General features: G+C 54.0%; 47 protein-coding genes and 1 riboswitch (2 of these 48 cut by a window edge). Of the genes, 22 read left to right on the top strand and 25 right to left on the bottom strand.

The features are described from left to right. The 3 genes from BMZ14_RS10155 to BMZ14_RS10145 form a co-directional block, all read right to left on the bottom strand. A protein-coding gene (locus tag BMZ14_RS10155; RefSeq protein ID WP_074797185.1) for a carbohydrate kinase family protein crosses the window boundary here: on the bottom strand, positions 1-355 show its start. 557 nt of this gene lie to the left of the window's left edge; the window shows 355 of its 912 coding nt (coding positions 1-355); the start codon lies at positions 353-355; its stop codon lies off the left edge, out of view. Between the two features lie 302 nt (positions 356-657). Then, positions 658-1,392 (bottom strand): bifunctional demethylmenaquinone methyltransferase/2-methoxy-6-polyprenyl-1,4-benzoquinol methylase UbiE, encoded by a 735-nt coding sequence (ubiE, locus tag BMZ14_RS10150; protein WP_074797182.1) that lies wholly within the window; start codon positions 1,390-1,392, stop codon positions 658-660. Positions 1,393-1,704: 312 nt separating this feature from the next. Further along, positions 1,705-2,127 carry a gamma-butyrobetaine hydroxylase family protein gene (locus BMZ14_RS10145; RefSeq protein WP_074797180.1) on the bottom strand — a complete coding sequence of 141 codons (423 nt, stop codon included), beginning with the start codon at positions 2,125-2,127 and terminating at the stop codon, positions 1,705-1,707. Positions 2,128-2,167: 40 nt separating this feature from the next. On the opposite strand from BMZ14_RS10145, the gene BMZ14_RS10140 reads away from it, so the two are divergent. Next, entirely contained in the window at positions 2,168-3,379 is a 1,212-nt protein-coding gene (locus BMZ14_RS10140; protein ID WP_083396749.1) for an FAD-dependent oxidoreductase, read from the top strand. Here BMZ14_RS10140 and BMZ14_RS10135 read toward each other — a convergent pair whose 3' ends face one another. Then, positions 3,380-3,889, bottom strand: a complete 510-nt coding sequence (locus tag BMZ14_RS10135) for a DUF1269 domain-containing protein (protein ID WP_074797177.1) — start codon at positions 3,887-3,889, stop codon at positions 3,380-3,382. Between the two features lie 217 nt (positions 3,890-4,106). On the opposite strand from BMZ14_RS10135, the gene BMZ14_RS10130 reads away from it, so the two are divergent. The 5 genes from BMZ14_RS10130 to BMZ14_RS10110 all read left to right on the top strand — a co-directional run bounded on the left by BMZ14_RS10130 (position 4,107) and on the right by BMZ14_RS10110 (position 9,357). Then, a complete protein-coding gene (locus tag BMZ14_RS10130; RefSeq protein ID WP_074797308.1) occupies positions 4,107-5,231 on the top strand; it encodes an S-(hydroxymethyl)glutathione dehydrogenase/class III alcohol dehydrogenase in 1,125 nt (374 codons plus the stop codon). 125 nt (positions 5,232-5,356) lie between these two features. After that, a complete protein-coding gene (gene fghA / locus BMZ14_RS10125; RefSeq protein ID WP_305728840.1) occupies positions 5,357-6,187 on the top strand; it encodes an S-formylglutathione hydrolase in 831 nt (276 codons plus the stop codon). A gap of 200 nt (positions 6,188-6,387) precedes the next feature. Further along, positions 6,388-7,492 (top strand): peptide chain release factor 2 gene (prfB, locus tag BMZ14_RS10120; protein ID WP_143071953.1). Its coding sequence is split into 2 segments (ribosomal slippage): positions 6,388-6,468 and positions 6,470-7,492, totalling 1,104 coding nucleotides; the frame shifts between segments, so codons are not numbered across the junction. A 9-nt stretch (positions 7,493-7,501) separates the two neighbouring features. After that, positions 7,502-9,031 (top strand): lysine--tRNA ligase, encoded by a 1,530-nt coding sequence (lysS, locus tag BMZ14_RS10115; RefSeq protein WP_256208554.1) that lies wholly within the window; start codon positions 7,502-7,504, stop codon positions 9,029-9,031. Positions 9,032-9,141: 110 nt separating this feature from the next. Continuing rightward, complete coding sequence (locus tag BMZ14_RS10110) at positions 9,142-9,357, top strand: heavy-metal-associated domain-containing protein (RefSeq protein WP_074797167.1); 216 nt, start codon at positions 9,142-9,144, stop codon at positions 9,355-9,357. Between the two features lie 58 nt (positions 9,358-9,415). On the opposite strand, the gene hpnA is transcribed toward BMZ14_RS10110, so the two are convergent. The 4 genes from hpnA to BMZ14_RS10090 form a co-directional block, all read right to left on the bottom strand. After that, positions 9,416-10,408: a hopanoid-associated sugar epimerase gene (gene hpnA, locus BMZ14_RS10105; RefSeq protein WP_256208553.1), complete on the bottom strand. Its 993-nt coding sequence runs from the start codon at positions 10,406-10,408 to the stop codon at positions 9,416-9,418. Between the two features lie 231 nt (positions 10,409-10,639). Next, positions 10,640-12,286, bottom strand: coding sequence for a MutS-related protein (locus BMZ14_RS10100; protein ID WP_074797165.1), 1,647 nt, complete (start codon positions 12,284-12,286; stop codon positions 10,640-10,642). Positions 12,287-12,806: 520 nt separating this feature from the next. After that, positions 12,807-14,159: a TolC family outer membrane protein gene (locus BMZ14_RS10095; RefSeq protein WP_074797304.1), complete on the bottom strand. Its 1,353-nt coding sequence runs from the start codon at positions 14,157-14,159 to the stop codon at positions 12,807-12,809. Positions 14,160-14,268: 109 nt separating this feature from the next. Then, a complete protein-coding gene (locus BMZ14_RS10090; RefSeq protein ID WP_074797163.1) occupies positions 14,269-14,934 on the bottom strand; it encodes a protein-L-isoaspartate O-methyltransferase family protein in 666 nt (221 codons plus the stop codon). 70 nt (positions 14,935-15,004) lie between these two features. Next, a riboswitch (TPP riboswitch) is annotated at positions 15,005-15,109 on the top strand. A gap of 32 nt (positions 15,110-15,141) precedes the next feature. Between BMZ14_RS10090 and thiC the strand changes: the two genes are divergently transcribed. Continuing rightward, positions 15,142-17,049, top strand: a complete 1,908-nt coding sequence (thiC, locus tag BMZ14_RS10085) for a phosphomethylpyrimidine synthase ThiC (protein WP_074797302.1) — start codon at positions 15,142-15,144, stop codon at positions 17,047-17,049. 288 nt (positions 17,050-17,337) lie between these two features. After that, a complete protein-coding gene (locus BMZ14_RS10080; RefSeq protein ID WP_074797161.1) occupies positions 17,338-18,165 on the top strand; it encodes an undecaprenyl-diphosphate phosphatase in 828 nt (275 codons plus the stop codon). Between the two features lie 32 nt (positions 18,166-18,197). Here the strand turns inward: BMZ14_RS10080 and BMZ14_RS10075 are convergent, their stop codons facing one another. Continuing rightward, positions 18,198-18,650 carry a rhodanese-like domain-containing protein gene (locus BMZ14_RS10075; RefSeq protein ID WP_074797159.1) on the bottom strand — a complete coding sequence of 151 codons (453 nt, stop codon included), beginning with the start codon at positions 18,648-18,650 and terminating at the stop codon, positions 18,198-18,200. A 239-nt stretch (positions 18,651-18,889) separates the two neighbouring features. Here BMZ14_RS10075 and glnA point away from each other — a divergent pair, with 239 nt between their 5' ends. The 3 genes from glnA to BMZ14_RS10060 all read left to right on the top strand — a co-directional run bounded on the left by glnA (position 18,890) and on the right by BMZ14_RS10060 (position 22,514). Continuing rightward, positions 18,890-20,299 (top strand): type I glutamate--ammonia ligase, encoded by a 1,410-nt coding sequence (gene glnA, locus BMZ14_RS10070; protein WP_074797300.1) that lies wholly within the window; start codon positions 18,890-18,892, stop codon positions 20,297-20,299. A gap of 113 nt (positions 20,300-20,412) precedes the next feature. After that, positions 20,413-21,039: a tetratricopeptide repeat protein gene (locus tag BMZ14_RS10065; RefSeq protein ID WP_371265723.1), complete on the top strand. Its 627-nt coding sequence runs from the start codon at positions 20,413-20,415 to the stop codon at positions 21,037-21,039. 218 nt (positions 21,040-21,257) lie between these two features. Next, complete coding sequence (locus BMZ14_RS10060; RefSeq protein ID WP_074797156.1) at positions 21,258-22,514, top strand: putative Na+/H+ antiporter; 1,257 nt, start codon at positions 21,258-21,260, stop codon at positions 22,512-22,514. Positions 22,515-22,551: 37 nt separating this feature from the next. Here BMZ14_RS10060 and BMZ14_RS10055 read toward each other — a convergent pair whose 3' ends face one another. From BMZ14_RS10055 to BMZ14_RS10035, 5 genes are all read right to left on the bottom strand, one after another. After that, positions 22,552-22,866 (bottom strand): LapA family protein, encoded by a 315-nt coding sequence (locus BMZ14_RS10055; protein WP_074797154.1) that lies wholly within the window; start codon positions 22,864-22,866, stop codon positions 22,552-22,554. 159 nt (positions 22,867-23,025) lie between these two features. After that, on the bottom strand, positions 23,026-23,856 hold the full coding sequence (gene pbpG, locus BMZ14_RS10050) for a D-alanyl-D-alanine endopeptidase (protein ID WP_074797152.1): 831 nt from the start codon (positions 23,854-23,856) through the stop codon (positions 23,026-23,028). Between the two features lie 347 nt (positions 23,857-24,203). Then, positions 24,204-27,284 carry an EAL domain-containing protein gene (locus tag BMZ14_RS10045; RefSeq protein ID WP_074797150.1) on the bottom strand — a complete coding sequence of 1,027 codons (3,081 nt, stop codon included), beginning with the start codon at positions 27,282-27,284 and terminating at the stop codon, positions 24,204-24,206. Further along, positions 27,284-27,718: a response regulator gene (locus tag BMZ14_RS10040; protein WP_074797147.1), complete on the bottom strand. Its 435-nt coding sequence runs from the start codon at positions 27,716-27,718 to the stop codon at positions 27,284-27,286. Before BMZ14_RS10040 ends, BMZ14_RS10045 begins: the two co-directional genes overlap by 1 nt. Positions 27,719-27,733: 15 nt before the next feature. Next, a complete protein-coding gene (locus BMZ14_RS10035) occupies positions 27,734-29,746 on the bottom strand; it encodes a PAS domain-containing sensor histidine kinase (RefSeq protein WP_074797145.1) in 2,013 nt (670 codons plus the stop codon). Positions 29,747-30,129: 383 nt separating this feature from the next. Here BMZ14_RS10035 and BMZ14_RS10030 point away from each other — a divergent pair, with 383 nt between their 5' ends. Genes BMZ14_RS10030 through BMZ14_RS10020 form a run of 3 tightly spaced genes read left to right on the top strand, consistent with a single transcriptional unit; the run spans position 30,130 to position 32,036 of the window. Further along, positions 30,130-30,777: a MotA/TolQ/ExbB proton channel family protein gene (locus BMZ14_RS10030; RefSeq protein WP_074797144.1), complete on the top strand. Its 648-nt coding sequence runs from the start codon at positions 30,130-30,132 to the stop codon at positions 30,775-30,777. Then, the gene (locus tag BMZ14_RS10025) at positions 30,764-31,165 is read left to right on the top strand and encodes an ExbD/TolR family protein (RefSeq protein ID WP_074797143.1); all 402 of its coding nucleotides are present in this window, start codon (positions 30,764-30,766) and stop codon (positions 31,163-31,165) included. The genes BMZ14_RS10030 and BMZ14_RS10025 overlap by 14 nt, the downstream gene beginning before the upstream one ends. A 10-nt stretch (positions 31,166-31,175) precedes the next feature. Continuing rightward, positions 31,176-32,036, top strand: coding sequence for a hypothetical protein (locus tag BMZ14_RS10020; protein ID WP_074797142.1), 861 nt, complete (start codon positions 31,176-31,178; stop codon positions 32,034-32,036). Positions 32,037-32,180: 144 nt separating this feature from the next. Here BMZ14_RS10020 and BMZ14_RS10015 read toward each other — a convergent pair whose 3' ends face one another. Continuing rightward, the gene (locus BMZ14_RS10015; protein WP_074797141.1) at positions 32,181-34,031 is read right to left on the bottom strand and encodes a S9 family peptidase; all 1,851 of its coding nucleotides are present in this window, start codon (positions 34,029-34,031) and stop codon (positions 32,181-32,183) included. Between the two features lie 269 nt (positions 34,032-34,300). On the opposite strand from BMZ14_RS10015, the gene BMZ14_RS10010 reads away from it, so the two are divergent. Together BMZ14_RS10010 and BMZ14_RS10000 are read left to right on the top strand one after the other, a co-directional pair. After that, positions 34,301-36,016, top strand: coding sequence for a RecQ family ATP-dependent DNA helicase (locus BMZ14_RS10010; protein WP_074797140.1), 1,716 nt, complete (start codon positions 34,301-34,303; stop codon positions 36,014-36,016). Positions 36,017-36,241: 225 nt separating this feature from the next. After that, entirely contained in the window at positions 36,242-36,829 is a 588-nt protein-coding gene (locus tag BMZ14_RS10000) for a diguanylate cyclase (protein ID WP_074797138.1), read from the top strand. Between the two features lie 74 nt (positions 36,830-36,903). Here the strand turns inward: BMZ14_RS10000 and BMZ14_RS09995 are convergent, their stop codons facing one another. The 4 genes from BMZ14_RS09995 to BMZ14_RS09980 all read right to left on the bottom strand — a co-directional run bounded on the left by BMZ14_RS09995 (position 36,904) and on the right by BMZ14_RS09980 (position 40,138). Next, positions 36,904-37,920 carry a methyltransferase gene (locus tag BMZ14_RS09995; protein WP_074797137.1) on the bottom strand — a complete coding sequence of 339 codons (1,017 nt, stop codon included), beginning with the start codon at positions 37,918-37,920 and terminating at the stop codon, positions 36,904-36,906. A gap of 45 nt (positions 37,921-37,965) precedes the next feature. After that, the gene (locus BMZ14_RS09990) at positions 37,966-39,204 is read right to left on the bottom strand and encodes an exonuclease/endonuclease/phosphatase family protein (protein ID WP_074797136.1); all 1,239 of its coding nucleotides are present in this window, start codon (positions 39,202-39,204) and stop codon (positions 37,966-37,968) included. Positions 39,205-39,347: 143 nt separating this feature from the next. Then, positions 39,348-39,674, bottom strand: a complete 327-nt coding sequence (locus BMZ14_RS09985; protein WP_074797135.1) for a hypothetical protein — start codon at positions 39,672-39,674, stop codon at positions 39,348-39,350. A 260-nt stretch (positions 39,675-39,934) separates the two neighbouring features. Further along, entirely contained in the window at positions 39,935-40,138 is a 204-nt protein-coding gene (locus BMZ14_RS09980) for a hypothetical protein (RefSeq protein ID WP_143071952.1), read from the bottom strand. Positions 40,139-40,841: 703 nt separating this feature from the next. Here BMZ14_RS09980 and tssJ point away from each other — a divergent pair. The 6 genes from tssJ (at position 40,842) to BMZ14_RS09950 (ending at position 50,353) form a co-directional block, all read left to right on the top strand. After that, complete coding sequence (gene tssJ, locus BMZ14_RS09975) at positions 40,842-41,393, top strand: type VI secretion system lipoprotein TssJ (RefSeq protein ID WP_074797133.1); 552 nt, start codon at positions 40,842-40,844, stop codon at positions 41,391-41,393. A 56-nt stretch (positions 41,394-41,449) separates the two neighbouring features. Further along, complete coding sequence (gene tssK, locus BMZ14_RS09970; protein WP_074797132.1) at positions 41,450-42,787, top strand: type VI secretion system baseplate subunit TssK; 1,338 nt, start codon at positions 41,450-41,452, stop codon at positions 42,785-42,787. Between the two features lie 94 nt (positions 42,788-42,881). Next, on the top strand, positions 42,882-44,144 hold the full coding sequence (locus BMZ14_RS09965) for a DotU family type VI secretion system protein (RefSeq protein ID WP_256208549.1): 1,263 nt from the start codon (positions 42,882-42,884) through the stop codon (positions 44,142-44,144). 89 nt (positions 44,145-44,233) lie between these two features. After that, the gene (gene tssM / locus BMZ14_RS09960; protein ID WP_074797130.1) at positions 44,234-47,839 is read left to right on the top strand and encodes a type VI secretion system membrane subunit TssM; all 3,606 of its coding nucleotides are present in this window, start codon (positions 44,234-44,236) and stop codon (positions 47,837-47,839) included. Then, complete coding sequence (tagF, locus tag BMZ14_RS09955; protein WP_083396748.1) at positions 47,802-48,578, top strand: type VI secretion system-associated protein TagF; 777 nt, start codon at positions 47,802-47,804, stop codon at positions 48,576-48,578. The genes tssM and tagF overlap by 38 nt, the downstream gene beginning before the upstream one ends. Positions 48,579-48,607: 29 nt before the next feature. Then, complete coding sequence (locus tag BMZ14_RS09950; protein ID WP_074797129.1) at positions 48,608-50,353, top strand: serine/threonine-protein kinase; 1,746 nt, start codon at positions 48,608-48,610, stop codon at positions 50,351-50,353. A gap of 91 nt (positions 50,354-50,444) precedes the next feature. On the opposite strand, the gene BMZ14_RS09945 is transcribed toward BMZ14_RS09950, so the two are convergent. The 6 genes from BMZ14_RS09945 to BMZ14_RS09920 form a co-directional block, all read right to left on the bottom strand. Next, positions 50,445-50,981 carry an OmpA family protein gene (locus tag BMZ14_RS09945; RefSeq protein WP_074797128.1) on the bottom strand — a complete coding sequence of 179 codons (537 nt, stop codon included), beginning with the start codon at positions 50,979-50,981 and terminating at the stop codon, positions 50,445-50,447. A 61-nt stretch (positions 50,982-51,042) separates the two neighbouring features. Next, positions 51,043-51,810, bottom strand: a complete 768-nt coding sequence (locus tag BMZ14_RS09940; RefSeq protein WP_074797127.1) for a PP2C family protein-serine/threonine phosphatase — start codon at positions 51,808-51,810, stop codon at positions 51,043-51,045. Positions 51,811-51,888: 78 nt separating this feature from the next. After that, a complete protein-coding gene (gene tagH, locus BMZ14_RS09935) occupies positions 51,889-53,664 on the bottom strand; it encodes a type VI secretion system-associated FHA domain protein TagH (RefSeq protein ID WP_074797126.1) in 1,776 nt (591 codons plus the stop codon). 207 nt (positions 53,665-53,871) lie between these two features. Continuing rightward, the gene (locus BMZ14_RS09930) at positions 53,872-54,585 is read right to left on the bottom strand and encodes a glycine zipper domain-containing protein (protein ID WP_074797125.1); all 714 of its coding nucleotides are present in this window, start codon (positions 54,583-54,585) and stop codon (positions 53,872-53,874) included. 20 nt (positions 54,586-54,605) lie between these two features. Continuing rightward, positions 54,606-56,339, bottom strand: a complete 1,734-nt coding sequence (locus BMZ14_RS09925; RefSeq protein ID WP_074797124.1) for a serine/threonine protein kinase — start codon at positions 56,337-56,339, stop codon at positions 54,606-54,608. Positions 56,340-56,663: 324 nt separating this feature from the next. After that, positions 56,664-57,671 carry the end of a two-partner secretion domain-containing protein gene (locus tag BMZ14_RS09920; RefSeq protein WP_371265718.1) on the bottom strand. The gene runs 3,897 nt beyond the window's last position, so only the last 1,008 of its 4,905 coding nucleotides appear in the window; its start codon lies off the right edge, out of view — the gene reads right to left on this strand; its stop codon occupies positions 56,664-56,666.

Below are 57,671 nucleotides of genomic sequence, written 5' to 3'. Positions count from 1 at the left end.
GATTCGCGGCAAGGGCGGTCATTCGTGACAACCGGGGATGGATATGGTCATAGGCTTGATCGGCGACAATGTCGAATTGGTGGCCGTCCGGAGCAAGGTTCACCTCTACCAGGCCGGTGGGATAAACGGAATCGAGCTGAACGCCATGCGTGCTCAGCCCCGAGGCCTCCAGTGTTTGCAACAGGCGCGCGCCTGCCGCATCCTGCCCTATCCGGGAAACGAGGACAGGTACGCAGCCGAAGGCGCCGAGGTGCTTGGTTACGTTGAATGGCGCGCCACCGAGCACCTCCCTGTCGGGAAACCGGTCTATCAGAATTTCGCCAAATACGAGTACCACGTGGCGAATATCGCTCATTGTTTATTCCCGGGAGGATTGGTCCCTGCTCAATCCGGTTCAAACCGGCTTTGGCGGAGATAGCGGCGGATGTGGAACATCTTTTAAAACATGATACTGCCCATTAAACTACCGATGAGGTGCGTTTCCTGGCAGATAGGGCGGCGCTACCGGTCGTTATTGGTTTTTTGAGAAACCTCTTGTCCTCCGCTTGGGAACAAGGACGGGGCACCTGAAGATAATAGCAACAACGAAATTTGTTTCTGTACGCTAGCAGACATACCGAGCCAAAAATACGAACACATCGTCAGACCCGAGTGCTTCTAAAATTTGTAGCCCCTATGCAGCGCCACAACGCTCGCGGCCAAATTGAAGTACTCGACACGCTCGAAGCCTGCTCTCTGCATCAACTCCTTCAATTCTTCCTGCGAGGGATGCACGCGAATGGATTCGACCAGGTAGCGGTAGCTCTCACTATCCTTCGCGATGAACCCACCCATTGTGGGGAGTATCTTGAATGAGTAAAAATCGTAGAAGCGCTGCAGCGGCTTCCATACCTTGGAGAATTCAAGCACGATAACGCGGCCGCCGGGGCGAAGTACACGAAGCATTTCCTTCAAGGCATTGTCCTTACGGGTCATGTTTCTGAGACCGAAGGCCACGCTTACACAATCGAAATGGTCGTTTGGAAATGGCAGTTTTTCCGCATCACACTGCGCCACGGACACAGCCGTTCCTTCATCCAGCAGCCGGTCGCGGCCTATTGTGAGCATGGAATTGTTGATATCGGTGAGCCAGACTTCGCCGCTGGCGCCCACCTGCTCAAGGAACAGAGCGCTCAAGTCGGCGGTACCGCCAGCAATATCAAGTACTCGCTCACCTTTCTTGACTCCGCTTGTTTCCACGGCGAACCGCTTCCACAACCGGTGCATGCCTGCTGACATGAGGTCATTCATCAAATTGTAGCGTTCCGCCACGGAATCAAACACGCCTGCTACCTTGCGGGCTTTTTCTGCTTCAGCAACGGTATTGAAGCCGAAATGGGTAGTTTTCGTCATGAATGTTCAGTTCTTGTATAGAAAGGTTATATATTACAGGAAGACTCCGGCACCTGCGGAGACTGTGGAGAGTTCGTCGGAAACGCCCCTCCAACGTCCTGACCGGAAGCGGGATTATTTATAACTGCGCGACAAGCTGTAGCAACCCTGCGAAGGTAAAGCGGGAGCGAAGTTCATCTGTTCTAGTGCAAGCTGAGTGTAAGGCCGCGTGGACTGGGGACAACCGCATTACTTGCACCGCTGGAGTCACATCCGTTTTCAGATCCAATGCTGAGAGGTGTCATCTTGTGAGGAGAGGCCGCCAGCTCTTGTTCAAACTCCCCCTTTTCCCGCCTGCCCGTTCGTTGCCGGTGCGCGGGTAGCGGGTTCCCGGCTTGCCCCCGCCGCTTCCATCCGGTTCAAATATCGTTGCCACATCTCATCCTGGCGGAGGCCATAGTCGTAGAGCAGGTCCCAGGAATAAAGCCCGGTATTATGGCCATCCGAAAAATCGAGTTGGATGGCGTAATTGCCAACCGGTGCGATACGGTTGATGTTCACCTCTTTCTTGCCGGTTTGCAGTACTTCCTGCCCCGGGCTGTGACCGCGCACTTCCGCCGAAGGCGAATAGACGCGCAGAAATTCACAGGGAAGCCGGAAGGTTTTGCCATCGCTAAAAGAAATCTCCAGCAAGCGGGATTTGCGATGCAGTTTTATTTCACTGGGATTGGGAGTACCTTTGCTTAACCCTGCCACGTGCGATTCCTCCGATTACGAGGGTGCATGATAAACCAGCATGGACGAAACTGAAACCTCGACCCGGAAATCCGGACATTCCATTCTCAACTGTATGGCGAACTCATCTGGTGTATCGGCACCTCGCGAACTGATACTTATCGGTGGAGGGCATACCCATGTCCTGTTGCTGCGGGAGTTGGGCAAAAACCCCTTGCGCACCGTGCGCCTGACACTTGTGAGCGATGTAAAGGACGCACCTTACTCCGGCATGTTGCCAGGCCACATAAGTGGTATATACAGCCGGGCTGAAATGCAGATCGATTTACCGCGGCTATGCAATTTCGCGGGCGCCAGGTTCATCCATGCGAAAGTCCTCGGACTTGACCTGGCACGAAAGCAGGTGCTGCTTCCAGACAATGTTGCGCCTGTGGCGGCCGATCTTGTTTCCATTAATGTAGGCGGCACGCCAAGTATGGAAGACGTAGCGGGAGCAGAGCCCTGGGCAATCCCGGCAAAGCCTGTACCGGAACTCCTCCGGGGTTGGCAGCGCGCCGTGGCAACCGCTCCGGGCGGGATGGGCCCGTTTCACATCGTTATCGTCGGCGGGGGCGCAGGCGGAGTAGAGCTCGCGCTAGCCATGCATTCCCAGGTCGGGCATAAAGCCGCGTTCACGATTATCCATGGCGCGCCCCAGTTGTTGCCGGGGCACAATTCAGGCGTACATCGCGTTATGAGCCGACTGCTCGAGAAGCGTGGCATAGCCACGATAATGAATGCCAGGGTAGTGGAGGTCGTGGCCGATAGCGTTCGCCTCGACGACGGACGATGCTTGCCTGCCGACTTCACCTTTTGGGTCACGCGAATTGCACCTCCAGCGTGGCTTGCCGAAAGCGGTCTGGATACTACGCCTGACGGGTTCGTTAGAACCGGGCCAACCTTGCAGGCAATAAATTATTCCTGGATTTTTGCAGCGGGAGACGTGGTAGCAATCGAGGGCCAAAAACTCCCCAAGTCCGGCGTATTTGCAGTTCGTATGGCAAAACCGCTGGAAAACAACCTGCGCGCATATCTGTCAGGCAACTCGCTCAGGAACTATAAGCCTCAGCGCCGGAGCCTAAGCCTGATCGGCACAGCGGATGGGCGAGCCGTTGCTTCTTATGGTTGCCTGGCTGGGCGTTCCGTTCTCTTCTGGCACTGGAAAACCTGGATCGACCGCCGCTTCATGCGGCAATTTCAGAACCTGCCTGTTCCGTTTTCCTCAATACCATAATTACGGAAACGCGGGTATGATCGGTTCAGTCCCTTCAATATCCACTTGAGGCAAGTGCTGCTTTATGCGCTTCTCGATATCATCGACCCTGTTCTTCGGCACATCTGCCAATACGAGCACCTGGCCGGTCTCGATAGCCGCTTCAAACTGCTTGATTCTCGAATTGGCGGTACTCACGCCTATCATACTGCCAGCCCAGGCACCTACTCCCGCACCTGCAAGGGTGCTTGCCAACAGGATGCCCCCTGCAATTACCGTTGAAGCCGGGGGAAGCGCAATGGCAACGAGTCCGGCCAAAGCGCCCGCTGTCCCGCCCATTGCAAGTCCGCGTTCCACCGCGGGAACAAAGTCACTCTTCTGGAGCAGGCTGGCTTCGGGCAAATCCTCAAGCTCGGTGCCGCGCTTGGCGATCACGTGAATATGCCGTTCCTCGATTCGCGCAAGAAGTAGCTCGTCCACGATACGTTTGGTAGTGGCAATATCGGGAACCAGAAAATAGATCCGTCGCATGATGATCTCCTAAAAATGTTGACTGGTAAATCACTCGGAGCATTGATGACAGAGAATGGGACCAGCTTGGTTTTATCATAGGACGGCTCAAACGAAAATGCAAACCATTGCCGGGCATGGTTTACCGGTATGGACGGGTAACCCGAAATTTGTAAATTGGCGGATTCCTGCGCATACTAACCATACTGGTCGAGCAAAGAAGAACGGAGCGCGTAATATGGAAATGATCAAGACACGAGCGGCGGTGGCCTGGGGTCCGGGCGAGCCTTTGACTATCGAAGAAGTTGATTTGCTGCCTCCGCGAACAGGCGAAGTGCTGGTTCGCATCGTCGCGACCGGCGTATGTCACACGGATGCATTTACGCTCTCGGGAAAAGATCCCGAGGGAAGGTTTCCGGCTATCCTTGGCCATGAGGGAGGGGGAATCGTCGAGGCACTGGGCGAGGGTGTCACCAGTGTCGAGGTGGGCGATCATGTCATACCGCTTTATACCCCCGAATGTGGTGAGTGCAAGTTCTGCAAATCCGGCAAAACCAATCTTTGCCAGGCGATTCGGAGTACTCAGGGGCAGGGATTGATGCCTGATGGCACCACTCGTTTCCTGAAAGACGGGAAACCCATATATCATTATATGGGCACCTCGACCTTTTCTGAATATACCGTAATACCCGAAATTTCACTGGCCAGAATCAGCAAGGAAGCGCCGCTGGAAAAAGCCTGCCTGCTGGGCTGCGGTGTGACGACAGGACTGGGTGCCGTTGCGAAGACGGCGAAAGTGAAAGCGGGCGATACGGTGGCGGTCTTTGGTCTGGGCGGCATTGGGCTGGCTGTGATTATTGGCGCGGCATTGGCGAAGGCCGGCCGCATTATCGCAATTGACATCAACCCCGACAAATTTGGGATCGCACGTCAACTGGGCGCGACGGACGTAGTCAATCCCGGCGATTACCACAAGCCCATCCAGGATGTGGTCGTTGAACTGACGGGCGGAGGCGTGGATTTTTCTTTCGAGTGTATCGGCAACGTCAAGGTCATGCGCTCTGCCCTCGAGTGCTGCCATAAGGGTTGGGGCGAATCGGTGATAATCGGGGTTGCCGGCGCGGGCGAAGAGATATGCACCCGCCCTTTCCAGCTGGTAACGGGTCGCGTCTGGCGCGGCTCGGCATTCGGCGGTGTGAAGGGTCGCACTGAACTGCCAGGCTATGTGCAGCGCTATCTCGATGGAGAGTTCGAACTCGATACTTTTATCACCCACACCATGGGACTGGAGGATATCAATGAAGCGTTTGATCTGATGCACGAAGGCAAATCCATTCGTACCGTCATCCATTTCAATAAATGACCGAATGACCGAGTTTGACTGTTGAGGACATGGATATACCTGAATTGCAACTTCTCTCCTCGCATCGATTATTCGATGGGTCTCAGAAACGTTACAGGCACCGTTCCACCTCCCTGAACTGTGAGATGAACTTTTCCATTTTCCTGCCGCCAGGAGTGCGACAAGAGGCCGAAATTTTCCATGGATCTGGGGGACCTGAGGGCTCCAGGACTCCCCGGCCCGGCAATAGCAGAAAGGCACCCGTCATTTACTGGTTATCGGGACTGACTTGCACTGACGAGAATTTCACCATCAAGGCGGGCGCGCAGCGAGTTGCGGCGGAACTGGGCATTGTGCTTGTCATGCCTGACACCAGTCCAAGGGGAGAAGGTGTGGCCAGAGCATCGGACGGCGCGTATGACCTCGGGCTGGGGGCCGGTTTTTACGTGAACGCTACCCAGGAACCCTGGAGCCAGCATTACCGCATGTACGACTACATCGTTGATGAACTGCCGGCCCTGGTCGAACAATGTTTTCCGGTTAATGACAAGCGCGCGATCTGCGGCCATTCGATGGGGGGTCACGGCGCGTTGGTGATTGCGTTGCGTAATCCGGCACGTTATCGATCCGTATCCGCTTTTTCGCCCATCGTTAACCCGATTACCACTCCATGGGGTAAAAAAGCATTCAGCCATTACCTGGGCGACGACATAAAGAACTGGTGGGGCTATGACGCGACATTATTGGTTGAAGCTGCTCGCCCATCGGAGCATTTGCCGCTGTTGATCGACCAGGGCGACGCGGATGAATTTCTGGCTGAGCAATTGAAACTTGAGCGCTTCGTTTCCGCCTGTGAAGCGGCAAAATATCCTGTGCAGGTCAATCTGCGCGAAGGTTACGATCACAGCTATTTTTTTATCAGCACCTTTATCGGAAATCATCTGCGCTTTCACGCTGAAGCCCTTGATAGTCAGTGAAGTGAGGGGTTCCATCGATAATTTTGATTTCGCTCGTCCAGATCTATCCCCCACCGAGCAGCTTGGCAGGCTGCCCTCTTGCCACTATTGTTTATTCCTCTGTTTTTTGAGCGTTGCAGCTTCCCTCTTCTCTCAAGCGGTGCGGTAAATCCGCGTCCCGCTTCCTGTATAATTCACTTTTGTATTTTGAAAGAGTTTCCATGGAATCTGAAGAACTTAACGTCATCGTCCATCAGCTTGAAGATCTTGACAGCCGGGCGACATCATTGCGGAGGTATCTTTGACTTCGATAACAAGCAAACCCGCCTGAATGAACTCAACCGGATGACGGAAGATCCCGCCATCTGGGATGATAACAAGCGTGCCCAGGAATTGGGCCGCGAGAAAAAAATGCTGGAAAGCGTTGTCATTAATCTGGAAACAGTCGGGCGGCAGCTTCACGATGCCAGGGACCTGTTTCAAATGGCAAACGAAGAGAACGATGACGCTACCCTGCAGAGTGTCGCCCGCGATATTGCGCAACTGGAAAAGACAGTGGCGGACATGGAGTTCCGACGCATGTTTTCCAATCCCATGGATGCGAATAACTGCTTCATCGACATCCAGGCCGGGTCCGGCGGAACGGAAGCACAGGACTGGGCGGCGATGCTTGAGCGCATGTATCTGCGTTATTGCGAGCGGCGCGATTACACGGTGGAGGTTATGGAAGAGTCTACCGGCGAGGTTGCGGGCATCAAGAGCGCAAGTCTCAAAATTTCGGGCGAGTACGCCTACGGTTACCTCCGCACTGAAACCGGGGTACACCGGCTCGTGCGTAAATCCCCTTTCGATTCGGGTAATCGCCGCCATACCTCCTTTGCGAGCGTGTTTGTTTATCCGGAGGTGGATGAGACCATCGAAATCGATATCAATCCCGCTGATTTACGGGTCGATACATTCCGCGCGTCTGGCGCGGGGGGCCAGCATATCAACAAAACCGACTCGGCGATTCGGATTACCCATAATCCCACGGGTATTGTCGTGCAGTGCCAGAGCGGGCGTTCACAGCATCGTAACCGGGCGGACGCGATGGCCATGCTGAAATCACGCCTGTATGAGGCGGAGTTGCGCAAGCGCCATGACGAGAAGCAGGCGATAGAAGACAACAAGACCGACATCGGCTGGGGACATCAAATACGCTCCTATGTACTGGATCAGTCACGGATCAAGGACTTGCGCACCGGTCTCGAAAGCGGCAATACGCAGGCCATACTTGACGGCGGGCTGGATGATTTCATCGAGGCCAGTTTGAAACAGGGCATATAGGGAGCCATAGTGACGGATAACGCTTTAGAGAAAAGCCTGGACGACAGGCTTGATGGGGTTCACGCAGAGATCAGGCTTGTTGAAGAGCGCCGCGCCAAGCTGGACGTATTGCGTAAAACGGGTAATGCCTTTCCCAACGACTTCAGCCGCGAAGATTTTTCATCGGACCTCCATCGCCAATATGGCGAGCATGCCAATGAAATGCTGGAAGGTGAGCCACGTGTCGTAAGCGTGGCGGGCCGCATGGTACTGAAGCGCGTGATGGGCAAAGCAAGCTTTGCCACCCTCCAGGACATGAGCGGAAGGATCCAGCTCTACATCGCCAATGACACTGCCGGCGTAGAGGTTCACGATGCCTTCAAGCATTATGACCTTGGCGATATATTGGGCGCGCGGGGCCCACTATTCAGAACCAGGACAGGGGAGCTGTCCGTGCGCGTCATGAATCTGCGCTTGCTAACAAAATCATTACGGCCTCTGCCGGAAAAATTTCACGGTCTGACCGACCAGGAGCAAAAATACCGCCAGCGCTATCTCGACCTTATCACCAACGACAATAGCCGAAGAGTATTTATCACACGGTCCAGGATCATCCAGTCGATTCGCGAATTTCTGGTCGCGCGCAGTTACCTGGAAGTGGAGACGCCGATGATGCATCCAATTCCCGGCGGGGCGGCGGCACGGCCTTTTATCACCCACCACAACGCGCTGGATACCCGTTTGTATCTTCGTATTGCACCTGAGCTTTATTTGAAACGTCTCGTGATCGGCGGCATGGAAAGAGTGTTCGAAATCAATCGAAGTTTCAGAAATGAGGGAATCTCCACCCGGCATAATCCGGAGTTCACCATGCTGGAATTTTATGAAGCTTACCGGGATTACACTTACCTGATGGACCTCACCGAAACAATGCTGCGGGAATTGGCGGCAAAGGTTCTAGGCACAACCAGGATAAGCTATCAGGGACGAGAGATTGACCTTGCACAAACGTTCGAACGGCTCACCATCGTTCAGGCGATCCTGAAATATCATCCGGAATATACCAGTGCGCAACTTGGCGAACGCACATTCCTGATCCGGACACTGCAGGGTCTCGGAATTGCCTGTAAACCCGAAGACGGCATCGGCGGATTACAGCTCGCGTTATTTGACGAAACCACCGAACACTTATTGTTTGCACCCACTTTTATCGTCGCGTACCCAGCCGAAGTTTCTCCGCTTGCAAGACGCAACGATATCGATCCTGCGATCACCGACCGGTTCGAGCTTTACATTGCGGGGCGCGAAATCGCCAATGGGTTTTCGGAATTGAACGACCCTGAAGATCAAGCGTCGCGTTTCCAGGAACAGGCTAATGCCAAGGAAGCCGGCGACATCGAGGCAATGCACTACGACGCTGATTACATCCGGGCGCTTGAATATGGCCTGCCTCCCACCGCTGGCGAAGGTATCGGCATAGACCGCCTGGTTATGCTTTTTACCGATAGCCCCAGCATTCGTGACGTTATTCTGTTTCCGCAACTGCGCCGTGAAGATTGAGAAGCGTGTGGGCTGACCTGCTCGGCTTGGTGAGTTGTATCCTGCAACGGAACGGCGGGCGAGGCCGGTTTGATTTGTAGATAACTGTCAATGACAGAGGAGCCTAAGCAATGCAAACTGAAATCATGAAAGTTAAAGGCATGACCTGCATGGGTTGCGTCAACAGCGTAAAAAACGTTCTGGAGAGAATACCGGGCGTAAGCAGCTCCGAGGTTTCGCTGGAGCAAGGCCAGGTCACGATTCAGTACGATGGAGGCATGACGGGGATGGATCAGTTCAGGGAGGCCATCGAGGATGCGGGTTTTGAAGTCGTGAATCAGGCATAGGGCAGCTAATACCTCTACGACGGATGACAGGAAAAAAAGATGAACGGCCGTCTCGGGTTTAACCGCAATATCCGTTAGCCTGGAACCAGTTCATCGCGTCCTCAAGCGCTTCTGCCGCGGGCCGATATCGATACCCGAGATCACGCATCGCCTTGTCACAGGAATAAAACATCTTCTTTTTCGCCATGCATACGCTATCCACCGTGGCACGCGGTTCAACGTTCGTTACCATCGCCATTTTTTCCATTAGCCAGGCGGCTGGCAATACCAGCTTGACCGGCAGATTCAGCCGTTTTGTCCGCTTGCCGCTTATCTCGTCGATTGTCTGCAAAATTTGCAGTAACGTCAGGTTTTCTCCGCCAAGGATATAACGTTCTCCTGGTTTCCCATGCGTGTAAGCCAGAAGGTGGCCATAAGCGATGTCGTCAGCGTGCGCAATGTTCAATCCGGTATTTACGTAGGCCGGCATTCGGCCGCATAAGGTGTCAACCACTATACGCCCCGTCGGCGTGGGTTTGATATCCCGTGGTCCTATCGGCGTAGAAGGGTTCACTATTACCAGGGGCAGCTTATGCTCATCGGTCATTTGCTTGACGACTTGTTCCGCCATGAATTTTGACCGCTTGTAATGCCCGGTCATGGACAAGAGACTCGAAGGTGTGTCTTCGTTGGCAAGATTGCCGTCCTGGCCAGTGCCCAGCGTTGCCACGCTGCTTGTATATACCATGCGGTTCATTCCAGCCTCGGCTGCAGCGAGTATCAGCGCCTGGGTTCCCCTTACATTAATGTCATACATCGTTTCCGGGTTCGGTACCCAAAGGCGATAGTCCGCGGCAACATGAAACAGGCTATCGCAACCTGCTATCGCGCTTTTCAACGATGGGGCGGAGCGCAAGTCGCCCTCGCAGATTTCCACAGGCAGCTTGTCAAGATTTCGCCGGTCACTTCCCGGCCTGACCAGGCATCGCACTTCGTGGCCTGCGTTAAGCAGGCAGCGCGCGACCGCCGACCCGACAAATCCATTTGCACCCGTAACCAATGATTTCATCATGCCTCCTTATCCAGCCCAAACTCCGGTGTGGAATTTAAAAGCCGCGATTGAAATTCGCATTGCTGTGGTGCTCCATAGCTTTTACATCTTATTCGACTAGTGCGTGATCGGGGGATTGATAAAACCGTGGAAACAATGGAGATCAAGGCGAAGTGCAGCAATCCGAAACGTTCGCGTATCTTTATGCCGACTGTTTGAACAATGGAACAAACACGTTCCTTACCTCTCGAGTCATAAGTGGCGTTTGGCCAGATGCTTCTCCACATCTTCCTTGCTGAAACCCAGCGCGGCCGCGACCCGGTCGGCATGGCTTACCCGTGATACGCCGGGGATGAGGCGAAAAGTCGGTCCCCCGGGCAGAAACTCTCCCTGGAGATAGCGGCCGATTCCCTTGTCCTGCAAGCGCTCACATAATTCGTGGTTATGGGTGACAAGCAATGTGCTTGCGCCCAACTCGTAAAACCCCGCTAGAACGTACTCGGAAAGTTCCATTTTCTCCTCGAATGTGGTGCCCTCCGAAAGCTCGTCCAGTACTACCAGGCTTCGAGCTGTGGAACCGAAGAAAATCTCGCGCGTGCGTTTCAGTTCGTGACCAAATCGTCCTATTCCCTCATCCAGGTGGCCGGGATCCGGCACCTGGTAAAAAATATGTTCCGCCAGAACCAGGCTTCCCCCTGCCGCCGGAATGTAACAGCCGATCTGCCCCAGTAGCTGAACCTGTACTACAGTTTTACAGTAAGCCGTCTTGCCTCCGCTATTCGGTCCGGTAATTACCAGCAGCCGTCCCGCGTCATCAAGCGAAATATCGTTCGGCACATAGCCGGGGTTTATTCTGGCAAGCAGAGGATTTCTCGCTTCGGTAACACTGAGGGAATGCCTGTCGCTCTCGAGTATCTGAGGCAGCGTCATCTTGCCGCCGAAGGTTTGCGAGTAGCGATGAAAGGATAATATCTCGTCGATCATGCCCAGCGTTTCCAATGCGCGCGCCAGGTCCGGACTGTGCTTGAACAGCTTGCGAAGGGGGTAGATGACGGAATCGCGATCGGAGGCGGCGATGGCAATCAGGACGACCGGTAGAACCGGTACCGCCAGCAGGAGTATTCCATATCCCAGATAACCGATTCCAAAACTGGCCAGCACACCCTGGAAGAAATAAAGGGCAGCGCTTACCGCTATCAGCACGAACAACATTGGAAAAAGCTTGAACATCGATGGCCTGAAGCGCGTAAGGAACGCAAGGCGAGGCTTTTCTTCCCGCGTCCTGAATTTTCCTTCCGCCGGATAGACCGGGCCGCGCATCAGTGAATAAGTACGTGAGTTCCCAAAGTCGTGAATGGCGTCGAACAAGGTACGTAAATAAGCGCTTTGTGGCTGCGGCAGGGTTGCCACTGTCTCTACCAGATCGATAACAAAGCCTGTACCGTCAAGAAATTGATTGTACCCATAACCGCTGAACTCCATTTCACCTTTTCCGGCTCTGGAATTGTCTATGGCGACGCCGCCGGTAAAGGTACCATAGAGCAACTCGTAAAGTGATTTTTCTCCGCGCGCCATTTCTTCGATGAAATTCCTTAGCGCCTCATGAAGAGTGGGGTTTGATTCCAACTCCCGCAAGGCATCCTGTTTTTCTCGAGTCACTGCGGCATCTGTCCCTGGCCGCGCCAGCGAGCGGTAAAGCACACATTGCCCGGCATGAGTGACGGCATGATTGATCGAATTGAATAATTGCTCTGTTTCGATTGCGTCGAAAGTCTTGGCGTCCAGCACACCTTTGTCTGTTTCCGCCGGACGGGTGTCTCGAACGCGAACGGGCCGGTCGCCGCCTGAAAGGATGGATGGCTGACTCCAGTATGAATCGGATGCCTCTGACACGCTCATGGTATTGGCCTTCTGACTGTCGAGCTATCTATTGGATTGGAAGTAAAGCGGCATGGCGACATACGAGTGTCGAAGACCGAACTCGCTCCCGCTGGACTTGACGGTAATGCCCAGGTGCGAGCAAAGCTAAGGATTAATTACCGGATAACCTCGAGTGGAAATTATCCCGATTCCTATTTAGAGCTTATCCTGCAGACTCGGCAAGACAAATGTTCTCAAACTGCGAAGTACTCCGGCAGGCAAATGCCGCGCGTGAAGTCCGGGCGGTTTGTGAAGCACGGCGCTGCCGCTCGCTTCAATTCTGGCCCTAACTCCTCTTCGGAACCATGCATGAAGCCCTGCTGGAAAATCTAACACTCAACCGCATGCGCGTCAACGCGCACAAAAAGCCAATGCTTGAAACTTCATCCGAGATCCACCAGAATCCACTTATCGCAAAAGTACCGGAGAAGTGCCGTATCAAAAACATGCTCCTTCGCAAGAGCAACGTTCGAACCCGAACGGAACGAACCAGAGCAGGCTATCTCATCAATATATCGTTTATCTGGCGCAAGTCATCCTCGTCCAGCTCGCCCGCCTCCGCCTCCAACCTCAACCTTGACATGAGAAAGTTGTAACGCGCCTGGGCAAGGTCCCGCCTCGCTGAAGAATACAGTTGCTGCGCATTCAATACATCCACTTCGGTTCTGACGCCCACTTCCTGTCCGAGCTTGGTGGAATCCACCTGGCTTTGGCTCGACGCGAGCGCCTGCTTCAACGCCTTCACCTGAGCGATGCCGTTCGTAACATTAAGATACTGCTGGCTTACCTGGAGCACGCTGTTGCGCCGCGTATTGCTCATGTCCTGAAACACCCTTTCCTGCGTCGCCAACGCTTCGCGTACGCGTGATTGTACTGCAAACCCCTGGAACAGCGGAAAACTGACCTGAACACCTATTTCTTTTGAGGTCAGATCAATTGGCCGGCCGGTGATTGTTCCCCCGACGCCTTTCTGATCACTATAAATCGCAACCAGATCCACCGTCGGGTAATGTCCCGCCTTGGCTCGTTCCACGTCCTGTTTTGCAATTTCATACAATGCCTGCTGGACTTTAAGAGCGAGATTATTCTGCTCGGCCACGTTGATCCAGTCCTGCATGTTTGCATACTTCAAAGGGAGCAGATCCGATGCCAGCTCGTCTGGACGAACCAGATTATCGGGTACACGCCCGATTATCTGCTGCAACGTGCGTCTTCTTATTTCAAGATCGTTTCTGGCGGCGATTTCCTGGGAAGTGGTCAAATCGAAGCGGGCCTGAGCCTCATAAGTATCGACAATAGTCGCTGTGCCCACCTGAAAATTGCGCTTGGCCTGTTCCAATTGCTGACTGATTGCTTTTTTCTGAGCTTCTGCCACCTCCACATTCACTTCAGCAGCAAGAATGTCAAAATACGCCTGTGCCGCGCGCAAAATCAAATCCTGGGCCGCAATAATGAACTGCGAGTCCGCCTGCGCGACCTCAAGCTTGGACTGTTCGTAAATCGCAAAATTTTCCTTGCGATAAATGGGTTGAGTTCCTGTGATAGTCAAGCTCTGGTTGTCGATAACCACCTCCGAGGGTCGGACTACGCCACCTATCGGAAGTCCCCCCACACTCTCGATATCGATAAATTGCCTGCGACGAACGAACCCGAGCGTGACGGTTGGAAGAAGCCCGGCTCGACCCTGCGGGAGTCTTTCCTGGGCCGCCTCGTGCGCGGCGCGCGCCGCGCTGTACTGGGCGTCCTGTTCCAGTGCCTCACGATAGATTTCCATCAGGTCGGCGGCATGAAGCGGGGTATGCAAAATCGCACCGGCAACCAATAGCGCATGGATATATGGCGGAATTTTCACTTTGATCCCAGATTTCTGATCCCTGGACGAAAAAAAACGTCCGCCAATCGAAAACAGCTCAAGCAATAGGTGCCTGACGAGCTTGCAATCGGAGGATTGGCATGGGAGATTAAAATGTGAATCGCACCGGCCGCTCGGCGTTTTTCAAAGGGGTAATGCAGGTTTCAAATAGCCCCGCTGTATTGTATTCACTCCCTTTTTCTTCCTGCGCCACACAAGTCAGGAGTACCGCCTGCATGACTGGCGCATCGCCCACCACAGCAAACATGCGTCCACCGGTTTTGAGGCTCCTTTGAAACGCCGACGGTAAAACCGGGGTGGATCCCGTCAGCACGATTACGTCGTAGGGTCCGTGCCGGGCCCACCCCCGCGCCGCATCTCCCGTTTCCAGCGTTACATTGGCGATACCATGAGCCTTGAGATTTTTTTCCGCCATGGCTTTCAGTTCCGGCACGATTTCCACGCTGTATACATGTTCGCCTTGCCTGGAAAGCAGCGCCGTCAAATAACCGCTGCCGCTGCCCACTTCCAGAATCCTGTCGGTACTTTTTACCTGCACTTCCTGGAGAATGCGTGCTTCCAGCTTGGGAGCAAGCATCACTTCGCCATATCCCAACGGGATTTCCATATCTACAAACGCAAGTGAACGGTAAGCGGCAGGGACAAATTCCTCGCGCCGCACCTCGAACAATAATTCGAGGACTTCCTGATCCAGCACTTCCCATGTCCGAATCTGCTGCTCTACCATGTTAAATCGGCTTTGTTCAAGATCCATGTCCTGCCCTATACCCTATATGAGATGTCATAACAAACTTGCAATTATTCCACATTTCCGTTAGCTTCACAGCAGCAGCTAGGGGTCCGTTCCGGAATCGTCCGGCAACCGGTGAGATAGTCCCTTAATACCTGACACGGATAATGCCGCCGTAGGGAAGCTGGGAACTAGTTATCCCGCTCCTTTATGGCACTTAAGGAGCGTATTATGAATGCAACAGTTTCGAACGCAGCGCAATTTCCGTTGCCATTTTCAAGCAAGACCGCCCATGTCGACGAAGGCGCGGTCCAGCCTTTGCCGCAATCCCAAAAAGTTTATGTGCAGGGTTCCCGGCCGGATATTCGCGTGCCCATGCGGGAAATCAGCCAATCCGATACCGCTGCCAGCATGGGTGCGGAAGTGAATCCCCCGATTTATGTTTATGACACCTCCGGACCTTATACCGACCCTGCGGCAAAAATAGACATCCGCTCCGGCCTGGCGCCGTTACGCCAAAAGTGGATAGACGAGCGCGGGGACTCGGAAATTCTTTCCGCCCCTGCTTCCGCTTATGGCAAGCAACGCTTGGCTGATCCCAAGCTCGCCGAAATGCGCTTCGATCTGAAACGGCAGCCCCGCTGTGGCAGAGCGGGGGCAAACGTAACGCAAATGCACTATGCCCGCCGCGGCATCATCACGCCTGAAATGGAATTCGTCGCCGTACGCGAAAACCAGCGTTGCGAACACATGAGCAAGCAACACCGGGAGTTGCTCACGCGCCAGCATCCCGGACAGGATTTCGGGGCATTTCTGCCCGGGCATGTCACGCCTGAATTCGTACGCGACGAAGTGGCTAGAGGCCGCGCCATTATTCCCGCCAACATCAATCATCCGGAATCCGAACCGATGATCATCGGGCGCAATTTCCTGGTAAAGATCAATGCGAATATCGGCAATTCGGCGCTGGGTTCCAGCATTCAGGAAGAAGTCGAGAAGATGACCTGGGCCATCCGCTGGGGCGGTGATACGGTAATGGATCTTTCAACCGGCAAAAACATTCATGAGACCCGTGAGTGGATAATCCGGAATAGTCCCGTTCCAATCGGCACAGTACCTATTTATCAGGCGCTCGAGAAGGTAAATGGCAAGGCGGAAGACCTCACCTGGGAAATCTTTCGTGACACGCTGATCGAGCAGGCTGAGCAAGGTGTGGATTACTTTACAATCCATGCGGGTGTGCGGCTCGCTTATGTCCCAATGACAGCGAAGCGTTTGACCGGCATTGTCTCGCGCGGCGGATCGATCATGGCCAAGTGGTGTCTGGCGCATCACAAGGAGAGCTTTCTGTACACTCGCTTCGAGGAAATCTGCGAAATCATGAAAGCTTACGATGTAAGCTTCTCTCTTGGCGACGGTCTGCGTCCCGGTTCCATACAGGATGCCAATGATGAGGCCCAGTTCGCCGAACTGGAAACCCTCGGCGAACTGACCCAGATCGCATGGAAGCATGACGTGCAGGTAATGATCGAAGGTCCCGGCCATGTTCCGATGCATCTCATCAAGGAGAACATGGATATGCAGCTGAAATATTGTGCTGAAGCGCCTTTCTATACGCTAGGCCCTCTCACGACCGATATCGCACCCGGCTACGACCATATTACCTCCGCTATCGGCGCGGCCATGATAGGTTGGTATGGTACGGCAATGCTGTGCTACGTCACGCCCAAGGAACACCTTGGCCTGCCCGACAAGGATGACGTAAAAGACGGCATCATTACGTACAAAATCGCCGCTCACGCAGCAGACCTTGCAAAAGGTCACCCCGGCGCGCAAATTCGTGATAATGCGCTTTCGAAAGCCCGTTTCGAGTTTCGCTGGGACGATCAGTTCAATCTTGGCCTGGATCCGGATAAAGCGAAACAATTTCATGATGAAACCTTGCCCCAGGAGGGTGCCAAACTCGCACATTTCTGTTCCATGTGCGGCCCCCATTTCTGCTCCATGAAAATAACCCAGGATGTGCGGGACTTCGCCGCGAGCCAAGGCGTTAGCGAAGACGATGCATTGAAAAGGGGTATGGAAGAAAAAGCCACCGAGTTTGTGGCAAAAGGAGCGGAAATTTATAGCAAGATGTAACCGGACAACAGCCTCGACATGCGGAGCCCTTCCTGGGCTTCGCGCGGCGCCAGCCATGCTGCCCGACTGGTGCTCGCTGGCAGCTGTCAAAGCAAAAAGATGGTAAACGGCAGGCTAATCAGAACTATTCTCGAGCCTGAAGCGCAGTTCGGTGCGATAATGTCTGAAAAATAACCAGCCCGACCCTGTATCCCTGCCACTGGACAACCCATTGCCTGGTAATACCTCGACTCCCTCAAGCTCCCACGTGTTTATCCGGCGCAAAATGCTTTTTGCCGGATAGCACGCATGGACCTGGTTCTGCTCTTTAAGGCCCTGATCCTCGGCATTGTCGAGGGTCTGACCGAATTTCTTCCTATCTCCTCTACCGGTCACTTGATCCTGGCGAGCGATTTGCTCGACTTCAATGACGAGAAAGGCAAGGTCTTCGCGATCGTCATTCAATTGGGAGCCATTTTGGCGGTTTGCTGGGAATATCGCGTCAAGATCGGAACCGTTGTCCGGGATGTCGGTTCCCGCCAGGATGCGAACCGCTTTGTGTTGAACCTGTTCATTGCTTTTCTTCCCGCTGCAATTCTGGGTCTATTGTTCATCAAGACCATCAAGCAATATCTGTTTCACCCCGTGCCAGTGGCATTGGCGTTCATCATTGGCGGTATCCTGATCCTGTGGGCGGAACGCAGAAAACACGTGGTGGATGTCGAGCGGGTGGAGGACATGGACTGGAGACATGCGTTGAAGGTGGGTTTGATGCAGTGCCTGGCGCTCATACCCGGCACTTCACGCTCCGGCGCAACCATTATCGGCGGCCTTTTTTTTGGCTTATCCCGTAAAGCGGCGACAGAGTTTTCGTTTTTTCTGGCCATCCCGATCATGTTTGCCGCCACCTTTTACGACATTTACAAAAATCTCGATATCCTTCATTTCGACGATATGGGAGTATTTGTTATCGGCTTCGTGGCCTCGTTCGTCAGCGCCTTATTGGCGGTGCGCGGATTATTGCGTTTTATCAGCCACCATGATTTCACGGTATTTGCATGGTATCGCATTGCGTTCGGGATTGTCGTGCTTATTACAGCCTATTCCGGCCTGGTCGAGTGGTCGGCAGCAACCTGAGTCCCACGCGATTGCTCTTCATTCCCTTGAGGTCATTTCTGAACCCAGGGCAAACCTGCCGCTTTCCATCCCCCTTCGGTCCCGCGGTGACCGGTGGCATCTTTCTCGCCTTCAAAACCTTCCAGGATGTTATAGCAGTTCGTATAGCCTAATTCGCTGGCGGTAGCCGCAGCCTGATGTGAACGTCCTCCACTACGGCAGATGAACATCACCAGCGATTCCTTGTCCACCTGGCTGGAAAGATAGTTGACAAAATCCGGATTGGGACGCATGCCGGGATAGGACTGCCATTCGATTTCGACCGCGCCCGGAATTCTTCCCACCCAGTCCCATTCAGCCCGGGAACGCACATCCACCAACTTCGCCTCGGGCGCTTCCTGCAACAGCGCAAGCGCTTCATTGGGAAGCAACGCGCCCTGGTATGGCAAATCCATTTCCTCAGCGCGTTGTTGCGCCCTTTCAAGTATTGCAGTGATAGTTTCCATATGGTTTCCCACAGTAACAATTGAAACCTAATGGTAATCCATTTTCAGGCTGGTGTTCGAGTAAAAACCTTTGTGCGGAGGGCGGAACAGCTAATGCTTTAGCCTGGCTCTTTCAGATTCTTGCGCGGGTATTCTGTTGTTGAAGAAATGGAAACGCTCCTGCTGATATAATGTTACGCTTTGCATCACCCTTTTATAAGGTACTTTCGCATGACTGCAATTCCGGTTTGGAGAGAAAAATGGCGGTAGCCGATGTTCTGAAAATGATTCAGGACAACGAAGTCAGGTTCGTTGATCTACGATTTACCGATACCCGGGGCAAGGAGCAACACGTGACACTTCCCGCCCACGCCGTGGATGCGGACAAGCTTGAAGACGGGCACGCATTCGATGGTTCTTCCATTGCGGGCTGGAAAGGTATTCATGCGTCCGACATGTTGCTGATACCTGACCATGACACGGCCAAGATGGACCCATTCATGGATGAGGCGACGCTGTTCATGACGTGCGATGTAGTGGAACCCTCCGATGGCAAGGGCTACGACCGGGATCCCCGCTCGCTGGCGAAACGCGGCGAGGCTTACCTGAAGTCAACTGGCATTGGCGACACTGCGTATTTCGGTCCCGAGCCCGAATTCTTCATTTTTGACTCCGTAACATGGCATGCTGACATGTCCGGTTGTTCAGTAAAGATCGAATCCCAGGAAGCAGCCTGGAGCTCTGCCGAGAAATACGAGGGCGGAAATACCGGGCACCGTCCCGGCATTAAAGGCGGCTATTTCCCCGTTCCCCCGATCGATTCCCTGCATGACATCCGGTCCGCGATGTGCCTTGCGCTGGAGGAAATGGGTATTGAAGTTGAAGTGCATCACCACGAAGTGGCCACTGCCGGGCAGTGTGAAATAGGCACCAAATACAGCAGCCTGGTGAAGCGCGCCGATTGGACCCAGGCATTCAAATATGTAGTGCACAACATTGCCCACTCTTATGGAAAAACAGCGACTTTCATGCCGAAACCCATAGTCGGCGACAATGGTTCCGGAATGCATGTGCACCAATCGATCTGGAAAGGAGGTCAGAATCTATTTTCGGGAAGCGGTTATGCCGGACTTTCGGAAATGGCGCTGTATTATATCGGTGGTGTTATCAAACACGCCAAGGCCCTGAACGCGATTACCAATCCGGGCACCAATTCCTACAAGCGACTCGTTCCAGGTTTTGAAGCGCCAGTCAATCTTGCCTACTCGGTCAGCAATCGGTCCGCTGCAGTACGTATCCCCTACGCCAACAGCCCCAAGGGACGGCGCATTGAAGTTCGCTTTCCCGACCCCACCGCCAACCCCTATCTCGCGTTTACAGCATTGCTGATGGCTGGCCTGGACGGTATCCAGAACAAGATTCATCCGGGCGATCCCATGGACAAGAATCTTTATGATCTTCCTCCTGAAGAGGCGGGGAAAATTCCCAACCCCTGCGCTTCGCTGGATGAAGCGCTCGATAGCCTGGATAAGGACCGCAATTTTCTTACGCGTGGCGGCGTGTTTTCGAATGATATGATCGACGGCTACATCGAACTGAAGATGGAGGAAGTTACACGTTTTCGCATGACTACCCACCCGATCGAGTTCGATATGTATTACAGCCTGTAAGGCGAAGGTATCGTTTTGCCATCCAGCCATACTGCTGAGGCAGGTTAAAAAAAAACATGACAGAATAATACTCCATGAAAATTCTTATTGTGGTATTGCTCGCTGCAATCCCCATGCTCATGCTTGCCGGCTGCGGTGAGAAAGATCCGGGAAATACCTCCAAGCCGGGGACGCCGGCGAAGCTGCCGGATGAGTTTACGTCGGAAAAGGAAATTCCATCGATTTTGGAAAATGAATTGACGCCAGAAGAAAAGTCGGCGTTATTACAGGAAATCATGCCGGCCGGGCCGGGGAATGAAGCAACACCGGAAGAAAAATTCGTGCAATTAAGAAAGGATGCAGAGGCGGGAGACGCCAAAGCACAAAATGGTCTCGGTGTCATGTTCTACACCGGCGAAGCCATATCCAAGGACTCTTCAGGCAAAATCCTGACTAATGATCCGGTTACAGCTGCCGCCTGGTTTCATCGATCGGCGGCGCAGGGATATGCCGATGCGCAATTCAATCTCGGGCTCATGTATGCAAATGGTGAGGGTGTCGCCAAAGACCCGGCCAAAGCTGTGGAGTTATTTCAAAAAGCCGCAGAGCAGGGCAATGTCGATGCACAAAACAATCTGGGGGTGATGTATTACGCCGGCGAAGGCGTTCCCAGGGATGAGGCCAAAGCTAAAGAATGGTTCAAGAAGGCCGCCGCGCAGGGTAATGCTGATGCACAAGCCAATCTCGATGCAATGAAATAAAACACACCCGGTTTCCGATTCGTTGCGATTAAAGAGCGAAACGCGTTGACCGCGCGTAGCGCCAAGAGCGGGTTACCTGCGCCAACCGGCTCCGCCCTTAATGAAAATTGACGGCGTAGACAGCTCGTCACTATGTCATCTGCGGATTCACGGGACGTGAAGACATTGAACATTGGTCCCCGGTAGCAATAATCAGAAAACCCGTCCGTGGCACACAAATGAATCCCGCCCCTATTGAGATTATTGGCGCAATCCTGTTTGGCATTGCGCTGATACACACTTTCGCAACAAAATATTTTCAACAACTGGCGCATACCTACCCGGCGCATGCCGGCATCTGGCATTTTCTGGGCGAGGTCGAGGTTGTTTTCGGGTTCTGGGCGATGATTCTTGTCGTCATGATGCTGGTCACGGAAGGCAAGCAACCAGCCATAGCCTATCTCGATCAGCAGAGTTTTATCGAACCCATGTTCGTATTCGCAGTCATGGTAATCTCCGGCAGCCGCCCGATCCTGCAATTCGCCATGCTTTGTGTGAACAAGCTTGCCGGGCTCATTCCCTGGCCCGAGGGTAAGGCGTTTTACTTCATCACACTATCATTTGTCCCTTTGCTGGGCTCGTTTATCACCGAGCCCGCAGCCATGACGCTGGCCGGGCTGATTCTGCTTGAGCGGTACTACAGCAGGGGAATTTCCACCCGGCTTAAATACGTCACTCTTGGAGTTTTGTTCGTCAACATTTCAATCGGCGGAACAATGACCTCCTTTGCCGCACCCCCGGTTCTCATGGTAGCCAGCAAGTGGGGATGGGATACGGTTTTCATGTTTACCACGTTTGGCTGGAAGGCCGCGATTGGAGTAGCGGTGAACGCTCTTGGCGCCACTATCCTGTTTCAGCGTGAATTGTCGAGCCTGAAGAAGGCAAAGCCCTCAGCTAACAACGAGGTTCCGCTACTCGTAATACTCGTGCACGTGGTGTTTCTTGTAGGCGTGGTAGTGTTTGCGCATCACCCTGTCGTTTTCATGGGCCTGCTGCTGTTCTTCCTCGGATTTACCCACGCATACGAACGCTACCAGGACCCGTTGATTCTGCGGGAAGGGCTGCTGGTCGCCTTTTTTCTCGCCGGCCTGGTTGTTCTGGGTGGACAACAGAAGTGGTGGTTGCAGCCCCTGCTGGCGGATATGGACAACACTGTGCTTTTTTTCAGCGCAACCCTGTTGACCGCGATCACGGACAATGCGGCGCTGACTTATCTTGGTTCCCTGCTGGAAGGAACCAGCGCGGAGTTCCGGTATTCTCTTGTTGCCGGCGCGGTTGCCGGCGGGGGCTTGACGGTCATCGCCAATGCGCCAAACCCGGCAGGTTTTTCCATACTCAAGGGTTCGTTCGAGGATGAAGCCATCCATCCTTTGGGTCTACTCGCCGCAGCCCTTCCGCCCACGGTCATCGCCATTCTTGCATTCCGGCTGCTCTAAAAATAATGCGGATATATGGAAATCGAGCCGCATATTTTCAATATGCCTCAATATCATGAGGCACAGCAGGTACATCATCCTTCTTCAAGGCCCGCAAATCCTCGTTCTCGGCGTGCAGCATTTCCACTTGTTTGCGCAGACGGCTTATCGAAATTCGCTCACGCAGCATCGTTGGAACCGTCACCAGCGCGCCGATGAGCGTGCCAAGCGTAAAGCATGCGGCGATCACCGTGGCGAGTGAAGCATCGACGCGCCAAAGAAAAAATATGACGCTTACCGAGACGGCATTCTGAACCGCGAACGTGACAATCAGGAAAACGATGATGAGTGCGGCAATTAATTGTAATTGCATGACAACTCTTCTCCCGCCGCTTGCCGTTTCCCATTGGCACGAGGCTAGTCCTAGCCTGGAAAAAAAATTAAGTCAGGCGCCACGAAAACGAAAGCAATCCTGAATACCTGCAGGTGATAGAAACCGGGACTCGGTGTAGACGCCCGGTTTCGAAAAGTATCAGCCGCGAACTTTGCGGGCAAAACCGATCTCCATCCATTTCTTGACACGGTTAGCGTCACCGAGACGAGAATTCTTCCCCCACGAATCCAGCAATACAATGATGATTTGCTTGCCTGTTATATTGGCCTGCATGACCAGGCAACGTCCAGCCTCGCTGAGAAACCCTGTTTTTGATACCCCGATATCCCAGTTGCTGCTACGCACCAGATTGTTGGTATTGACGAACTGCACGCTTCGATCACCATCGGTAAACATCACCTCATGCGCAGCGGTAGTGGAAAATTCACGAATGACATCGTAATCATAGGCGGCATTGACCATTTTTACCAGATCGCGCGCCGTGGAAACATTGGCGCTATTTAGTCCGGTAGGATCAACGAAGTAGCTGTTGTCCATGCCAAGCTCGAATGCCTTGCGGTTCATGGCTGCCACGAATGCATTGGTGCCTCCCGGATATGAGCGCCCGAGCGCCGCAGCAGCACGATTTTCGGAAGACATCAACGCCAGCCGCAGCATTTCCTGGCGCGTGAGACTTCCCCCGACCCGCAACCGGGAGCGAGTATTCTTGATCACATCAACGTCGGCGGCTTCTATGACGATTTCCTCATCCAGCGGCAATTGGGCATCAAGCACAACTATCGCGGTCATGAGTTTCGTAATGGAAGCGATCGGCATCACGTTGTCTGCGTTCTTGTGAAAAAGAACGTGCCCGCGCTGTGCATCCATGACCAGCGCGGAATGTGATTTAAGGCTCAATCCCCCTTTTTGTGCGAAAGCTCCGCCGGTAAACGCAAACATTACGCAAATCATCAGGAAAATTTTTTTCATTTTTCATTAGCTGTCGGGAAATTCGTCCGCCCCCCCGCGGACTGGGAAATTGCGGTAGTTAAAGTAACAAATATCATGAGGCAGGGAAAGAGCTTTGTAGCAATTGCAAAAGAAAATATGCTTATTTTCGAGTACGCAATGCATTCTTTGGCAACGGGGCGTTCATGCTGGGCGAAACACGCGAATTACCGCGAGTGCCGCAGGTAGCTTTACCAACAAGGATGCAACGAGGATAACAGAGGAGTTGGTCGAGTTTGCTGAGTTGGCTGCCCGGTGAGCAGCGGAGGTGGGAGAGGTGAAAGCGGAGGTGGGAGAGGTGGATACAGCAGGCAATACATCAGTGTTCATCAATCATTCATCGTCTGAATGCCCATCGGCAGCCGGTAGCCCTGAATAAGCGCCTGTGACGCCCTCTCCAGAGGTAACGGCTGGGAGAAATAGTAGCCTTGCATCTCGTCGCAGCCGTTTTCTATCAGAAAATCCAGTTGCGCCCTCGTTTCGACTCCCTCCGCCACTACTTTCAGTCCCAAACTGTGTGCAAGCTTTATCATTGCCACCGCGATCGCCGCATCATCCAGATCGGTAGTCACATCCCGTATGAATGCGCGGTCTATCTTTAGTGTGTCGAGCGGAAACCGCTTGAGGTAGGCGAGACTCGAATAACCAGTGCCGAAGTCATCCATTGATATTTTCACACCGAACGCCTTCAGATTCTGAAGCGCGTTGGCTGCCGCCTCGGCCTCTTTCATCAATACTGATTCAGTCAGCTCAAACTCCAGGAAATGGGGATCAATGGCGGTCATTTCCAGGGTCTTGCCAATAACCGAATCAAGGTCTTGCTGCTGAAACTGGCGTGCAGACAGATTGACCGAAACTGGATGCAGGACGAGGCCCTGGCTCTGCCATTTGTTAAGTTGATCACAGACTGTCCGTACCACCCATTCGCCGACCGACACGATCAAACCTGTGTCCTCAAGAACCGAGATGAATTTGAGCGGCGGCACGAGCCCATGTGCCGGATGCTGCCAGCGAAGGAGCGCCTCGAACCCTGTGATTTCCCCACTCGTCAAACTCGCCTTTGGCTGGTAGTGAAGCACGAATTCACGCCGTGCCAGCGCGCCACGGAGTTGCGTTTCAATCTTCAGGCGAGCCACCGCGCGCTCGTTCATTTGCGGCAGGTAGAACTGATAAATGGCGCGGCCTTGCTCCTTAGCCTGAAACATCGCCGTATCGGCATTCCTGAGCAGGCTATCCGCATCCGTTCCATCCCCCGGGTAGATACTGATCCCAAGGCTTACGGAAGTATAGATTTCCTGGCCATCCAGCTCGAACAGCAGCGAAAGGGCAGCGATCACCTTCTCGGCTACTATCGTCGCATCCTCTGCCCGAGCAAGATTGGAAAGAATGAATGCGAATTCATCCCCGCCAAGCCTCGCCACTGTATCGCCTGAACGCACGCACTGTTGCAACCGTTGCGCAACCAGAACCAATAACTTGTCGCCAGTGCTGTGGCCCATCGTATCGTTGACGATCTTGAATCGGTCCAGATCCGCAAACACAACGCCGACTCGTCCCCGGCTGCGCTGCGCTTGCTCCATTGCTTGCCTTAGACGATCAAGAAAAAGGCTGCGGTTGGGCAACTCGGTCAGGGGATCGAACTGGGCCAGATAAGTGAGGCGTTCTTCCGTCGTTTTGCGATCAATTGCAGTCGCAAGGATATTGGCGAGACTCTGCAGGAAATTGATGCTGCCTGACGTGAAGCGCTTCGCATCGCGGGAATACGCACCCAATATGCCATACGCGCCGCCCGCTCCCGAAATAAGCACATTGGCGCTACTGCGAATTCCGTGACTTCTCAGGATACTCGATGGCTTGAAGCGCGTCTCCCAGCGGAAATCGTTGACGATTACAGGCTGGTGGCTCGCGAGAACAAATCGGTTCTGGCTGTTCTCATAGGTGAATGATGTCTGGCGGCCGATCCAGCCCTTCTGCCAACCTGATCCTGCCTTGAGTATAAAGGAACGCAAATCCGGTGCAAGCTGCAGGACTTTGCAGAAATCAACGTTGAGGCCATGGGACGCAACCCCCGCCACTTCGTCCCACAACTCGTCAAGATCTGCGCTGGCAAGCGCCTTTTGCCCGAACGCGGCAATAAGGCTCTGCTGCATGGCGTGCTCCTGAATTGCCAGTTCTGTCTCTTTGCGCTTGGTAATATCGATCGCCGTACCAACTATTCGCAGTTCGCTCCCGTTCTGGCCCCACTTCACCGCTTTCGCGATATGAAGATGACGCACGCATCCGGGTCCGCGCAGGATACGGAAATCCAGCTGTTTGCGCCCATCCTCCGCGGTGATTTTTTCCAATTGGGCTTCCTGCTCAGGCAGATCATCGGGATGAGTGTAGGATTTCCAGACCTCATAAGTAATGGTGCTGCCACGTGGCGCACCATAAATCTCATACATGCGATCATCCCAGATAACTTCATTGGTAGCGGTGTTCCACTCCCAGATGCCTATCGCGGCTGCTTCGGTAGCGAGAGAAAGGCGCGTCCTTTCCTCCAGCAAGGTTCGCTCTCTACGGGCTGACTCGGCGCGCAGCCAGACATTTTCAATGACAGTGGGCAAGCGCTGCAAGTAGCCGGCACTTTTTACTACATAATCGGCGGCCCCCAGTTTGAGAGACTGCCGTGCTATTTCTTCATCATCCTGTCCGGCAACAAGAATGATTGGCAGATCAAGCCCGCGAACCTGGCAAAGTTCCTTCAGGATATCTGTGGCCGGAACGCCCGGCAAACGATAATCCAGAAGAAGGACATCAAAGGCGTCCTTTGCCTCGCGCATTGCAAATCCGTGGAAAACCTGCTCGGCTGACCGAAGCGATTCAATTTTAAGATGTGGAGCGATAGAAGCCAGCGCCTGCTTCGTCAGGTCGATGTCGTCCGCATTGGGCTCGACGTAGAGAATTCTGAGCGAAGCGGCGCGGCGGTAGGTTTCCGTGTGGAATTTATCGAGAGCTGCGCGCAGCACGAGAGCCAGCGTTTCCAGAAAACCGTCCCGCTTGATGACGTAATCGTCGGCGCCCGCGCGAAGTAGCGCCAATACCATATCCTCGCAACTCGATCCGGTAAGAATTACCACCGGAAGCGGCAAATGCCGGCCGCGAACCAGTGCCAGCAAAGTCTCGCCACTCCCGTCCGGAAGATTGAGGTCGGTCAGGACGAGGTCGTACCGAGGGATCTCCAAACCAACCTGCCCGATTGCCGGCGTTTCCAGGCTGGTTCCATAAATCTCATGGTACCGATCCACTCTGGCCAGTGCTTCAGTCAATGTGCCGACGACATCCAGCTGAATATCCGGTGCGCGTTTCTCCATCTCGATCCGCACCAGATCGGCATCCAGCGCGTTATCTTCCAGGTAAAGTACTTTCATTAAACGCGCTTCGAAAAGCCGGGCGTATTGAGAACAGTCCAATAAAGCTCAATTTGCCGGGCCACATCAATAAATTTCTCAAAATCCACTGACTTCAAGATATAAGAATTCGCTCCCAGCTTGTAGGCCTGGTGAACGTCGCCATCATCGGCGGAAGAGGTCAGAACCACTACCGGGACAGTCCCGAGATCGGGGTGGGCCCGAATAGCCCGCAGGACGTCGAGCCCACTGACTTTCGGGAGCTTCAGATCGAGAAGTATCACCGAGGGTACAGGTTCTCCTGCTCGCCGCCCGGCAATGAAATCGAGCGCTTCCTGTCCGTCGCGCAATACTTCAAGCGGGTAGGCCAGGTTGTGCCGTATAAACGCACGGCGTGTGAGATCCACATCCATCGGATTGTCTTCAATAAGCAAGATCGGCAACGCAGTATTCATGGCAGGCGCCGCCGGCTAGGGGCCGTTAATTGTCGAGGTATCTGATTCAACCGCATTCGCCAGAGGCAATTGCAGGTAGAAAACTGCGCCGGCGCCCCGCTCGCTCTCCGCCCATACCTGCCCTCCCATCCGTTCCATTGCCTTGTATACCATTGCAAGTCCGATACCCGTACCAGGGTAGTCTTCGGCACGATGAAGACGCTGGAATATTTCGAAAATCTTTTCGTAAAAATGCATGTCAAACCCGATTCCGTTGTCGCGTACAGAGAGCACGCAGAAGCCATCCGCAGACCGGGCACGAATTTCAATAGCCGGTTCAGCCGTACATCTGGAGAATTTGATGGCATTATCCACCAGGTTACGCAAAGCTATTGCGAGACCCTCGGGATCGGCATTAATATCGAAATCACCAACGTCGACAGTAAGGCGTACATTCTTGAGGCTGTCCTGGAACTGGGCCAATAGCCTGGATATAAAACTGGAAAGTTTGATTGCCGTTGTCGACAGCTTGCGCCGTTCCAGCTTTGAATAAGAGAGCAGGCCTTCAATTAAATCTGTCATATGCTTTGTTGCTGCACGCACATTGACCAGAAAACTTCGGCCTTCCTCATCAAGACATTCATGGTAGCCGTCCAGGAGAAGACGGCTATAACCCGCTATTCCGCGTAGTGGAGCCCTGAGATCATGCGATACGGAATAGCAAAAATTTTCCAGCTCTTTGCTCTTTGCAAGTAACTGGGCCGTGCGCTCACTTACTTTATGCTCAAGATTTATCTTTGCATCGCGTAATGCTTCCTCGGCATACTTGCGCTCGGTAATATCCTTTATAGTGAGAAATGCGAGTCCCTTGCCGTCGTCGTAGTGCAAAACTGCTCCGGAATAACTGAGAACGCGTTCCCAATCTCTATCCAAGCGTCTAAGCCGCAACTCCAGATCGTGCAGATGCTCCCCACCCAGGATGCGCGTCAAAGGCCATTGATCGATAGACAGAACTGCTCCGTCCACCGTTGATAGCTCGTATATTTTTGCGAAGGTATCGAGATCGCCGAGCACTGCTTCCGGATCATCGATGTCGTGCATCTTCAGCGCGGCAGGATTCCAATGCAGCAGCTTGCGGGAAAAGTCTGAGATCACGAGGCCGTCGTGCATGTTCTCCATCACCACCTGAAGCTGCTTCTCAGTTTCGCGCCGGGTTATTTCGGCCAGCTTCTGGTCATTTACATCGGTATCGGTGCCGAACCACTGGACGATACGGCCGTCCGCGTTCCTCAAGGGCTCTGCCCGCGTCAGGAATATCCTGTGCTGCCCATCCGCTCCGCGCAGCTTCACTTCCATGTCGAACGTTTGCCCGGTTGCAACAGCGTTTTTCCAATTCTCTATTATCATGGGCAGCATTTCCGGATCATGCACTTTATGCCAACCGCAGCCTTGCATTTCTCCCGGTGTGGTCCCCGTATAATCGTACCAGCGCTGGTTATGCCATAGTCGTGATCCATCGCGCCCAGCTATCCACGCAAGCTGTGGGATGGTGTCGACGATAACCCGGAAACGGGCCTCGCTTTCCTGCAACGCTGCCTCAGTGCGGCGGCGGTGGGTAATGTCCAGAATGATCGCAAGAAATTCGAGGTGGCCCGGTTGCTCGAATCGCTGCAGATGGGCTTCCACTGGATAAAGCGTGCCATCGGCACGCAAATGCATGGTTTCGTAAACCAACCCCTCTTTCTCGCCACCCATAAGCGGGGCGATCAAAGCCTGGAACGACGCTTCGTCAAATTCGGGCTGAATCTCCAACAGCGTCATCGCCCTCAGGGCATCCACTTCATGACCCAGGTTACGCTGCGCACCCTTACTCGCAAATTCGAAAAGCAGGGTCTGCGCATTTAGGAGATAAATCTCGCTTAAACTCTGCTCGAGAAAGCCCGCAAGCCTTGCTTGCGCGTTTTCTATCGGTATAAGAGCGACCATATCGAATTTGACCCGGGAAACGCCCACAAGACTATCTGCACGATTTTTAGTTGGGGATATCATTACAAAAATCTGAAGCTACCCGGATCCTGATTTCTTCAGACAATACTCACAAAATAACAGAGCTATGAAACCCTAAAACAGGCAGCAGGGATAGCTGTAAGATTTTACAGCTTGGCAGATTAAAATTATTCTTGAAGAGCCGGAGCAAGACCTTGCAGCGGCGGAAGAATCATGCTGCTCGACCCCAGCCAATAAACTTTCTCGCTTCATTACAATGCGCGAGAATCAGGTGCTTTTACTGCATGAGTGGGGTATAAGCAACAACCCATCGCATCAATTTCGCCTTCCTTTACCCATCTTATGAAAACCGTATAGAAGGCGTTAACTTATAATCCCTTTCCAATTACCACGGACACCTACACCACCCCAGTTCGGAGATAAACATGCAAGAACTTAACGCAACCTGGACCGCTTTGAAAGTCGGCGGTCCTATTATGTTTCCGCTATCTTTGCTTGCGGTTGTAGCGCTGGCGATCATGCTTGAGAAGGCTTTTGTCTATTGGCGTTATGCCCGCCTTTCGCATGATCTGCTAAACCTCGTGGAGACTTATGGCTTTGCGTGGCACGATCTTGAAAAGATACTTTCAGGTCTGGACGAGCGCCACTATTACAAGCGGTTTTTCGAGGTGGTGATCAGCAACAGGCACCGGCCATCCTGGTGGACCGAATCTCGCGCCGCGGATGAAGCCCAACTGATAGAAACATCGCTCTCCCGCTGGCTTTGGGTGCTGGAAACCACGGTCACTGCCGCGCCCTTGCTCGGGCTCGTGGGAACGGTCATCGGCATGATGCGTGCTTTCCAGATTATCGGAGGCGAGGGAATCGTCAACCCCACCGCGGTAACGGGAGGCGTTGCTGAAGCACTCATTGCAACTGTCGTCGGCCTGGTAATCGCGTTGATTGCACTCTTCGGTTTCAATTATTTTTCGCGTTTGCAATCGCAAACCATGGATGAGATGGAGCGTCTGGGCACGCGCCTGATCGATCATATCCGTCTGGATCAGGAGGGCAGCAATCATGAAGCGGCGTAAAACCAGGGATTACCGCAAAGGAAAAATAGAGATCATCCCGTTGATCGACGTGATGTTTTTCCTGCTCGCGACATTCATGCTGGCTTCATTGTCCATGCAGAATCTCGATTCGCTGCAGGTGAACCTGCCTCAGGGGCAAGCCGAGAAACTCAGCGCCAAGACCCCTGTCACGCTGACGCTGACTAATGACAGCCAAATCTTTATCAATAAAACGCCTGTTACGCTGGAGACACTTGCCGATACGCTCAAACCTTTACTCAAGGATTCGGAACAGAAACTGGTCGTATCTGCGGATAGCGATGCGCCGCAAGGCATCGTGGTGCAGGCGATGTTGCGAGCCCGAACCGCTGGTGCGCAGCACTTTCTGATTGCGGTCAAACACCAGTAATTTCCCACGCATGCTCAAGTCCAGATCGAAGGACCCTCGATTCTGGTGGCCCTTGCCACTGGCTGTCATCCTGTGGGTAATCCTCATCTGGGCATTTGGATTTCTTCTCACAGCTCCAAAGCCGGAGGCTGAAACCCAGGCGCCAATCCAGGCAACCTTTGTGGAACTGCCTGAAGAAAAACCGGAACAAAAATCGACACCGGCGCCAAAGAAAGCGCCAAAGCTTGCACCGCCAATCAAGCCTCAGCCGCAACCCAAACCCAGGCCCCAGCCCCGTCTGGCTCCGGAAAAACAAACAAAACAGGCAAAGCCTGCTCCCGAAAAAGGAACGGCAAAAAGCGAAGCCCGGGCAGATCAACCATCAGCTCAAAAATCAGCTCCGGATTCCGCCCGTCCGAAAGACCTGCTGGATTACATGAAAGAGACGCGCGAGCGCCGGAGCGCAGGAGGAATCTTCGAAGATGAGCCCGTGGAGCCGGAGACTATAGAACGCGAACCGTCGGAAGAAGAACTCAGAATGGCCAATGTCATGCGCAATCTTCGCGAACCCGGCGCGAGCGGAATATTTCAGATTATCAGAATGGGTCCTCGCAACGCACAGTTCTTGTTCCGCGCATGGAAAAAGGATAGCAGCATCCCTCGACGAGAATTGATACAGGTCGATGCTCCACCGGGTGTCGATATAGAACGTGCTGTCGTGCGGAAAATGATCGAACTGATCCGCGAATACCACAAAGGTGATTTCAACTGGGAATCGTACCGGCTCGACCGGGTGGTCGTTCTCTCCGCACGCCTTGAGGACAGCAAAGGACTGGAAGATTTTTTGATACGCGAATTTTTCGGCGATATTGCGGTTCCGTCTCGACGATAGGGAGCCACGTTTTAGAGGGTGGCTAGTCAGAGCTACAGGTAGGGGGCAATAAGCGAAGCGCATTGCGCCGTATGAGGACAACTCAATATGATAATTAGTAGATTGAGCTCCGCCCAATCTCTTCATTGCCGGGCAGAGTCCGGCCTACTTTGCTATCGTCATTCTGTCGCCTTTCAGGTACTTGTCCAGAAACTCCAGTATTCGCCTGTTGGCCTCGATTTGATTCTTCTTTTTCGTGAAACCGTGGCCTTCATCGGGGAATACAATGTATTCGACCGAAACGCCATGCTTCCTGGCGGCCTCCACGATCTCATCGCTTTCTGCTTTGACGACTCGAGGATCGTTTGCGCCTTGAATAACCATTAAAGGCTTTCTTATTTCCTTTGCATGAAAGAGCGGCGATGTGGCGACGAGAATGTCGATGTCATTCACAGGATCACCGATCTCATCGTAAATGGCCTTTCGGACGGACTCCCAGTAGGGAGGTATGCTTTCCAGCGTTCTCAGCCAATTACTGACGCCAAAAATATCCACACCCACCTTGAAAGCCTCCGGGCGGAACGCCAGGGCTGACAAGGTCATATAGCCGCCATAGCTCGCACCCATGATGCCGATACGCTCGTGGTCGATGTAACCCAGGCTCGCAAGAAACGTCTTGGCCTCGATACAATCCCACAGCGGCTCACGCCCATGCTTTCGATTAGCGGCCGTAAAGAAGGTCTTGCCGTAGCCGGAACTCCCTCGGTTGTTGATTCCCAGTACGGCATAGCCATGATTCACCAGATATTGAATCTGAGCCGTATACCCGCGCATGGTCTGGCCGCCGGGCCCGCCGTGAACATACACAATGGCCGGCACTTTATTGATGGCTGTCGCTTCATGCGGCTTGTAATAGATAGAAGGTATCACCATTCCATCGAAGGACCTGAAGCGCACTACTTGCGCTTCCACCAGGTCCGACGGGTCGATTTCCTTGCTCAGACTCTGCGTGAGCTGCTTGAACTGGCCAGTCTCGAAGTCGTGAACGAACAGGTTATCGGGGGAACGGTCGCCGTTCACATAAAAAGCCATGCGAGCACTGCTCTGCGAAAATACCACGCCACGGATTTCTCCTTCCGGCAAAACAGGAAGCTCCGCTGGTTTCTCCCCTTTCGCTCCGGCGCTTTCACCCTCTACCATCTCCGCAACGCGGATCACTATGCTGCCGTCCTGGTTGATCCCCGTAACCCGGTACCGCCCATTCCTGGAAAAATAGGTGTTCACCACATCCCAGTCCGCACTTTCATGATCCCGGACAATGCCGCTGGCCAGGTCATAAGTGCACAGGCGCTTGAACTCGCTCCCCTCATTGGTGAGGAAGAACAGTTTCCGGGAAGCAGGATCGAAAGTCTCGGCACGAAAGCTTATCGCGCCCTCGTGAGGGGTCAGGTGTCTTACCTCTTCCCTGGCTACATCGAACAGGTAAATATCACTATCGGACGTGGTATTGGCCCTGTTAAGGGCGATCCAGCGCTCGTCGCGGCTGATGGGCCCCACGTCGAATCCCTGCTCATTCCTGTATAGCAAGGTCCGAGCGTAGGTCCTGGCATCATAGCGATACAGATCGAAGAACCGTGGGTCGCGCTCGTTGGTGGCAACAAAAAAAGCACTTCCATCAGGTCGCCAGCCCATGAACTGGGCTTTGAGACTGTCTCCAGGCGTCAAGTCTGTTTCCGCGCCATCCGGCGTACTCAGCAAAAGGTGATAATTTTCATCGCCGCCCTGATCACGAGTAAACAGGACACGATCATCATGAGGAAAAAAGCAGACCGAAAAAGTGCTATCGACAGTAGACTGCGTCAAGGGCTCTGGCGTGCCCCCGTCCACCGGCAGCGTATAGGCGTTGAAGATACCGGACGCATTGCTGCTGAAAAGAATACGCTTCTCATCAGCGCTAAACGAAGCCCCCAATATGGAAGTCGTTGCCATGAACTGATCTATCGTATAGCGTTTCATGTGAAGAACGGTTTTTGATTGATGGTTGATGAGGGATACGCACGTTAAATCAAAGTATATCTTAGACGGGCATTGGGCCGACCCCCGTTTTTCATTATCCAGATGAGGGTGGACGGCCAGCGACTGCATTAGTTTGGACTACTATAAAACCATTCGGGATTTTAATTGTTTGAAAGATTCCGTGATTCCGATACCCTGCTGTTGAAGTGCCAGGGGAATCGGCATTCAGGCAGGTAGCTTTCAGCAATAGTGGAGATGCGGGCAGAACGATGACTAAGGAAATTCCTGACACAGACAGTTCAGCCGAGGATCAGGATCTCCTGGAAGAGAGCCTGCACGAAGTATTTGGCCTTCCTCACCTGAGGCCGGGCCAGAGGGAAGTCATCCAAAGCGTGCTGGATGGACGGGACACGCTTGCAGTCATGCCGACCGGCAGTGGGAAATCGCTTTGTTACCAATTGCCAGCCCTGAATCTGCCCGGTACCGCCATTGTCGTGTCGCCGCTGATTTCGCTGATGAAGGATCAGGCCGAGAAGCTTGAAGAGGTAGGGGCTGATGCGGCACAGGTCAACAGTACGCTGAATACCGGGGAAGAATCGGAAACATTGCAAAACATCCGCGGGTCCCACAGTGACGTCGTGTTTGTCACGCCCGAGCGCATGTCCGACCCGGACTTTATCGCCAACCTGAAGCGCATCACCATCAATCTGTTTGTTGTGGACGAAGCACACTGCATATCGGAATGGGGCCATGATTTCCGGCCAGCTTATCTCGCGCTGGATGACGCAATCAAGGCGTTGGGCAATCCCCCCGTGCTCGGGTTGACCGCAACCGCTACGCCGGAGGTGATCGACGACATCGCGCGACAGCTCGGGCGTCCCATGCACATCGTCAATACCGGCATTTATCGTCCGAATCTGAATTACAGCGTGATACATGTTACGAGCCCCGAAGAAAAACTGAAGAAGCTGCAAGATCTGATTCAGAAAAGCCAGGGAAGCGGCATCATTTATACCGCCACCGTAAAAGCCGTGGAGGAACTGGTGCTGGCGCTTCAGACGGCGGATATCAGCGTGACGCACTACCACGGGCGTCTCCCAAAAAAAGTGCGCAGCGAAAATCAGGAACGCTTCATGGAAGGCCAAAGCAGGGTCATGGTGGCAACGAATGCGTTTGGCATGGGAATCGACAAGCCCGACATCCGGTTTGTGGTGCACTTCCAGATACCGGGGAATCTCGAGGCATACTATCAGGAATCCGGCCGTGCCGGCCGTGATGGAAGAACCGCCGATTGCACGCTGCTCTATGACATACAGGATAAACGCATACAGCAATTCTTTCTGGCGCGGCATTATCCCGAGCAGGGGGAACTGCATGATGTGTATCAAGGAATACAAGGCCTGCTGACGGAACGCGGTGCGGCTGAATTTGACCAGCTTCATGAAAGAACCAGCCAATTTTCAGTTCGTAAACTCCAGGTCTTGCTGAGATTGCTGGAGGACGGGGGCATCGTTACACGCGACAGCCATCTGGGCTACCGGTTGCGAAAAAAGAGCGTGAAGCCCGAAGACCTGATTCGGCTTGCCGAGACTTCACGCAGCAAGGGAGATCATGACCGGCAGGCGCTGGAACGCATGGTGTTTTATGCACAAAGCGGATTTTGCCGGTGGAAGGTTCTGCTGGAGTACTTCAACGAGAATGCTGCATGGAGTCATTGCGGCCACTGCGATAACTGCAGGAACCCTCCCGAAAAGGCGCTGGCCGCACTGCCTGTGAGGAATCGGCGCACAGCTGAGCCGGAAAAGCCAAGGACACAACCCTCGTTCCGCATTGGCGCGGAGGTCGATGTCCCGAAGGCAGGAAAAGGCCAGGTCGTCAGCGCCACCGCCGACATGGTGACGATACTTTTTCCCGATAGCAGGAAGCGCACATTCCTGAAAAGCTATGTGAAACCTACCCAGGATGCGGCTGGCGGGGGGGAATAAATGGTCTTTCCGCTGTGATCGTCGCGACGAGCTAACCAATATCGGCTATAAAGAAAAGGGGCTCTGCTTTACCTTGCCTTTCGTTGACGCCATGGCAAATAGTTTCCTCTGGCTGATCCTGGATGCACTGAGGGGCACTAAGGACACTGATGAGATAAGGGGCCAGCATTCTCGTGGCCGAATCAAGGGCGTACATCAGTGCGCTGTTGAGCGGAGAGAGCACTCATGCAGAACGATGCCGCTGTTCTCATACTGATGTATTTCATATTGCCGGTATGGCTGTTGGCAGGTTGCGCCGATTGGCTCTGCCACCGCGCCTCGCATATCGAAACAACGTCTGGCCCCAAAGAATCCCTGCTCCACCTTCTCATGTTCGCGGAACTCGGCCTGCCGCTGCTCGCGGCGATCTTTCTGGAGATAAACGCTGGCATTATTGCCTTCATGATTGCTGCGTTTATCCTCCACGAAGCCACCTCATTCTGGGACGTGACCTACGCGGTCAGCCAGCGAAACGTGTCACCGGCCGAGCAGCATGTGCACAGCTTCCTGGAGATGATCCCGCTGATGGCGATCCTGTTCATTATCTCCCTTCACTGGGGCCAGTTTCAGGCGCTCTTCGGCTTTGGTCCGGAGACTGCCCGGTTCGACCTTGCCTGGAAGGAAGAGCCACTGCCGACCGGTTATATCCTTTCCGTCATGGCTGCCATCCTTTTGTTCGAACTCATCCCCTACATCGAAGAGCTTTTCCGCACACTGCGGGCCAAACGCGGCGCGCTTGCTCCCGGCAAGGCCGGCGCGCCGAAAAACCGCTGAACTGTGCCATTTTGTGTTCTGCATCTGCAGGGTAGAGATTTCCCGATAGGCCCGTGAGGTGCCCTACCCTATTTCTATTTGATGCCGATTACAATAGAGTCCGACCCAATCAGGGGCTCTAGCCGAGCGCTGGAAAATCCTGCTTCTTTCATCCACTCCTTGCAGTCGGCCCCCGTGTAATCGAAGCCTCCGGGCGTCTCTATCAGCATGTTCAGACTCATCATCAACCCGTGCGCGTTCCTGGAACGCTCATCGTCAATAATGGCGTCATACACAATGAATGCGCCACCTGGAGGAATCGCATCGAATGCCTTGCCGATGAGCATCTTTTTCGTTGGCAGATCCCAGTCGTGCAGGATATGCCCCATCAGAACAACGTCTGCCTTGGGCAGATCGTCCTCAAAGAAGTTGCCGGGCATGAAAACGACCCGGTCGGCGACACCTGTGGTTTCCGCATACTGCTCAAAAATCGGCCCGACTTCGGGCCGGTCGAACCCAAGGCCGCGCATGTGAGGATTTGCCAGCGCGATCTGTACCGCCAGGTCTCCCTGTGCGGTGCCTATGTCGGCGAAGGTCTGATAATCCTTCCACGGAAAGATGCGCGCAATGATCGAATTTGCCGCATGGCTGATGCCGGTCATGGCCGAGAGGAATTCTTTCAAGCCGGCGGGATCGGCATATAGCGTCTCGAAAAGGTCCGCTTCATTATTCTTGCATTCATTTTGTGGTTCGCCAGTGCGCAGCGCCTCGGTGAGGTTGTTCCAGATCGGGTAGAGGCGGCGATTTGCCATCTCGAGAATGCCTCCGACATAGGAAAGTTTATTGCGGTCGAGGAACAGGTCTGTTTCAGGCGTATTGCTGTAGTCGTCAATTTCGCGCTTCAGAAAGCCTAGCGCTACCAGCGCATCGAGGAAATCCCGCGCGCCGCGAGGGTGTAATCCTACACGCTCCCGGAGCGTATCCAGGCTCATCGGGCCTCGCGCCAGTTCCGTGAAAATGCCCAACTCGACAGCGCAGAGCAAAGTTTTTGCCGGCCAGAAAGCCATGCCGGTCTGCAAGATATTTTCGGGAGTAAGTTGCTGCTTGTCCATCGATTGCTCCGCTTATATGAAATGGTTTAATGAAAAACCGGAAAATCACAACTCGAGAATCGTTATCCTTGGACAATGATCGCTTGTCGCAATGTGTTGCCGCTTTCTTTTTACCACGGCAATCTTCCCGGATTCAAGTACGCCAGCGTGTGCCAGCTTGATAGGGTCGCTGATAACAATATGATCCAGTCCCGTAAAACCCGTGCATCCACGCTCTGTTGACGTCAGGGGCACCTGGTGCATAAGCGGCGCCCCATCAGCAATTTCCTGCCACAGATAGTTGCTCTTCACCCTGCCCAACTCGTCCTTTGTATTGGGTCCGGAGGGATCTGTGCCATCAGCGCGAACTTCGGTTTCCGTAACCGCAGCCTTGGCCTCCTCGTCTATCCTGCGATTAAAGTCTCCGAGTAATACAAATCGAGGACTTTCCCTGGCCACATAATCGACCCAATCCTCAAGGATGGGGATCTGGCGGTTGAGCATGATGCAGTTTGCATGGGGGTCGGTCATCTTGCGCCCAGGGAAGCCGCCCGACGTTTTCAGGTTGGCACAGCCGGACTTGAGATGAATATTCAGAAAAGTCACCGGTGAGCCATTGACTACCAGTTCCAGTGACAGACCCGGCCTGACACGATGTGAGAAGGCCTCATCCTCGTCATCCTTAGGCTGCTCCGAGATTGCAAGGTCCGGGTTGGGCACGCAGCCATATGCACCAGAAGATATGGTTTTATCCCACGCGAACGCAACCGTTTGAAACGTGGTATGCGGCGCGACACACACGTTAAACTGCTCCACGAATTTGCCGAGTACGTGCTCGATAATCTCCTGCGACTTTACTTCCTGAAAGGCAATGATCCTCATTTTCTTGTTCTGGATCAAATTCTCGACGGTGGCCCGCAATCCATCCAACTTGACGTTGTAATTCTCCTCGGTTTCAACCCTGCCGGGATTCTTCCTCGTCCCATAAGCATTGCAAGGAGCGATCATCATCGCCTCATCGAAGCTGCCCGCTGCAGCAATGGTTGCGTCCAGGCATCGCCTTGCCCGCGCTTCCTCTTCCGGCGTTGCATTCTGCGCTCCCCGCGAAATCCTGGCCCGCGTGTCGCACCAGTTGACACCGGCTGCACTACAAACTTCGACATGGCGCTTGAAGTTGTCAATGGTTCCAGCCCAAGCCATGTTGAAAACAGCGATACCTATCGGGGAAGTCTCCTTGCTTTGTACGCTGGCCGGCAATAGCGCTAACAGGATTGCCAAAAAGGAAATGAGGCGGGGAAGAGACATGGAAGCTCTCCTGAAGAGGCGGCAACAAACCGTGGGATGGGAAGGCGAATATTATGTATAGCAGTTCGGGCCTGAATTTGCCTCGCCAATAGCATTATTACCTGGAATCCATATCTTGTTTTTTCATAAGCTCATGGACCGTTTTACTTCAAGGGAGGTCGCTGCTCAGCCTCCTTGCATTTAATTTGCCATAAAAGCTTTGTGTCTTTGGGGGGCGGCCCCATTTGATTCAGAAGTATGGGCGCCTGCTCGTTAACAAGTATATATCCCGATTTACAAATTTCATTAGCGCGCTTTGCCAGCGTCCGGACCGCCCAATCCCGGCTTGTCGGGCAAGGCCCCAATTTAGTTTTGATGAAATAATGCGTGGCCCCATCATTCAGTTTCTGTGAAGTCTGCTCGTAGTCGGGTGGACCGGCACAAGCAGCCAGCAGTGGGATAGCCAATAATGCGATTACGGTGGTTTTCATATTTTCGTAAAAATATCGGCAAACTCTCCGAGGAAGCGGATAAAGATTGATGCAATGAGTGACGAAACAACCCCTATGTTACAGGTCAAGCGCAGAACAAAGTGCTAGGATAGGATCACTCACCGCACGCATGCAAGCCGCCATGATATGTAAGACAGAGCCCAGGATCAGGAGTGGGAATGCTTGCCCGTGAGGTCTATCCAGCGCCTATTGGCCCTTCCCACCATTAGAACCCACAAGAAATTTATTCGACTGAATAATTATTCCAGCAGGTCGCGCCAGACAGCATGTGGATTAGGTTTGTAATCGTTAATATCGTGCGATCTATCAGGATAATCAATCTTCATTCTCTCTAATGCCATGTCCACTGCTTCATCCAGCCATTGTGCCCTCACAGTGATCGGGCCAACCGGAGCTTCGGATTGATTAATTGGATGAAACGTAATCTTGTACTCGCGCATCATTGCCTCCTGATCAGGTGCTGACTAATCCATGATAGCGATAGATCAAACTAGCAATTTCCGGTGTTGCTGATTCAGCACCGGATTTTTGAGGAATCGAAACATGAATGACGACAGCATACGATCTTCACAACACCGCCTCAAAGACCTGCATCGCGTCCAGTTCATGAATCATGGCAAAGAAGTAAAAATGGCTTGATCAATGGTAGCGTTATCGGTGCAGAGAAGATGAACTCAGTTCGATTTTTCATATCGGCATAAAGCCTTCGTATTGCGGTGGACCGCGGTGGATCTCATCTCATCTCATCTCATCTTTATAGTCAATTTACCACATTGGTGCCACGACTAGCGCTTCGATACCTCATCACATCAATTATGTGACACATCTCTTTATCCTGTGATATTCGAACATGAGATAGAGAGCCGGTCAAGACTCGTTGCAAGCCAGGGTTATCCAAGATAGCGGGTATCCGTTATTCAAATGAATATATAATGCTATAAGGTTATTCATGATCATACCAGTGCTGAGCAATCCCAAACCATTTCCGAGGTCATTGCTGCCCAAGGTATTGAATGTGCCAGCATACGCCGACTCTATGGCGGGAGCAGGAACGCGGGTTCTCTTGTTCACCTTTGCTGTTTGACATATATCGACAAAAACCGGCCCTGAGTTGCTGTAAACCCATACTGAAACAAGGGAAAAAAAATGAAACTTGGATTACCCGCTCACCTGGTCACTTCCGTCGCCGCCCTTTTTTTGCTCCTGGGATGTGCCAGCACTCCAAAACCAACTATAGTAAAAGTCTCGCTTCACGCGCAGACGAATGTGAATCCCGATGCGCATGGCAGAGCTTCGCCGGTAATAGTTAAACTTTATGAACTCAAATCAGTTGCTGCTTTCAATGCCGCCGATTTCTTCTCCATCTTCGACAGCGAGCAAAAGACGCTCGGTGCGGAATTGCTCAACGTTGAAGTATTCCAGCTCCAGCCAGGCGAAAAACTGGAGCTCGACAGGCCCTTGCAACCCGATACCCGCCACCTTGCTGCGGTGGCTGCCTTCAGGGATCTCGAGCATTCCCAGTGGGGCGCGACGCTGGCTATCCCCCAGAAGGAGAAAATTTCGAATGTCTTCATTCAAGTTGATGCGAGCAAAATACTTATCGGTGCAGAGAAAGAATGCTCCTTTTTATGTGGCGTGACATCCGGGAAGCCGGCCCCGCTTGGCAATGTGCCTGAAGCCACAAAGCCTCAAAAATGAATAAAGTAGGAGTTGGTCAGGGATAACCCTTTGAACGAGGTACCGGAGCCAATAAGATGTCCTGGAACAACAAAGTGGTATGGTCTGAAGGCCTGTTCCTTCAGCCACAGCATTTTCAGCAGCACGACCGATACCTAGAAAGGCTGGTTGAAGGCCGCGCCGCTCCACTGCTGGGTTATAGCTGGGGGTTTCACAGCATGGAACTCAACCGTACCGCCTCGGCGCTCGGCAAGGTGCAACTGACCACCGCGCGAGGTATCTTTCCTGACGGCACACCATTTGACTTCCCCGGCGAGGACACTTCGCCCGCGCCTCTCGATATTGATGAGGATATCCGGAACGAACTCATCGTGCTTGCGCTGCCGATGCGACGTCCAGGGATGGACGAAACGGACCAAGCCGATGCTCAGGCGAATACTCTTGCACGTTTCTCCGTAGAAGAGCGCGAGATCGCCGATTCAAACTCAAGTTCCGGCAACAGTACTTCCCTGCAAGTCGGGCAGTTGCGGCTGCGGCTCATGCGCAAGCGCGACGCGACTGACGCATATACGACGCTGGACGTAGCGCAGGTAACGGAACGTAGGCCAGATAATCAACTTATTCTACAAAAGGAGTTCATCCCCCCCATGCTATGCGCGGGGGATGACCTTATTCTGAGCGGATATGTAAGCGAATTACAGGGCCTGCTTCACCAGCGGGGCGAGACGCTCGCTGCACGCGTCGCTCAGCCCGGCCGAGGTGGAGTTGCAGAGGTTGCCGATTTTCTCATGTTACAGACCGTTAACCGCTACGAACCTGTCTTTGCCCACTTTCTCGCCCATTCCCTGCTGCATCCCGAGCGCCTGTTCAGTATATGTCTGAGCCTTGCCGGAGATCTTGCGACATTTGGCGCCGCGAATCGCCGGCCGCCTCGATACCCGGAATATCAGCATGACAATCTGGCGCAGTGCTTTTTTCCGCTAATTGCTGATATACGCAGCGTATTGACCATGATATTGGATCAGAATGCGGTTTCCATTGAGCTGCAAAACCGCACGCAGGGCTACTGGCTTGCGAAGATTCCCAATGTGGAATTGTTCAAGACGTCCAGCTTTATCCTTGCAGTTGGCGCCCAGGTTGCCGCGGAAACCTTGAGGAACCGCTTCCCCGCGCAAGTCAAGATCGGATCTGTCGAACGCATCCGCGATCTGGTCAATCTCGCGCTCCCGGGGATTCCCCTCAACCCGCTGCCTGTGGCACCTCGGCAGATACCCTTTCACGCTGGATTCAGTTACTTCGAGCTCGAACGCGGAGGTGAAATGTGGAAGCAGCTTGAACGTTCGGCGGGATTGGCCATGCACATCGCGGGCGAGTTTCCAGGGCTCACCCTGGAATTCTGGGCGATAAGAGGATGAGTCGGCGGCGGATGAGGTCATAACTTCGATAACGGATTATATTATGAGCCAGGATGACCCCTTTTCATCTTTGGATTCTGACAAAACGGTAATAATGCCTTCACCCGGAGGCCGTGCTGCGCCACCGGGACAAACCTCAACTAATTGGCACACTACCGGTCCCGGTTCTCCGGGAGTAAAAGAAGTAGACGAATTGGCGGCGACGGCCGGGCTCAACCCTTTGATCTCCGCTGCCAATCCCTTACTGAACATTGTGCCCCAGCTACGCACAACACCGCACCACCCCGACCCATCCGGCCTGCGTGATTTCATCGCACAGAACATAAAGGTATTTGAAACACGCGCGAAGGCGGCTGGAGTGGCGGCCGAAAAGGTTATTGCTGCCCGCTACGCGCTATGCACGCTTCTGGATGAGGCCGCGGCGTCCACTCCATGGGGTAGCGGAATATGGGCGAAACACAGCCTGCTTATAATGTTCCACAACGAGGCATGGGGCGGTGAGAAATTTTTTCAATTGCTCGCGAAGCTGGCTGAAAATCCCAAAGCAAATCTTGACTTGCTTGAGTTCATGTATATCTGCCTCGCCTTGGGTTTCGAAGGCCGGTATCGCGTCGTGGAAAACGGCAGGGCCCATCTTGATGCGTTGCGCGAACGTCTGGCAAGATTGCTGGAAAAGGAGCGAGGCGAGTATGAACGTGATTTATCCGGGCGCTGGCAAGCTGCTCCCATCAAACGGGCAAAAATCCTCGCTCTCTTGCCGGTATGGGTTTTGGCCGCTTTATGCGGCCTGATCATGTTGGCTGCATATCTGGGCTTCAGCTTCATGCTGAATAAGGCATCAGACCCCGTATTCGCAAAAATTCAATCTATTCGAGTTAGAAATCCCATTCCAGAGCCAACTCCGCTACCCGCGCCAGAACCCAGGCTGGCGGAATTTCTTGCCAGCGAAATCAGGGAAGGTCTGGTCTCGGTGAAAGACGAGGAAGGACGGAGTGTCGTCACCCTCAGGGGAGACGGATTGTTCGCGCCCGGCAGCGCGGCCATTTCGCAGCGATTCCTGCCCGTTCTTGAACGCGTTGCGGTAGCGCTCAAGTCGGTGCCAGGACAAGTGAAAGTGACCGGTCATACCGACGATCAGCCGATAAGATCGGTACGGTTCCCGTCCAATTGGCATCTGTCGAAAGAACGAGCGCTTTCGGTAATGCGGATTCTCGCCGAGAAGGGAACGCTGCAAAGCCGCCTGAGTGCGGAGGGGCGGGCCGATGCCGAACCAATAGCTTTAAATGACACACCGGCAGATCGAGCGCGTAATCGCAGGGTAGAGATCACGCTTTCTGTCCCTCGTGGCCGCGATTAGCAGATTTTTAAATAGCCCCAGCGGGCAGGGATCCGTGAAAACTGTGGCTGGTAGCGCGGAATCATGCTTTCAGGAAAAAGGTAAAGGGGATGAAGAGCGTTTTCAAATTCCTGTTTAATCACTGGACCATGGCTTTTCTGGGTCTGGCGGCACTCAGTCTGCTGATCTGGTTCGTCGGGCCATTGATTGCCGTGGCTGAATATCGTCCGCTGGAATCGGATACGGTGCGGATGATTCTGATCGCGTCTGTCATAACGATATATATCGGCAAACTCATCTGGCGTGCAATCAAGGCGAAAAACCTCAATGCCAGGCTGATGGAAGGGCTTCTGCGGCATCCGTCTGCGCCCCCCCAACCGGGCGATAGTGCGGGCGCCGAAGAAGTGGCCCTGTTGCGGAAGCGTTTTGAAGAAGCAGTGGAGGTACTGAAACAGGCCAGCCTCGGAAGTCCCGCCAAAAACCCCCTTCTCGCCCTTCTCACTCGTCGTCAATATGTGTACGAACTTCCCTGGTATATCTTCATCGGAGCTCCGGGATCGGGAAAAACTACCGCGCTCGTTAACTCCGGGCTTCAATTCCCGTTTGCCGAACGCTTCGGGCAGGAGGTAATACGAGGGATCGGCGGCACGCGTAATTGTGATTGGTGGTTCACCAACGAGGCTGTATTGCTTGATACGGCTGGCCGGTATACAACTCAGGAAAGCAACCGGGAATCGGACAGCGCAGCCTGGACGGGTTTCTTGCAGCTTTTAAAAAAATATCGTCCCCGCCGACCCATCAATGGCGTCATTGTCACAGTCAGCGTAACCGACCTGTTGCAACAAACTTCGGCACAACGGGAGGCGCAAGCCAGCGCGATACGTAAACGCATCCAGGAACTGCACGAAGAACTGAATATCCGCTTTCCGCTTTATGTCCTGGTCACCAAAGCTGATCTGCTTGCCGGATTCATGGAATTCTTCGGCGAATATGGTAAGGAAGAACGAGCTCAGGTATGGGGCGTGACATTCCCGCTCACTGAAAAACAGGGCCCGCCCCCGCTCGAGAGCTTTACGCCCGAGTTCTCGGCGCTTGAAAAACGGCTCAATGAAAGGCTTATCGGCCGGCTGGAGCAGGAAAGGGACATCGAAAAACGCTCGCTGCTGTATGCTTTCCCTCAGCAATTCAGCCGCCTCAAGGAGCTGCTCGCTGATTTTCTGAACCAGGTATTCTCTCCTTCCCGCTTCGAACAACAGCCATTATTGCGGGGCTTCTATTTTACCAGCGGAACCCAGGAAGGGAACCCGATAGATCGGGTCATGGGCGGTTTCGCCCGTGCGCTACACCTCGACCGCAAGCTGCTTCCGCCCAATAAACCGAGTGGCAAAAGTTTTTTTCTGACCCGGCTCCTGAAGGACGTAATCTTCTCCGAGGCCGGGCTGGCCGGCACGAATTTGCGCTGGGAGCGCAAGCGTGCTGCGCTGCAATGGGGCATGTTCGGCATTGCCGGGCTGATCACGCTCGCTGCGCTGGCGGGATGGAGCGTCAGCTATTCGAACAATAAAAACTATGTTGCCGAGGTGAACGCAAAAATTCCCACGATCCTGGAGAAGGTCGAGGAATTGCCGATCCTGCAGAGCGTGGATATAGTCAGCCTGCTGCCGATCCTTAACTCGGTAAAAGACTTGACTGATGCCGCTCCCGGGGAAAACGAGGATGTGCCTCTTTCGATGGGTTTGGGTCTTTATCAGGGCGAGAAGCTAGCTGCGGCATCTGACAATGCCTATCGGAAATTATTGCAGGATGCATTCCTGCCTCAGCTTGTGCTGCGCATCGAACGCCTCCTGAGCACCGGCAGCCGGGCGAATCTGGAGCTTTTATATGAAGGGCTCAAGGCCTATCTCATGCTTCATCAGCCTGAACACTTCGATCCTGTTGCGCTGAAGGTTTTTATCACTACGGACTGGGAGCTCAGCCTCCCCCGTGAAGTTACCGTTGAGCAGCGCGACCAACTGGAATTCCACCTGGATAATCTTCTCGCCCCCGGCCAGCTATCGTCGCCTATTCCCATTAATGAACAATTAATCGCCAATGTACGCCATACCGTGGCACAGACTCCAATCGCGCAACGGATTTATAATCGCATCAAGCGCCTGGGGGTAGGCTCCGAAATTCCGGAATTCACTATTGCAAAGGCAGGCGGCCCTTCGTCTCCGCTGGTTTTTACCCGTGTCAGCGGGCAACCCCTTACCCAGGGCGTACCGGGTTTATTCAGCTATGCCGGTTATCACAAGGCTTTTTCCGAAGCCGCGAAGGAAGTCACCGGGCAATTGGCTGATGAAGAAGTATGGGTCCTGGGTCTCGAGGAAAAAGATCGTGCCCGGTGGATCAATCCCCAGGCGGAAGCACGTCTGCTCAACGAGGTGCGCCGATTGTATCTTGAGGATTACGCGTCCATATGGTCATCGTTTATCAACGATATCCGGCTGATCCGGGCCGGCAATCTGCAGAGAAGTATCGAAATGGCCCGGATTCTGTCCGGCACCGACTCGCCCTTGATTTCACTGATGCGTGCCATCGTAAAAGAGGTATCACTTGCTGACGTCGAAGAGAGCGAAAAAACAGCAGTGGACAAGGCGGCAGACAAGGTAAAAACTGCGCGTGACCAACTGGGGAAGTTATTCGGGCAAACCGCCAGAAAAACACAGGCCGCGACAACGGAGTCACAACTGGAAAACATTGTCGATGACCGGTTCAAGGAACTTCGCCGCATGGTGCGCCCAGATGTGCCGGGCCAACCGGCGCCCATTGATTCGATACCTGAGAAAATCAACGAACTTTACACGCTTCTTACCGCGACCGAGGCCGCGATAAAAGGCGGGAGCGCGCCTCCGCCCAGCGATGTCCCCACTAAAATCAAGGCGGACGCCGGCCGTATGCCAGAACCCATAAGGTCCATGCTTATCACTCTTTCGACAGGAGGCGTCAGCCAGGCGCTGGGTGCGACCCGAGCCAACCTGGATCAATCCCTTCAGACGTCGATCGGTGAATTCTGCAATAAGGCAATCGCCGGGCGATATCCCTTTGTAAAGGAGAGTGCTCGGGACGTGACCCAGGAGGATTTCGCGCGGCTGTTCGCCCCCGGCGGACTTCTGGATGAGTTTTTTCAGAAAAATCTGGCTCAATACGTCGATACTTCAACACGTCCCTGGAGCTTTCGCAAGGTCGGGGACGCCAATATGGGCAGTGCTTCCGGAGCACTGCAAGAATTTCACCGGGCCCAAATAATCCGCGACGTATTTTTCCGGGGTGGTGGCCGCACAGCGGGCATGAGCCTGACATTCAAACCCATCGAGATGGACGCGTCCATTACACAGTTCATCCTCGACGTCGATGGGCAACTCGTGAAGTACAGTCACGGCCCGCAAATACCGATGACCTTGCAATGGCCTGGTCCTCGCGGCAGCTCGCAGGTCCGCCTGCAAATCTCCCCCGCCAGCGCCAGCGGCGCGTCCGGCCAGGTATTCGAAGGCCCTTGGGCATTGTTCCGCATGCTTGACGGCATGCAGATCTTACCGACTTCTCAACCGGAGAAATTCGTTGTCACATTTAATGTCGATGGCAGAAAAGCGCGCTTTGAGGTCATTACCAGCAGCGTGCAAAATCCGTTTCGTTTAAATGAACTCAAACAATTCAACTGCCCCGGACGCTTGTAAGAACCGCAATGACTCGCCCATTGCAGGATGGTATGGAAAAATTCCGTGCCTTGGAGACTTCATTTCGCGGCGCCTGCCCTCCGGCTTTATCCATGCGTGGGACTCCTGGCTCCAACATGCCATGGCGGCAAGCCGGGCACATTTGGGCGGCCGCTGGCTCGACCTTTATCTCAACGGGCCGATATGGCGTTTTGTCCTCATGCCCGGAGCATGCGACGCGTCCACAGGAATCTGGGCTGGCGTGCTCATGCCGAGCGTTGACAGCGTGGGGCGTTATTTTCCGCTAACGATTGCATTACCGGTCGATTCCCGTCCCGGGATGATGTTAACCGTTTTTTCCGCCCAGTCGTGGTACGCTGCGTTGGAGCGCATTGCCCTCGCTACGCTGAATATCAATGCGCTGCCAGACGATCTCGACCGGAATCTCGCCGACAACCCCTTTCCGGCACTTGAGCCGCCCCCGCAACGCCGGGACGCGCAAGAACTGGCGGAATGGTGGAGAGAGGGCGCGAATGGCCTTCCCAAGACGCTCGTTCTGCCAACGGAAAACTCGCTGGCAGATCTCTTCGATGCGGCGGCAGAAGATATCCTCACTGCCAGCGCGGCGGGTAAAAGTTTCTGGTGGGTGGTGCCTTCAGAGGGCGGACCGGGATTATTGCACTGCTTCGAGGGTCTTCCACCTGAAAATCATTTTGCCGTCATGCTCGAGGCACATCTTCCCCTGAAGGGCGGCGGATAGCCCTTCTTGAGGCGATACGACAACACAACATGAATGCCACTCCACCTCAGGGCGATGATGACAGTACCGTTATGCCGACACGGATACCGGAAGAACCGGTGATCGCTGCATCAGGCGCTAAACCGGCGAATCAGAATAGCTTGCCTATCGGGAGCAAGTTGGGCGAGTTTGAAATTGTCGGCCTCATCGGTGCGGGAGGGTTCGGCATTGTTTATCTTGCTTACGACCATTCCTTGCATCGGCAGGTGGCGCTCAAGGAATACATGCCCGCTGCTCTCGCTGGAAGGGATGATGGTGTAACAGTCGTTGTGAGGTCCGAGCGCAACGCGGAAACCTTTCAGGCTGGCTTGCGCAGCTTCATCAACGAAGCTCAGCTCCTGGCACAGTTCGATCACCCTTCTCTAGTCAAGGTTTACCGCTTCTGGGAAAGCAATGGCACCGCCTATATGGTTATGCCGTTCTATCAGGGCGTAACGCTAAAGGAGACATTAGCCCTCATGAGCGACCCGCCCGATGAGGCATGGCTCAAGGGGCTGTTGGCACAACTGCTTGAAGCACTGGGCGTCATTCACGCCGATCACTGCCTCCATCGGGATATCGCTCCGGACAACATATTGATTCTGCCTGACGGGCGCCCGCTTCTGCTCGATTTCGGGGCAGCACGTCGAGTTATTGGAAATATGACACAAGCGCTTACCGTGATCCTCAAGCCGGGCTATGCGCCCGTGGAGCAATATGCGGACGACCCGGCGATGAGACAGGGACCATGGACTGATATCTACGCACTTGCAGCAGTAACGTATTTTGCCATCACCGGGCATCCGCCAGCCCCCTCCGTGGGCCGTATGATGTCGGATTCGTTGATTCCCCTGAGCACAACGGCAGCAGGACGATACAGCGTCCAGTTCCTGCAGGCAATCGATCTTGCGCTCGCTGTCAAGCCTGAAAACCGTCCCCAGAATGTTATGGAACTACGCGCTTTGCTCGGGTTAACAGCAGTACGTCAGCATCAGCATCCGCCAGCGCCACCGCATGAGCCGTCTGGCGCGACCGCGCGGGCAGCCGCTGATGGATCAACCATATCCAGGCAGCGGGTGGGGCCTTACATCGCTGTCTTTGTGATGCTGCTCGCAGCGGTTGGAACAGGTATATTTCTGCTACGCGACAAGCCCGCGGAGACGCAGCCTGCTGGAACGGGCGCGATGACCTCGAGCGTCGCAACCGCTCCCGACGTCATTGGAGCGCGACAGTTTGATCCAATGAGAGCGCTGGATGAAGTATTCGAGGGACGCGAACGCAACCACGCAGTAACGGTATCCACCGAAAAAGCACAGACGCGCATCGGCAAGGACTTCCTGCGCTTCAGAATCCGTTCCGCAAGGGCGGGCTATGTATACCTTTTAATGGTCGGCACAAACCGTTCTGATTTTTTTCTTCTTTTCCCGAACGCCGTGGACAAGAACAACAACATCAAGGCTGGAGAACAGTTCGATCTGCCTCGCCCTGAATGGAAGATGGTAGCTGAGGGCCCGCCTGGAACCGACCATTTTGTTGTGATCGTCTCGGATCGGCCACGCGATTTCAGCGCCGCCGGGCTGGCAGCGGTCGATCCTTTTGCTGAATTTCCGCTCGATCAGGCCGCGCGCTTGTATTCGGACTATACCGGGTCTACCCCACTATTCGCAGGGAAAGCGATATGTGCGGTCTCAATGCGCAACTGTTCAGAATCCTATGGAGCCGCCATGTTCTCCATTGAGGAAATCCGGGGAACGTGATGCTGCGGCCAGGACGACGGCTTATGCGGAAACTTCCGGGAATGGTGCTCGCGCCCTACCGTCTCACGGCGGGTTGCCCCGCCCCGTAATATTATTCCGGTTTGGTCAGGATTGTTACACGACGGTTTTCAGGTGCAATGGGATTTTCCTTATCCAGCAGCTCATGATCTCCTTTACCGATCGCTGTTAACCGATCTTCCATAATATCGTGGTTGCGCACCAGATAATCTCTAACTGTTTGTGCCCGTTCCTGAGATAGTCTCTGGTTGAAATCGGGTCCGCCGCGCGGATCGGCATGTCCTTCTATGATGAAGCTGTGCTTTGCCAGTTTATCCATATTCAAGGCTCGGCCCACGACATCAAGAGAATGTCTGGCTTCGGGCGTAAGGTCGGCGGAGTTGGTATGAAACGTGATTAACATGGACGCACTTGCCGCTTTCTCCGCGGCGTCGGGCTGATCGCGGAATACTCTAATGCTCCTGGTGCGGATGCCTCCTTCCGGCGACAGCGCATCAATCAAGGCAGACTCCGTGATTTCCGAACCCCTCAGCACCTTTGTCGTCTCCGCGGTAACCGGAAGCGAAAAGGCAGCAAGCGCCATCAAGGCAATTATTGACCTGGTTTTCATATGACCTCCGTGATCAGTTTAGCAACGTAACATCATGGCGATTCCAGCGGAAACATATCAATCATACCGGACCGCGCAGTGTTGCTTCATCCGGATCTCTACACCATACCGCGATTGCCGAATAATTGTCCTGCCCCTTGTGCCCGCGTTCGAGAACCCGGTTCTCAAGCGCTTTCAACCAATCGGAAGCGGAAGGAGCTGCCTTTAGCATGCGCTCCATATCTTCTTCCTCTACATACTCCCAAAGCCCGTCACTACAGAGAAGAAATATGTCACCATCCATTAGCGGAAACGCAACCGGAATGATCTCGACCGAGAATTGCTCTTCATTACCAAGCGCAGCGAGCAATTTGCTGCGATTGGGCGAATCTCGCAGTTCCCTGGGCTGTAGATAACCAGCGTCGACCATACTCTGTATTACGCTGTGGTCGCGAGTCTGCTCGATGATCCGGGCTTCGCGGAAACAATACAGGCGCGAATCGCCCACATGTCCCCACACCGCGACACCAAGTTTCGTATCAATGGAGAGAACCACTGCGGTAGCACGCATCTGCTTGAGCCTGGCGTCACGGTGCTGCTCGCGAATGATAGCGAGATTGCCGGCCTGCAATGCCGCCTCGACTGCCCGGCTGCTACATTCAGGCATGGCACGAAACGAGTCGAGCGTATGCTGCACCGCGAGTTTCGAAGCGACATCTCCACCATAATGTCCACCGAGACCGTCCGACAGGACGCAAAAACAAGCTTCCGGAGCCGACCAGAAGCCGCATGCATCTTCATTGACCTCACGGCCTCCAGCTTTCGAAAGTACTATTATTTCAAGCTGCATGAAAGCAAGCCGCCTATAGTGAACTATTCCGCCATCAATCGTTGAATAAGTCCATGCCGCGCCAGGAACCAGGCCGTGTCATTTCTTATCGTCCTGTTCAAGCTTGGCGATCTGCGCCTCGTACGCGCGAAGAAACTCCTTGCCAAACAGAACATGAAAATCTTCTTCCGCCTCGCGGGAAATGTCTTTGTAACGCTCCGCGAACAAGTCCCATAGCTTGGCTTTACGATTGATCGGCAACAACGCATCCACAACCGTTTTCTGCGTAAGCCGGCCCTCCAGGTATGTGGGATCGAAACGCTCGAGCACACCGGCCAGCGCCGCTCGCATACCGGCCATAAACCCGAATTGATGCGAGCGCAAGTCGTCATGCGCGTCCCGCATTGCCTGTAGCGGTGCGAGGAAACCTTGTCCCTGCGGGGCTAGCAGATGAGTGAGCGCGACTTCAACAGTGGGAGAGAATTTCAAAGGGTTATTTTCCTTGGGTGCAATCATCGTGAGTTCCGCCCGCACTTCGCGCTTTGTCAATGTGCGCGCAAGCAGTAAATCAAGCGTGCCCTGTGTCGACTCCCGCAACAGATGGCCAAGCAGGGCCATAAACTGTGGGGTGAGCCCGGCCGGTATGCTCACGTCAGGCACACCCGCGCCATCAAGAAACGCACGAAGCAACTCGTCATGTTCGGGCATTGGAGTCGGGGTCAGCGGAGAGCCGCCTGGCGCCACGGCTGAGGGTTTCGGAGCCACGTTAGCGGAAGGTGCAGCAACGATTGCTTCAGGTACCGCTTGCAGCGCAGCATCGGGTTGCATACCGCGCCGGCGCCTGTCCGTCTTTCGGCGGTCATGCCTTGGCGATGGAATAATCACGCTCTTGATCTCCCCGCTATCCTGATTTGATTCCTTGTTTTCCCAGGACAGGACCATGCCGTACGGTTTGGTTTCAGAAGCCTCGCCGGTCTGTGCCCCACGAGGAAGCACTGCGCGCATGACGGCCTCAGGTTTTGCCTCCGGCGGGCGAAAAGAGCCATGCAATTCGAGAACATCGTCGCGCTGGACCTGGCCTTCGGAAGACTTTTTTTCCGGTGTAACACCCAACGCGACGAATGGGTCCACGCTCCCCTTATCGGATTGCTCATGCTGCGTTGCCAATGGCGAGTCAGGTGCAAACGGTTCGGAATTTTTTCCGGGGGTGAGGCCAAATAAGTCGTCTATGCTCTGGTTGGGTATCGAGGGTCCAAACCCGAGATCGAGCACGTCTTGCGATTCCCCAGCAGGTCGCGGTACGTGACCGGCCCTTGGCCGTTGAGGGAGCGGGCGTTCCCCAAACGGGTCAAAATCGGGGGGGATAATGGACGCCGGGCCAGAATGAGCGGACTCCTTCATTTCCGGACGCGCCAGGTTTTGCTGCGGAGTCCCTGGAGGAGGAGTCAGCAGATCATCAAAGGGGCCACGCTCCGATTGCCCGCCGAATAGTGCCAGGGGATCATCTTTAGATGTAGCGGATGCGAAAGGAACGCGGTTGCCCGGGCCAGGAGCTGATGTCTCCCCTGGCAATACCGCCATGGTGTAACCGTCGATGCGAATTTCGTCACCTGCGGCGATAACCGCATCCCCGCCATTGCCCAAGGGCTGGCCATTTACGTAAACAGGAATCGCAGTCCCAAGGTTACGAATATGGTAGCGGCCGTCGCGAAAGGCAATGGACGCATGCGTCCTGGAAATAGTCCGCGCAGGATCGTGTAATACCAGAGCATTTCCTTCCGCCCGGCCGATATTGCCCCCTGATTCGCCAAACTCCGCCAGGAGAGGCAGCGGTGGCGGGGCCCCATTATAAGCAGTAACCCGTATGCGAATCATGTAACCATCTCTATCAATACACCGTTTCCCCACACAATTGGAAGTTCCGCAGCTTTTCAAGATGAACTGATGGCACGGTGCCTTCCAACATCAGAAGTTCGAAGCTTAAACCAAAGCAACAGAACGAAGCAATCCGGGGTGTCTGTCCTGTCTGCCTGGCCTTCTGCATCGACACTCCGACTCCCCAAAAAAATATAGCGGAAACCATCACTCAAGAATTGCTACCTTAAGTTCCTGGCCAACCCTTACAACCTGGATTTTCCCTTCAGATTCTCTTACTGGCTCATCGTTAAGATAGAGCACTGTTTTAAATGGATAGGTGCCCTGCGCTACGTCTTCAGTCGGCCTGAAGGTAAATCGAGTCAGGTAGGCCCCTGATACATTGGTATCGCTTAGCGCCTGTTTTCTCAACTTTTTTGTATTCTTTCCAGATGCGTCGGAAATCATCAGCTCTTCATCAACCCGGTCTTTTCCGATCGAATTCGCACCTTTCACAAGCTCGACCTCCGAAACGATATCAAGCTTTTCCCCCCGGTTTACCAAGCCTGATGGCTCGGTTTTGGTCTCGTATTTTGTTACCATTGTCTCAGCCGGCAGCTGTCCGCCATGCTCTTTCCTGTATTCGTCATTCACCTCGGCGGCGTCCTTCTTCTGGCTCACGCGATAGCTGTCGAACGCGTAACCGGCTGCATAACCAACTGCTGCGCCTATCGCCGCCCCGATCAGCGGATTGTATTTACCTCCGGTGGCCCCGCCCACAGCCGCGCCGATTGCCGCGCCTCCCAGGGTACCAAGCATCTTGCCCATGTTTTCGCCCCCGGCACCCGATCCTCCGGTAGTTGCGCAATTCGATAACGCAACACCCATGGCAGTCCCGGCTGCTACCACTCGCCATTGATAGCGTTTCTCACCTTTGTACATTCCATACCTCCAATTCATCACTATTTAAGTTCCGATGCTTCCCATGCCTTTTGCTGAGCGGTACGAGCTTCCTCGAGAAGCGTTTTGGCGGCCGTACTGCCAGGTTCGAGTTGCAGCGCTGTTTCCGCCTTCGCCATGGCGCACTCGAAGTTCTTGTTGTCCAGGCAGGCGCGGCCTTCAATCAAATTGGTTGTGACTATTTTCTCGATCGCGCTTGGGAAAAGCTCGTCCTTTTCGGCGGGTGGAGCGGCAGCGGGCGGAGCGGCAGCCTGCGGGCTGCTCGAGCTTCCCGGGCGAGGCGCGACACCTTTCTCGCGTTTATCAACCTTTTCCCCAGGCTCCTCCGGAAGTTTCATCGGGATTTCTTGCTGGATCTCATGTGGGGGAGGAGCGAATGCCTGTGGCGCAACGACCTCGGGTTGCGGGGAGGCATCCGGTTTTGGCGGACTGGCGGGAGTAGTGGAGCTAGCGGGGGTGGTAGGGGCAATGTCTGACCCCTCCACGGTGTTGTCGGGCGAAGAGTGATCAGCGGAAGGAGCAGGCTTGGCAACTACCATTTCTTGAGTTGTTTCCGGCATAGGCGGCTGCCCCGGCTCTTCCCGAGTGAAAAACCAGGCCCCTGCAATCAAGGCGACGAGCACAACGGCTCCAGAACCATACAGCACTGCGGGAGAGCCAGTGCCGGGCCTGACTAACTCAAGCGAACCATTGGCAGGTGCAACGACAGTCCTGGACTCAATCGTTGCCCTCGTGTCTAAAGGAGAACGCTCTACCCTTGGCGAAGGCGCCGGGGCCGCCAGATCCAAAAGGGCGCGCAGCTCCGCAACGCTCTGGGGACGCTCTTCCGGCTTGACAGCCAATGCCTTATCGATGGCATGTAAAAATGCGGGGCTGTAGCGGCCCTGTCCGCCTTCAAATCGAGAAAGCGGATCCAGTGAATCGGAAATGATCCGGGACACGGCTGGCACCGGCGTCTTCCCCGTAATCGCGTAATATACTACTGCGGCCAGAGCATAAATATCGGTCCATGCGCCCTGTTTCATCGACTCCATTTCGGCATACTGTTCAATTGGCGCGTAGCCCGGCTTCAGTATGACAGTAAGATTTTGCGTCATATTGCTGATGACCCGGCGGGCGGCGCCAAAATCCAGAAGGAGAGGCCGGCCGTCTTTGAGAATAAGAATATTATCGGGAGCGATGTCCCGATGAAAGCAGCTTTCGGCGTGAATGATTTCCAGCGCATCGAGCAGGTGCTGAAGAAGCTGCTTGAGCCGAAGCTCACCAGGTGGGTTCCCCTCCTGGCGCAGAGTATCCCTCAGCGTTCTGCCCTCATAGAACGGCATAACCATATAGGCCGTTCCGTTAGCCTCCCAGAAACGATGAACCTTGACCAGGGACGGATGATCAAATTGGGCCAGTAATCTGGCTTCATTGATAAAGCTGCGCAAGCCGGCCTGAAAGGTCTCCAGATGCTGCGTCGACTTTGCGACCGTCATCCCGCTTTTCCGCGAAGCCAGTCCTGCGGGCATATATTCCTTGAGCGCCACCTTGCGCTGCAGGGAATGGTCGTAGGCGAGATAGACGATACCGAAGCCTCCTTCACCGACCAAGCCGATAATTTCGAATTCGTTCAGCACCGTTCCGATCGGCAACGCATTGTCACCCGGTGCCTGGGACGCCCGCTCATCTGCTCCGGCAGGTGTGGACGGAGTCATGACGGTGCGATCATCCTCAGGCAATTCTGTTAATTTCATAGTTCCAAGAAGGCTATTGCGGCAAGGTCGGGATTATCAAGCCCATTACAAAAAAATGGTCTTCTCTGATAATGATAGTAAATCAGAACTTGGAGCGCTGACATTCATTGTTTGTTCCGTGCGGGTTGCAGGGCCTGATTCCGCAGCTTAAGGAAGGATCGGGAAGGAGCGGGTATGTTTTGAAGGAAAGCCAGGCCAACCATTAAGCTTAAGTGCCGAAAGGGAGTCGCCGTGCGTCCAGCACAAGGTCGTCAAATTTCTGGGCGAAATTTAAAAGACTTTGATGATCCGCATCCACGGCGCTATGGATACATTTTATTGGGCTTATTCGAGTTGTCTGAACTCGAACAAGTACTCTCCCCCTGCCTCATGCCCGGCAGATTTCACGGCTCCATATTGCGGAGTTTGCGGAAAGCTCTTCATCACCTCCCGTTTGACCTGCTCGAATATGGTTGTACCGGGCTGCCAGTTATCGACATCGTCAAGCGCCTGCATTAAGTCCCAGGCAAAAATCGAGTGCCCCTCCTTGCCCTCGTCTGCAACTGGCTCGTCCCCGCCGGAAGACATCACGATCACCGATCGCTTCGCCAGAACCTCGTCCGGTTTAATTCCCGTACCGGCCATCCCAAGCTTCTGCTCAGCAAAAGTTCCGGAGTAGCAACTGTCGGCTATCATGACCATCTGCTTGGCGCTAATATCCGACATCATGCTTGAGACATCGGTATTCGAGATCCAGGTTGTTGGATCTGTAACCGACGCATCCGCTGGAATCCAGTAGCCGCCGCCGGTCTTTTCATTGCGGTAACCATGGCCGGCGTAATAAATAATCACGCTATCATGTGGCTGCATCTCTGTTGACAACTGGTTAAGGGTTCGGACCATGTCGGCTTTGGTCGCGTTCTTTACTACCTTGACCTCATACCCCAGTTTGTCGGCAAACAATTTTCCAACTGTCTCGGCGTCGAAAATTGCATTCTCCAGCGGGGGAATATTCGTGTCGACGTATTGATCAGTACCGAAAAGCACAACGAATTTGCGTTCAATCTGGGGCAATCTTGCCACCTTCGTCTTACGGTGTATCCTTGATGGTTCCTCTTGCGTCACTTTCGACGCTTGCGCCAGCCGTTGAGCATCGGTGAGCCTGCATAATCCTGTATCGGCATCCGCCAAACTACGGCATAGAGGAACATTAGCGAGGCTGGGGTCCAGTTCCAGCTTGTAAATGGCATCGGCGAACAATTTCTCCTTGAATTCCCGTCGCTCCTCTATAAGCTGACGCATCTCATCACGGCTCATGCGCGAAAGATCGAGACGGCCGAATTGCGGCGCCTT

Origin of the sequence: Nitrosospira briensis, assembly GCF_900115125.1 — a bacterium.
Lineage (GTDB): Bacteria > Pseudomonadota > Gammaproteobacteria > Burkholderiales > Nitrosomonadaceae > Nitrosospira > Nitrosospira briensis_A.
Note: the sequence above shows the minus strand (reverse complement) of the source record. Positions and strands in the feature narration are given on the sequence as shown.

What these genes read in the sequence shown, in the direction of transcription:
- glnA (WP_074797300.1), top strand. Translation starts at nt 18,890, where the DNA reads ATGGCGGTAGCCGATGTTCTGAAAATGATTCAGGACAACGAAGTCAGG.
- ubiE (WP_074797182.1), bottom strand. Translation starts at nt 1,392, where the DNA reads ATGACGAAAACTACCCATTTCGGCTTCAATACCGTTGCTGAAGCAGAA.
- BMZ14_RS10025 (WP_074797143.1), top strand. Translation starts at nt 30,764, where the DNA reads ATGAAGCGGCGTAAAACCAGGGATTACCGCAAAGGAAAAATAGAGATC.
- tssK (WP_074797132.1), top strand. Translation starts at nt 41,450, where the DNA reads ATGTCCTGGAACAACAAAGTGGTATGGTCTGAAGGCCTGTTCCTTCAG.
- BMZ14_RS10135 (WP_074797177.1), bottom strand. Translation starts at nt 3,889, where the DNA reads ATGCGACGGATCTATTTTCTGGTTCCCGATATTGCCACTACCAAACGT.
- hpnA (WP_256208553.1), bottom strand. Translation starts at nt 10,408, where the DNA reads ATGATGAAATCATTGGTTACGGGTGCAAATGGATTTGTCGGGTCGGCG.
- BMZ14_RS09940 (WP_074797127.1), bottom strand. Translation starts at nt 51,810, where the DNA reads ATGCAGCTTGAAATAATAGTACTTTCGAAAGCTGGAGGCCGTGAGGTC.
- BMZ14_RS10100 (WP_074797165.1), bottom strand. Translation starts at nt 12,286, where the DNA reads ATGAGCGTGTCAGAGGCATCCGATTCATACTGGAGTCAGCCATCCATC.
- BMZ14_RS10015 (WP_074797141.1), bottom strand. Translation starts at nt 34,031, where the DNA reads ATGAAACGCTATACGATAGATCAGTTCATGGCAACGACTTCCATATTG.
- BMZ14_RS10075 (WP_074797159.1), bottom strand. Translation starts at nt 18,650, where the DNA reads ATGGAAACTATCACTGCAATACTTGAAAGGGCGCAACAACGCGCTGAG.
- thiC (WP_074797302.1), top strand. Translation starts at nt 15,142, where the DNA reads ATGAATGCAACAGTTTCGAACGCAGCGCAATTTCCGTTGCCATTTTCA.
- BMZ14_RS10055 (WP_074797154.1), bottom strand. Translation starts at nt 22,866, where the DNA reads ATGCAATTACAATTAATTGCCGCACTCATCATCGTTTTCCTGATTGTC.
- BMZ14_RS10045 (WP_074797150.1), bottom strand. Translation starts at nt 27,284, where the DNA reads ATGAAAGTACTTTACCTGGAAGATAACGCGCTGGATGCCGATCTGGTG.
- tssJ (WP_074797133.1), top strand. Translation starts at nt 40,842, where the DNA reads ATGAAACTTGGATTACCCGCTCACCTGGTCACTTCCGTCGCCGCCCTT.
- tssM (WP_074797130.1), top strand. Translation starts at nt 44,234, where the DNA reads ATGAAGAGCGTTTTCAAATTCCTGTTTAATCACTGGACCATGGCTTTT.
- BMZ14_RS10065 (WP_371265723.1), top strand. Translation starts at nt 20,413, where the DNA reads ATGCTCATGCTTGCCGGCTGCGGTGAGAAAGATCCGGGAAATACCTCC.
- BMZ14_RS09925 (WP_074797124.1), bottom strand. Translation starts at nt 56,339, where the DNA reads ATGAAATTAACAGAATTGCCTGAGGATGATCGCACCGTCATGACTCCG.
- BMZ14_RS10130 (WP_074797308.1), top strand. Translation starts at nt 4,107, where the DNA reads ATGGAAATGATCAAGACACGAGCGGCGGTGGCCTGGGGTCCGGGCGAG.
- BMZ14_RS09945 (WP_074797128.1), bottom strand. Translation starts at nt 50,981, where the DNA reads ATGAAAACCAGGTCAATAATTGCCTTGATGGCGCTTGCTGCCTTTTCG.
- BMZ14_RS09950 (WP_074797129.1), top strand. Translation starts at nt 48,608, where the DNA reads ATGAATGCCACTCCACCTCAGGGCGATGATGACAGTACCGTTATGCCG.
- fghA (WP_305728840.1), top strand. Translation starts at nt 5,357, where the DNA reads ATGAACTTTTCCATTTTCCTGCCGCCAGGAGTGCGACAAGAGGCCGAA.
- BMZ14_RS10000 (WP_074797138.1), top strand. Translation starts at nt 36,242, where the DNA reads ATGCAGAACGATGCCGCTGTTCTCATACTGATGTATTTCATATTGCCG.
- BMZ14_RS09980 (WP_143071952.1), bottom strand. Translation starts at nt 40,138, where the DNA reads ATGATGCGCGAGTACAAGATTACGTTTCATCCAATTAATCAATCCGAA.
- tagH (WP_074797126.1), bottom strand. Translation starts at nt 53,664, where the DNA reads ATGATTCGCATACGGGTTACTGCTTATAATGGGGCCCCGCCACCGCTG.
- BMZ14_RS10110 (WP_074797167.1), top strand. Translation starts at nt 9,142, where the DNA reads ATGCAAACTGAAATCATGAAAGTTAAAGGCATGACCTGCATGGGTTGC.
- BMZ14_RS10020 (WP_074797142.1), top strand. Translation starts at nt 31,176, where the DNA reads ATGCTCAAGTCCAGATCGAAGGACCCTCGATTCTGGTGGCCCTTGCCA.
- BMZ14_RS10040 (WP_074797147.1), bottom strand. Translation starts at nt 27,718, where the DNA reads ATGAATACTGCGTTGCCGATCTTGCTTATTGAAGACAATCCGATGGAT.
- BMZ14_RS10035 (WP_074797145.1), bottom strand. Translation starts at nt 29,746, where the DNA reads ATGATATCCCCAACTAAAAATCGTGCAGATAGTCTTGTGGGCGTTTCC.
- pbpG (WP_074797152.1), bottom strand. Translation starts at nt 23,856, where the DNA reads ATGAAAAAAATTTTCCTGATGATTTGCGTAATGTTTGCGTTTACCGGC.
- BMZ14_RS09995 (WP_074797137.1), bottom strand. Translation starts at nt 37,920, where the DNA reads ATGGACAAGCAGCAACTTACTCCCGAAAATATCTTGCAGACCGGCATG.
- BMZ14_RS10010 (WP_074797140.1), top strand. Translation starts at nt 34,301, where the DNA reads ATGACTAAGGAAATTCCTGACACAGACAGTTCAGCCGAGGATCAGGAT.
- BMZ14_RS09965 (WP_256208549.1), top strand. Translation starts at nt 42,882, where the DNA reads ATGCCTTCACCCGGAGGCCGTGCTGCGCCACCGGGACAAACCTCAACT.
- BMZ14_RS10090 (WP_074797163.1), bottom strand. Translation starts at nt 14,934, where the DNA reads ATGGATCTTGAACAAAGCCGATTTAACATGGTAGAGCAGCAGATTCGG.
- BMZ14_RS10080 (WP_074797161.1), top strand. Translation starts at nt 17,338, where the DNA reads ATGGACCTGGTTCTGCTCTTTAAGGCCCTGATCCTCGGCATTGTCGAG.
- BMZ14_RS10030 (WP_074797144.1), top strand. Translation starts at nt 30,130, where the DNA reads ATGCAAGAACTTAACGCAACCTGGACCGCTTTGAAAGTCGGCGGTCCT.
- tagF (WP_083396748.1), top strand. Translation starts at nt 47,802, where the DNA reads ATGAACTCAAACAATTCAACTGCCCCGGACGCTTGTAAGAACCGCAAT.
- BMZ14_RS10140 (WP_083396749.1), top strand. Translation starts at nt 2,168, where the DNA reads ATGGACGAAACTGAAACCTCGACCCGGAAATCCGGACATTCCATTCTC.
- BMZ14_RS09985 (WP_074797135.1), bottom strand. Translation starts at nt 39,674, where the DNA reads ATGAAAACCACCGTAATCGCATTATTGGCTATCCCACTGCTGGCTGCT.
- BMZ14_RS09990 (WP_074797136.1), bottom strand. Translation starts at nt 39,204, where the DNA reads ATGTCTCTTCCCCGCCTCATTTCCTTTTTGGCAATCCTGTTAGCGCTA.
- BMZ14_RS09930 (WP_074797125.1), bottom strand. Translation starts at nt 54,585, where the DNA reads ATGTACAAAGGTGAGAAACGCTATCAATGGCGAGTGGTAGCAGCCGGG.
- BMZ14_RS10060 (WP_074797156.1), top strand. Translation starts at nt 21,258, where the DNA reads ATGAATCCCGCCCCTATTGAGATTATTGGCGCAATCCTGTTTGGCATT.